The sequence below is a fragment of the Fulvivirga marina genome, assembly GCF_016775155.1.
GTDB lineage: Bacteria > Bacteroidota > Bacteroidia > Cytophagales > Cyclobacteriaceae > Fulvivirga > Fulvivirga marina.
On the sequence record NZ_JAEUGD010000004.1, the window covers coordinates 57,672 to 115,342 of the forward strand.

Sequence of the window (57,671 nt, forward strand, 5' to 3'; positions counted from 1 at the left end):
TTGTTATTATGCTTCCAGTTCACCTTTGCATTAACATCATAAAAGTGTACGAGGTTTTCCTGCCCTGCTGCTTTCAGGAATAAATCTGCATAAGAGCGACGACCTGATATAATAAATGAACTCTTCTCCTTTCGGATCGGGCCTTCCAGCATAAATCTACTTGCCAAGGTACCAATACCTGCTGCACCACCAATCTTTTTGTTGTTACCATCTTTAGTTCTTACCTCAAGGATTGACGATAGTCTACCCCCATACCGGGCGGGTATACCTCCTTTATACAGTTCTGAGTCTTTGATTACATCGGCATTAAAAACTGAAAACAGACCGAAAAGGTGTGAAGGATCATAAACAGGAGCCTCATCAATCAGGATTAGGTTTTGGTCTGCACTACCTCCTCTTACGAAGAAACTTGAAGTACCTTCACCTGCAGTGATCACACCGGGCATCATCTGAATGGTTTTAATAATATCCGGTTCACCAAATAAAGCTGGTAATTTTTTCACTTGTTTAATATCCAACTCGTTTCGGCTCATCGTTATATCCGTGACATTGGCATCAATAGGATCACCTGAAATCACTATCTCGTCCAGAGAAGTAACCTCGACAGGAAGCTCAATATTAAACGTTTCATTTTTCGTTAAGCTTACCTGCTTGGTTACCGTTTTATAACCCACTGAACTAAAGATCAACGTATAGTCCCCCGCAGGAAGACTTAATGCATAAAACCCATAGACGTTAGTTGCCGTTCCTACTTTGAGTTCGTTGACGTAGACGGTCACTCCAATAAGCTCTTCGCCATTCTCAGCATCCTTAGCATACCCGTTGATGGTGTACTTTTGTTGTGCCTGGCTATATTGACTAAGCCATACTAATGATAGTATGAGGAGAAATTTGGTTAGATTTGTTGGTACCAATGTTAGTTGAATTTAATTGAGTTTTTTAATACTTAGTCTACAGACGACATAATATTTAAATAGTTTCCAAGATTCAGAAAAAAATGATCAACGGGATATTTTAACAGGTGAAATTAATAATCCAGCAACTCAGAAATAACAAAACAGTTAATGCAATACGAAGCTCCCCTCATATATTTCTCAGCACATCTTGAAACCATACTACCGGCTCTTTTTCGTAAAATCAAAAATGTAGATTATACCAGGGAGCGCATAAACACCCCGGATGATGATTTTCTTGACCTGGATTGGGTGCAAAACAACTCCAATCAACTCGTTGTAATTTCCCACGGTCTTGAAGGAAGCTCTACAAGACCCTATATAAAAGGCATGGCCCGGGCATTTTCAACCCAAGGGTATGATGTACTTGCATGGAACTTCAGGGGCTGTAGTGATCAAATTAACAAACAACTCCGGTTCTATCATAGTGGGGCTACTGACGACTTACATCACGTAATAACGCATGCATTGGCCAAAGGCTATAAAAAAGTTTATCTGATAGGTTTTAGCCTGGGCGGCAATCTCACACTTAAATATGTTGGGGAACGGGGGACTAATATTTTGTCACAAGTAAAGATGGCTGTTGCTTTCTCAGTGCCTCTGGACCTTTACACCAGCTGTGTTAAAATATCAGAAGCTTCAAATTTTGTCTATTCAAGAAGGTTTTTAAACAATCTAAAGGCAAAGATAATCTCCAAAGCTGCAGTAATGCCCGGAGTATTGGAAACTGAGAAACTAAAGAATATCAAAACACTCAAAGACTTTGACGACAACTACACGGCACCCTTGCATGGGTTCAAGGATGCTATTCATTATTATAATACTTGCAGTTCGATAAACTTTTTAGACGACATCAGTATACCGACTCTGATTGTCAATGCCAAGAATGACCCCTTCCTCTCACGGGAGTGCTACCCTGAAGACCGCCTGAGGGAACATAAATATGTATTATTTGAAACTCCTGAACGTGGCGGTCATGTTGGCTTTACCGAATTCAACAAGGAAGGGTTATACTGGTCAGAAAAGCGTGCATTGAATTTTATTGAAGGGTAATACCAACTCCTTTTGTTTCGTTAGTGCTTGCACTACAACAAGATTTGGGTACATATCCCTCCAAAATTAACCGAACATCCCGCCTCTAAAAGAGAATTTTGCTACATTCGTAGTATGGGAGACAGATATACTATTACTGCGGACGCGGAAGTACTGAGTGAAAGGTTTAATATTGATGTGCCAGAGCGGTATAAGCCACGGTATAATGCTGCTCCTACTCAGGTATTACCTGTTGTTACTCAAGACAGTAAGGGGTTGTCTTTCTTCTACTGGGGCCAAATACCTGAGCGATCAAAAAACAAAACAATCGGTGCTAAATTAATCCTATCAGAAAAAGAGACACTCGCTGAGAAAGTCTCTTCTCATAAAGCGCTTTTGCAGAGTCGTTGTATTATACCTGCAGATGGTTTCTATGACTGGAAAAGGATCAGTAAAAAAAGTAAAATTCCTTACCGTTTCATTTTTGGCAATGACCAGACCATCTCCTTTGCAGGCATATGGGAAGAGTTTGAAGACGATGAGGAAAATGTAGTACATACTTTTAAAATTATCACTACCCCAGCCAATAGCATTGTGTCTGAAGTAAGTGCCAGAATGCCTGCAGTACTTACTCCTGAGGCAGAAAAGCTTTGGCTTGACAGCAATACTCCAGAAGACAAACTGTTGGAGTTGCTGGCTCCATACCCTTCTGACCAAATGGGAAGTTATTCTGTATCCCCCAGGATCAGTGACATCAACAATGAAGGTGAGTCTCTCATCAAACCCATGGCCCCTGCAGACCAGTTTGGCAACTACTCCCTTTTTGACTAGGTGTTTTTATATTTGAAAGGGTTATCAACTTGAACTGAGTTCCCTATGGTTGGCGCTATAAATATTTGCTTATGAAATTTACGGTTAAACAACACTTACTCATACTTACTGCGCTTATCATACCGTTAACAGCCATATCACAAAATAAGGCTGAGCTTCTTCTTAAAGCGGAAGAAGTGTTGCTCAAAGGTGATACTATTATGGCCACTGAAAGGTTCAGGGAAATATTGGTGGTGTACCCTCAAAGCTTCACAGCCGCCATGCGACTTGCTGAGATCTATCAACAACGGAAGGATTACCACACGGCCATTCAGTTTGTCAATGTAGCCCTCGACATCAACGATAACTATCAGGTTCAGACCAAGGAAAAAATCGAAAGTAAGCAACTATCACAAAACGAACTTGCAGAAGAACAAAACAGGCTCAACAAATATAAAAGTGATCAGGCTGATATTCACCACCTCAAAGGAGTAATACGCACACGACAATTGAGAAGACAAGACGCCATAGATGAATTTCGCAAGGCGCTTGAACTTAAGGTTAGCAGTCAAACTCTAACAGACCTAGCCCTCACCTATCTGGAAATAGGGCTGCTACACGATGCACTAAAGCTATTACATCAGGCCAGAAGCATAGACTCTACAAGCTATAAGCCTTACTTTAACCTTGCCAATGTCCATTATAAAGTACAAAACACTGATAGTGCACTTTACTACTACCAAAGGGCACAAAAAAAGAAGCGTGACCTCAAATGGCCATATCTATACTCCGGGCTTATTTACACACAAAAGGAAGACTACTCTAAAGCTATTGATCAGTATAATAGCTACATCGCTATTGACTCGGCTAATGAAGAGGTTTATTTCCGCAGAGCTGTTCTTTACAGCGAACTTCGCCAATGGCCTGAAGCTTTAGGCGACTGGACTCACGTGCTTAAATTAAATCCAAAGAATGCTGAAGCCTGGCGCAATAAAGGTCTGAGCCATTTTCAAGTTGCACAATACGATTCGGCTATTACCGCATTTGATGAAGCTTTGAAAATATTACCTGAAGAGTCTTACACCTATATCAACAGGGGCTACAGTTACTACCTTATCAACAATCCGGAACAAGCGCTCCAAGACCTAAACAAGGGGTTGGAAGGATTGCCAAAGTACTACCTAGGCTATTATTTCCGAGCTCTGGTCTATTTGCAGATCAACAAAAAACAGAAAGCCTGCAATAACGTTCACAAGGCAATAGAACTTGGTATGAAACAAAGCGAGATTGACGAAAAGCTTTTAAAAAAGTGTTTCTAAATATTGATTTGTAAACTTTCTCAAGACAGACAACCGTTTGCTCACCATATACTATGTGGCAATTTTATGGTCTTTTTGATATATTGATATCATCATCAAACAGCCATTGACCATGCATAAATTCTGGCAAATATACTTTCTATACTTTCAAGCCAGGCTTACCCTAACGGTTCTTCCCCCATGCAATCCACCCTACTATTAAAGAGTCAATCCTCAATGCGTATTATATAGATTCCTATCACTTCAAAGAGGACCCTTTATTAAAAAAAAAATGATATAAGCTCTTCACCCAGAGGTCACTCAGGGTTTATAACTCTGGAAAAACAGGAAGATCTGGGTGGCTCAAAGAGATATAATTCTGGTTTGAATATACCCAACTATAAATAACAATACAATAAAACTCGATGACATTACAGGCCTAAAATCAGGAGTATCAAAACAGGGGTGATAAACCGTGGAATTCTACGATGGTTGACAGCATTACTATCTTCCCATACCTTAGCATTCTTTACCCTTACTCCATGTAATTGATTATTCTCAGCAGCAACTTCGATAGTGACATGGTTTTGATCAGCAGGCTCTCCCTCCCAGACCTTTTTATTTTTAGCTTTTGGCCCCATATATTCTAAACGATTCTCTGCAATTTTAGCAGCAATTTTGGCTTCCCTTTCCCATGCCTTGAAGTTTTTGGCCTGAGGTCCCTTTACCCTATCTTGAGCGATATGCTCAACAGGCAGTAGGAACATTAAAAGTAGAATAAACAGAGGTTGCTTAAACATTTCACTTAAACCTTAATTCTTATTGATATAACGCAAATCCTCCGAAAACGTTTGCGACAAACGTATCATAAATTAATGTCTTAAGTATTTCGTAAAAGAAATGATTGTCAATTAGACGTAACAGACATGCTACTTGGGAATTGGCTCTACTACCTTTATTTAATCTCTAAAAATCATCTTCACCATCATCCTCTTCCTCATTGGATGGTGGATCTAACGAAGGCTGTTCTTCCTCATCCTCCTCTTCCTCCTTCCGGGCCTTTTTCTTATCCTTGTCCTTTTTCAGGAAACTAAAAAAACCTTTCTTCTTTTTAGGCTCATCCTGATTTAGTTCTGTAGCAGAAGTTTCTACATCAAAATTAGTACTATCGGATTTGTTCTTTTTCTTCTTAAACAACCTTCTGAATAAACCCTTTTTCTTCTTTTCTGTTTTCACCTTCTGGCCACTGGCTTCAGCCGCCTGCTGCTTAGCTAGCGCCACATCAGGGTAAATGAGATACTTACGGAGGTACCACAAGTACAACTCCTGATCTATGTTAAACTTCTCCTTTTTCAGAGAGATCATGTATGTACTATCCGCAGCTGTTGCTGCAACAGTATCAATGGAAATAACGGCTGTCGAATCATATCCTTCCCGTTCTGCCAGATAAAAGTCATCCTGAAACTCGAGAGAGTCATCTTCCTGGGGGTAGACATCGCGCATGGGAATGGTTTGCAAACTTCTGAGCTTTTTGCGATACGACATCGGCTCAATGATCAGAAATTTGTCTTTGCTCGCCTCCATTACCTTAGGCATGGAATCTTCACCAAAGTAACTAAAATGCCTATCCAGCACCTCTTTATCATGGATAAAGGCACTTTGATAAGCAGGGCATATCACTCTTTCAGTACACGCCTGAATCGAAAAAAAGAGAATAATACCAGTTATTAGGTGATGTGTTTTTATCATGCAAAAAAATCAAGCAGGCCAATAATCATAATAAATCCGTGAATATAAGCCGTTTAAGCATACTTCTTACCAAACTTCAAAGGTAGATTGAAAAAATCATAAGTTAAAGAGAAAATGACGAAAATAGTCTAACGCTTACAATTTAGTAGTATTGTTTTGCTTATCTAGTTCCTCCTTCAATTTCTTAGGCAAGCCAGCTACCACCAGTTCATATGAATGTTCAACAAGTTCAATAATAAGTGGATCAGGAACACTCCCGTCCATCATGACCGTATTCCAATGCTTCTTATTCATATGGTACCCCGGCTTAATTCCATCATACTGCTCTCTGAGCTGGACAGCTCTTTCTGGATCGCATTTGAGGTTTGCACGCTCAAACAGGTCTACATCAATCAAGGCAAACATTTTGCTCATTACCTTGAACACGAGGGTTTGATTATCAAACGGAAATTCCTCTGTAACTCCCGATTTGCTAATGCAGATCTCTCTAAAATTTTCAATATCCATTAAAAAAGGTGCCTGCCAATTAAAATTATTAAAGCAATTAGAAATATGATCATAGATATCTTATTGATCCCATGCATCATTTTCAGGTTGATGCCGGATGGTCTTGAGGGGTCTTTTTTTCTAAAGAAATACCCAAACACCTCTCCTAATGCAAAATAATCTCTCAATGAGTTTTTGTGGCTTTCCTCTCTCATGTTGCTTTCGTTATTCATAATTATAAGCTTTTATGCCTCTTCTTTTTCTATCCAGTCTCCACCTTCTCGGATAATCCCGATCAATTCATCTACTGCTTTTTCTGATGGTACCCCACGCTTCACTACCTCCTGCCCTTTATACAAAGTAATTTTCCCTTTTCCTGACCCGACATATCCATAATCAGCATCCGCCATCTCACCAGGGCCATTTACAATACACCCCATAATCCCAATTTTAACACCTTTTAAGTGGTCAGTTCTTTTACGGATCATAGCGGTGGTCTCCTGTAAGTCAAACAGTGTTCTTCCACAAGAAGGACATGAAATATATTCTGTTTTGGTCATTCGTGTCCTTGCTGCCTGCAAAATGCCAAAGCTGGTATTGTTATAATTTTCGATCAGCTTCAACTTTTGCATCTTACTCCCGGCCTGGTCTACATTTTCGGTTCCCAACATTACTCCATCACCAAGTCCATCAATCAACAGCCCTCCTATATCGGTAGCGGCATAGATCTGAAGCTGGTCATCCGTTAAATCAGGATAACTTCTTTTAATAATTACTGGTACATCTAGTTGGGCATTGATTAGTTTAAAGAAAGCCCTTCTTTGCTCCGCCATACCATGCTCATTGTATGTCTCCAGCATAATAACTACAGTGCTATCCTCTTCCAGAGCAACAATCAACTTTTCACTCAGTTCACTTAACCTTAACCTGACAAAATTAATATTTTCATGCCTGGCTCCTCGGGCAAGGTATTCACCGGTGGTGAGCATAGGCACTTTATTGATCTTGTCAGATGTTTGTTCCCATGTTTTATAATCCAGGATTTCTTTTAATCCATTGGGTAGCATAAACTGTACTGGGCTACTGCCTGAATAAACATAGTCTGCACCCAGGTCGTTCATTCTCCACTTGTCGGGTTCGGGAAGGTAGAAATGGCCGATACTTTTCAAATCTTTATAGTCATCTGTTCCCAGCCTGCTAATATCAGCAATTACTCTAGGAACATTATGCCCACCGATATTGGCCACTTCATAGGTATGTCTTCTGCTATAGCTAAACGGGTCAACCGGATTGCATTCAACAGGTTCAATCGACGCATGACCTGCCCGCTTATTGTACCTGTCCACCATAGTTTTAGCCACAGGAGCCTCCAATTCAGGTTCTTCTGTCAAAGAGACACGTACAGTATCACCTAGTCCGTCTTCTAACAGCACTCCTATACCCACTGCACTTTTTATACGTCCATCTTCACCCTCACCAGCCTCTGTTACCCCAAGGTGTAGGGGATAGGGCTGCAAGCCTTCCTCCTCCAGCTTGTTAACCAAAAGCCTGTAAGCCTGAACCATTACCTGGGTGTTACTGGCTTTCATAGATAGTACTATGTCGTGATAATCCAGATCATTGCAAATCCTAAGGAACTCTAATGCGGACTCTACCATACCCAATGGTGTATCTCCATATCTACTCATGATCCTGTCAGACAAAGACCCATGATTCGTTCCTATACGCATGGCCGTACCGTATTCTTTACAGATTTTAACCAGAGGTGTAAATTTTTCTCTTATTCTGTCGAGTTCTGCGTTGTATGATTCGTTAGTATATTCAATCTGTTCAAATTTCTTCTTATCAGCGTAGTTACCAGGGTTCACCCTAACTTTCTCTACTATACGAGCAGCCAGTTCTGCTGCATTAGGAGTGAAATGGATGTCTGCAATCAGCGGCACATTATAACCTCTCCTCCGCAACTCCTTTTTAATTTCTTCTAGGTTTTGAGCTTCTTTAATACTCGGTGCTGTTATTCGTACATATTCACATCCGGCATCAACCATCCGTATAACCTGCTCTACCGACCCGATTGTATCCATGGTATCGACAGTAGTCATAGACTGTACCCTAATTGGGTAATCCCCCCCCATAGGCACTCCACCAATATCCACAACACGTGTTTTCCTTCTCGAATACTGGGTCAGACTATTACAATATTGCTTTGTACTGATTATTTCTGTATTCACTTCTTCCTGATCTGTTTCTGCAAAGTTAATTTTTTCTGGTTACAGTTCTCAAATTTACAGCTTACTGTTCACAGACATCAACGCACTAATTGTCAGTTATTGAGCACTGGTAACTTCACGTTTAACGATTTTATACACCAAGAAGGTTTCACTTCTTTCAGTCGGCAAACCTACACCTAAAAACTGCTAAAAGGTTAAATATCCCCCAACTGAGGACGCATGACAATTTCCTCAATCACTGTTCTGTCAGACATTTCAAAGGCATTCCAGATGGCTGATGCCACATCACGAGATTTCATAAACCTTTCCTCGGGTAGGTCTGCCCCTTCCCAACTGGCAGTGTAAGTTGCTCCGGGCATAACAGCTGTCACTCTTACATCATGTTCCTTCATTTCCTCTCTCAGCACTTTTGACATACCCAGCATGGCAAATTTGGATATGCAGTATGAACCTCCATTAATATAGGGCATAAACGAAGCAGTTGAGCATAGATTGAATATATGGCCAGTCTTATTTTTTTTCATTTTCTTTATCAGACCTCTTATCATATAGTAAGCACTATAAAGGTTAGTTTCAATCATTTGTTCAAGCACACCATCTTCTTCTTTATGGATTTGCCCCGGAATGAAAAGTCCGGCATTATTGATCAACACTTCCACATTTCCTTCCTGGGCGTGTATAAATTTTATAAAATAATCTACTTCTGATTTATCCGACATATCTGTTCTCATGATATGCACTTTATTACTATATTTTTCCTGCACTTCATCTCTCAAAGTATTGAGGTCATCTAGATTACGAGAACAAACAATGATGTCGAATCCATTTTCAGAAAAAATATCTACCAGCGCTCTTCCTATACCTTTTGTACCCCCTGTAATTACTACTAGTCTACTCATTTTCTTTTTGTACAATTTGTTTTTTTTATGAAAACATTTTTAAAGCCAAACCATTAATCATAATATTACTATCTTTTTGTAAAGAGTGGATTAAAGGTAGAGATTTAAAGCCTGAACGCGATAATCTTTTAGAAAATTAATGGAAACCATAGGCAAGTATTTTATTTTTTTAGGTTCACTTTTTGTTAACCGGGAAAGCTTCAAAACTTACTTCAAGCTAACCATTGACGAGTGTGTATCGATCGGAATTGGGTCTATATTTCTAGTAGCTCTTGTGTCATTTTTTATTGGGGCAGTAACTACTATTCAGACTGCTTATAACTTGGTGAGTCCACTCATTCCTAACTATGTAATATCACTGGTGGTAAGGGATATGACCATTCTGGAACTCGCACCAACGATTATCGCTGTAATCTATGCAGGTAAGGTGGGGTCGAGTATGGCTAGTGGCTTGGGCACTATGCGGATCTCTGAACAAATCGATGCTTTGCAGGTCATGGGGATCAACTCTGCATCGTATCTGGTGTTGCCTAAGATACTGGGTTCAGTTCTTATGTACCCTATGTTGGTAATTATTGCAGGGCTGCTCTCCATAGTCGGTGGCTACCTGGCAGGGTTGATGACGGACGTTATCACCCCTACTCAATATATCTATGGTATTCGGTTTGAATTCAATGAATATACGGTAACTTTTGCACTGATCAAATCGTTTGTGTTTGCTTTTCTGGTGGCTTCCATATCGTCGTTTAAGGGCTACTACACAACAGGTGGTGCACTGGAAGTAGGTCGAGCCAGTACCTCCGCGGTTACTCAGAGCGTAATTGCCATCCTGCTCGCTGATTACTTATTAGCACAATTGCTTTTGTAAAATGATAAGAATAGAGAATATACATAAATCATTTGAAGACAAACAAATACTGAGGGGTATCAGTGGCACTTTTGAAAAGGGTAAACCAAACCTGATCATAGGATCCAGTGGCACTGGTAAAAGTGTTTTGCTAAAGTGCATTGTGGGGTTAATACCACCAGACGAAGGCCTCGTATACTTCGATGATAAAGAGTTTACTCATGCCAATCGCGATGTAAAAACAGAAGTGCGACGTGAAATCGGTATGCTTTTTCAGGGTGGTGCGCTGTTTGACTCTAAAACTGTAGAGCAAAATGTAATGTTCCCGCTCGATGTGCTGACAAAAATGCCTAAAGGCGAAAAACTGGACAGAGTCAATTTTTGTCTGGAGCGCGTGGGTTTGGCAGGTCAAAACCATAAAATGCCATCCGAGATCAGTGGGGGTATGAAGAAGCGTGTAGGCATCGCCAGGGCAATCGTAAATAACTCTCAATATCTTTTCTGTGATGAACCCAACTCAGGGCTGGATCCGCAAACTTCCATTCTAATTGATGATCTCATCATGGAGATTACGGAGGAGTATAACATCACAACCATTGTGGTCACCCATGACATGAACTCTGTGCTGGGAATCGGTGAAAACATCATGTTTCTCTACAAAGGCAAGAAGCTTTGGGAAGGTAATAAAAACGACCTGATGAATACAGGCGTTAAGGAGTTTGATGAATTTGTGTTTGCCAATAAGGTAATGCAGAAATTGAAGCACCTCTAATTTTAGCTGGCTCCTGTTTTGAGACTTTCCCGTCATAAACTCGGTACACCTCATTATGTGCAAAACTCATAATACAGAAAAAGAAGTAACTTCTTACTTCTGACACAGAGTCCTTTGCTAAACAAGAATACTCTACAAGGACGACCTTTTAAAATGAAATACCTCGGTTTCAACCTTTCCATTGCGATTAAGCTTTAGGGATAATTCCATTTCATTGTCTGACTTCTTCCATATCTCCATTCCCTTAAATATTATTTTGTCTTCAGTAACTTCCAGCAGAGGAAATATCACAAAGTCTTCTTTGTCCTCCCAGGCAGTCAGATCCGGATTGAAGTGTTTTAACTTCATGCCTTCCGGCGTTAAGTGCATAAACTCATAAAAAGTGACTTTCCCGTCTTTGATATGGCGATACATACCCATCATGGTATTATCCGCCGCATGAGTCCATATTTCTTCCGATACACCACCAAAACCATCTCCCAACCAATACCCTTTAAGCCATTCCAACTTTTCGATGGGTATCGTGGGCTTCTCTCCTTCACCAGTTGTTTGAGCCATATTGTACTCTACCCCGAAGCACAACAGGAAGACAATTAGAATAAACTGTTTCATGTTTGATTCATTTATCTGATCATAAATTCTTTTACTTCTATGCTCCCTCCATATTTAAGATGGGGACTATCCTGAGCTATTTTCATAGCCTGGTCGAGTGAACCGGCATTGATCACAAAATACCCTCCTACCCTACGTACATTATCATCTGAAACCTGGGTGCCATCTGGCTCCAGAAACAAAGACGATGGCTTCATTTCCTGCCCACCAATTGTTACTCCCTGCTCCTGAATTCCTTCCATCCATTTCGAGTATTCCGTAAACATTTCTTCCGGGCTGGACGGAGTAAATCTTCCATCTTCATAGAGCACCAGCATGTAGTTAAATTGTGACTGTGTTTCCATTGGTGGGTATATTATTTTTCCGATTATAATTCCTACTGCAATCAAAGCAATGGAAGCCGCTATCTTCAATCCCCAGTCTTTCCAGGCAGGAGTTTTACTGATAAGGTTCTCATCTTTCAACCGCTTCACTATCCGTTCTTCCAAATGAATATCCGGCTGAACAGGTTGCCTCAAAGCTTCAAATGCCTCTTTTTCCGCCGGCGTTAGTTGTTCGTGGTTATTCATGACTAATTTTGTTTAGTGTGCTTTTCACTTAAATATGTACGCACGGCCTTGCGTGCATTAAAGAGCTGGCTTTTGCTCGTACCATCATTGATATTCAACATCTCACCGATTTCTTTATGGGTATAACCTTCTATATCATGCAAAATAATAATCTGCTGGTATCCATCGGGCAGTCTTGAAATGGCTTCTCTGAGATCATACGAGGTAAATACCTCCGGCAATACAACATTATCCTGCCCTTGAAGGCTTTCTTCCAGATTATCCTGTTGCCTGATATTTTTCCTTTGTTGTCCCTTTACTACATTGATGAGGATACCGGTTAGCCAAGTTTGTAGGTTAGAGCGCCATTGAAAATCATTCAGTTTACGGACCCCTATGATCCACATTTCCTGGATGGCTTCTTCTGCCAAATACTGATCTTGTCGGCAAAGCTGAAGGGCCAACCGAAAGAGACCTGGCGTTTTCATTCGGTATAATACCCGAAATGCCTCCTCACTCCTGTCTTTCAAAAACTGATCAGCAAGTTCTTTTTCAGAATACATGATTATATCGCTAGGTGATATAAGTTAGTGGTTTGGTGCGACCAAATAGTTGTATGAGGATTAAATTATTTTAAGATGTACCCGGAGGAAGCCTAAAAAAGGGCACTGACCTGCACACGACCTATGTGTATCACATCAACATTTTCTGACTTGCGGCCGTCATAGCTAAGGTTAAGTTGAAGGCCTGAGGTGATTTTTCGCTGCCAGTTAACTCCCCAAGAAATATTTTCCCCAGGACGAAGGGCATTAAGAAGGTCGTAACCTATGGGACTGTTCTCCTCCCCTTGAAAGTCAATCTCTACATACCTGAGCCGGGCATTGAAGGTGCTCCTCACGGCTTTGTTAAGCTTAACATCCAGGATATATTCATTCAGGTATGCACTCTCTACCGACTCGGAAGTATAGTTATTTTCCTTGCTTTCATATCCGTATTGTGCTGAAATACGGATGTTTCCTTTTGGTTGCCAGGCAATCTCCGGGTTTATTTTTCTCGAATCTATCAGGTAGTTCCTTCCTTCCAGAAAGTCTGAATTCACAGCTTTGGTTGCGGCAGATGTTTTAATATTCAGGCTGTATACTCTCGACAGATTCACCCTTACCCCAAGTGTATACTCTTCGATATCTCTGGACTCAAAGCCTCCTTGTAACAGCTGTCTAAGCCCCGAATTGAAATACCCCACCTCTGCACCGTATTTTGGACTGGTACGGTTATAAAATAATGTCGACCTCAAAATATTTTTCTCAGATAGCAGCTTCTCTTCCCCGGAACCTTTCGCAAAGGCAAACAGCCTCGTGTCCAGGTTGCTGTCAGTCGTTTTAACATCCGCAGACCATGAGGTATTATTTGAAAAGCTGCTTAAAAATTTCTTCAGTCCGGCCTCTTTTCTCCATGCTCTTGGCATTTCCAACGAGATTCTATAGATAAACAGATTTTGAAATGCTGTAACAAACTCATTGGTTGGTATAAATATTTTAGCATAATTTCTCTCGTCAGGATTAATGGCTTCAAAGAACTCGTTGAGATCCTGAATACCGTCCTCATTTAGGTCTCTCCAGGTATGGGTACCCTCACCAGGAGGCACTTTGATGTAGACGAATTCACGTTTTGGCTCCCGGCTATTAGAAATGGTATAAGTCAGATCAGATCTCACATGCCTGTCAAGCCAAGTACTTTGCCAGTCCAGCCTGCCAGATACAGTTTCTTCATCTTCATCGAGAAAAAGATTTTCCAGGTTTCTATAGGTAAACAGCACTTTGATTTTGTGCTTACCTAAATCAGTGCTTGCAGTTAACCGACTGGTATTAGAGTTTGAATACTCGGCCATTATTCCTTCCAAAGGCCTTTTGTCTTCCCTTATACTATGTCTAATATCAAAATCAACTGGTGAACCTTTTCCACTTTTGAGGTAAAATGTATGTTCCTCGAAGTACATGGCAGACCTTACCACGGAGTCAGCGGGTTGAGCCTCCACCCTGTTTTTGTCTACCTGCCTAACATAACCAGGTATTACCCACTTGGACCTATATGATACATCAGCAGAGTATCTCGTCCAGGTTTCGGTGAGCGAATCCTGCCGGGTATCCAGCCTGAACATGGATGTTTTTAAAAAGAATTTCCCCACACTTTTATCAAACTTAGCTCGATGCTGAAAACCATCTACCTGACCAGGGCGGTTTCTATAGCTAATATCATACGCCACTCCGTTATCAGCATTCTTCCTCATACCAACACCGGCATTTACTATCCGGTCGGCAGCTCTGCGACGGTCTGTAGCAGGATCATAGCCCCAGTCTCTATCGTACTCGATATACCTGAACCGGTCTATGGGATTAAAATATCTTTCATCAAATTCAAAATCACTATATAGCGACCATTTATATTCCGGTAAAAAACTGATGGGTCTTCCCTCTGACGCAATACCGGATTTAATGGCAAACCCTTTATCATCCTTACTATCCAACTCTGAAAAGAGATTCACATCCTGATCAGAAAAAGCTACTTCAGCAAAGATTTTCTCAAATTTCCCGACCTTGTATTCAGCTCCTATATTGACCAACTGTTTTTTATTGGGAGCAGGAATTTTGACCACTGGCTCATATTGTCCCTGAGGCACACCGCTCACAGGCGACACCCACTCGAAGACTCTTCCATTAGCAGTGGTTTGTGCCTGAACATAGTTTCCATTACCCAAACCTACATTAGAAAAGGTGACTTTGTACATAGCCACACCCGGATCAGTACTATACCGATAAACTTCTTTTAACGCTCCATCTAGGTCGGTGGTATCTGTCTTCTCGTAAAGAATGAGTTCGTTGCTATACTCCACGCTATCCGCAGATGAGATCACGGCTTGCTGCAGTTCATCACCAACATTACTAAGCAATATTTTATCCTCATTGGTAAGGTCAAGTAGTAATGGTCTGTTGCGGTTATCCTTTTCGCTATAGGCATTTACAAAAAGTTCCAGCTTACCCATCTGCTGATAGTGGCTTGCTGCGGTTATAGAGCGACTATAGTTTTGATCTGAATACTCATAGTCAATTCTGATCCTGGAGAACTGGGTTATCAAAACCTGATTAGTGAAAGTGATCTCACCACTGTTGTAATCAATCACATAATCGTTATTAAAACCTCGTTCTAACCTCCTTCCATCAAGAAACACCCGCTCTGAGTTAGCAAGTATAATTACAAAGCTTTCATTATCCGGTCCCGGAATCCTATAAGGCCCCAATACCCCCTCAAGAGCAGGTACTAATACTGATGCAAACTTTCCTTTTGCTACTGAAACCCCCAACGACGTTGTGGCACTTATGCTATCTGTTAAATTATATTTTACTTCAGCAAGCCCACCCTGCACGTTTTTGTAGTATCTCATGAAATAGGATGGTTTGTTCTTCAGTACTACGTCCCCTCCGGTGATAGAAAAGTTATCGTTATAAACCTGAATAAAAACGTTATCAAAATCCTGAAGTTGCTGAGTGTTTCCCTCTGGCTGAAAGGGTACATTCTGGTCTGTAATGGCTGCCCTGATGTTCAGATCATCTGTCAGTTTTCCTTCCAGGTTCAAATTAAGTGTGGAATTAACAAACACGTCCTGATTGTTACCAAAGGATATCCCCCGACTGATACTTCCACTTTTGTTTAACCCTTCAATAGCAAACAATTCCTCACGTTTCAGTAGTTGATCTTCTTGTTTTACCGGGTCTTTGAAATACGCATTAGAGTCATATATTTCAAGGCTACGGTGGTAATACTGCTGGTGAAAACTAAAGGGGAATACCTCATAGCATATTAGTACTGAATCCAGTTGTAGTTGTGTGTTTATAATCACCTCTCCTTTTGTAATGTTTTGCTCTACGGAAAAGGCGCTGCTATCACCGTGCTGTATTTTTAGGGTATTAGGTACAATTGAAAGGCTATCTAATGATAACGGCTGACCAAAGTTTTTTACCCACTTACACTTCGGCCCACCTTCCTGGGTAAAGCCAGGAAAACTAATAGCACAAAGTGTAACCAATATGATAATTGGCCTCAACACTTAACCGACGGTTGGCAATTCGATAAAAAACGAGGTACCCTTTTCAAGTTCAGTCTCAAACCAGATCTTTCCTCCTGCATGTTCCACGCCATGCTTCGCAATAGCCAAGCCAATACCAGAACCGGTCTCTTTTGTACTGAAATTAGGTATAAATATTTTGCTATGAATGGATTCATCTATGCCCGGCCCATTATCCTTTATCTCCAATAACAATTTCATGGCCTTCATTTCTGTTAACATCACCTCTATAGTCAGGGTTTCACCCTCTTTGGCCTGTATAGCGTTGATGATTATATTGGAAATAATACGGCCCATCAACTGCTCATCGCCTACTGTTAGGACCGGATGATCCGGCATATGCAGATGGATAGTAACATCCTCCGTACTACTATGGAGGTTCACGGTATTCTTGAGCACAGCACTAAATTCGTATGGTTCATATTCTGGAATGGGCATTTTTGCAAAAGAGCTGAAAGAGGAAGCAATATCATTTAATGTATCTACTTGTTTCAGCAAACTGGTTATCGGTTTTTCCAGTTCATCATCATCATGTTTGCCCTGAAGTCTCCTGCTCAGGTGTTGTAAAGTAAGTTTCATTGGGGTGAGCGGGTTCTTGATTTCATGAGCCACTTGCTGGGCTATTTCTCGCCATGCCGACTCTTTCTCACTTCTGGCCAGAGCTTTCTTACTTTCCTCAAGTTTAACTAACATGCGATTGTATTCACCTACCATCAAACCTATCTCATCATCTGCGTGCCAGACCAATGGTTCGTTAAAAGACGTTAGTGTTGTCTTTTTCAACTTTTGAGTGATAAAAACCAAAGGAAAGGTCAGCCACTTGGCAGCCAGGTAGGAGATCATCAAAAATACGATAAAAATACTGGTGAATATATTAATCACGTTGGTCAGCACTTCAATCTGGTTTTGCTCCAACGCATACTCCGACTGAAAGAATGGTATACTTACCATACCTATCAACTCTCCGGTATCAAAAGATTTAACCCCATAAAATGTGGTGTTATATTGCAACTTGCCCACCGACTCTCGGGTAACATAGGCATTGTGTCCCTGCTCTTTTATTTTAGCATAAGCCACTGGGTTTATAAACCTGGACAGTAGATTATTCTCATAGATCATTGGTTGGTTTGAAGCCAACAACTTCCCTCTCACGCTGAAAAGGTTAACATCCACACCTGCAAATTTGGAAACTTCCGAAAGTTGGTTCGGCAAATCTTCGCGGTCTACATTAACGCTGCTCACAAATTCGTCAAGATCATCGCTAATATTGTTGCTTATACTCTCTGCTTTACGGTAGTATTCTTCATTGACTTCTTTTTTAAATGATGAATTGATAAGGCTGAGGGTAGTAATACTAACAGCAAACAGTGGTAAAAAGAAAGCGACATTGAGGTACAGTTGTATTTTTGTTGAGTAATTAAGGCTGGTATTCTGGAAATTGAAATAAAATGCGTAGCCAATAGCCATTAGCAATATGATGAACACCTGTATCAAAAAGAGGAATGAAAAGTTTGAAACAAGGTCCGAATATGGGTGATTATTGGAACTAATGACTACAATTCTGCCTTTTTGATCCTTAACGGCCAGATGCCTATATCCCGCTACCTTGATACCATCCTCAAATAAATCAGGGTCTGAAAGGTTTTCTTTATCAAAATCTACAATGTAATTGTAATCCCCGGAGTGATAGTTGATGTCATCATCGATGAAGACTGCATAGCTATAATTCGAATTCTGATATGGAAACAGAAACCGGTTATCAACCAGCAATTCGGGATACACATTGTCTGGAATAATCCGTTTGAGATTCAGATCCAGTATAACATAACCAACCAGTATCCCTCGTTTCTTCACTTCAATAAAGTTCAAATATCGTTTAGATGCCTTCAGTCCCAGTCTGTTGATGAAGTAGATACCATCATATGGTGTTTTATATTCACCTACATTAAATTTCTTGATCTCACTGGGTATCAGGCTTCCTGGAGAACTCTCTAAAGGCTTACCATTGGCATTATACAGGTAGATCTGCACATCATACTTATCAAAATAGTTGCTCAAATAGACTTGCCTGATCTTAGACTTTACTATATCCTTGGAGAGGAACGGGCTTGACATTCTACTCTGAATAAAAACGTCTTCTCTGATCTTATCATTGGCCTCAGAGAGCAGAAACTCGGCCAGATTATCATTTTCAATCAGAAACTGGTTAGCGAATTTAACCTTGCGATCATGCTCTCGCTCACTATCAAACTCGTACATGGCGAGGGTACCGATCAGGGATGACGCCAGTATACCTGAAAAGAGGTAAAGAAATGTGTTGTACCTTAGTCTTGAGATATACTTCGGCAGCTTAGTGAGTATAAGGATAACAAAATATAATGATGCTACGACCACTGCCGGGAGAAATTGCTGACCAATAAAGAAGTTAACTGCTACAAATGTGAGCATTCCTGTCAGGAAATTATAGACAACAAACTGAGGGCTTCTGCTAATAGCCTGAAGCAACCTAAAAAGAACATGAAAAAGTAGAAATACTATCGAGGTGTTAGTAATAAAAATAATAAACCCCATGATCCTGTTCCCGTCAAAACGTATAGTTTGGTTGATGTCATAAGTGATCTGGGAGTTATGATATACCGTTTGAAATATAAGGTACTGATAGTGAAATGTAAGAAACAATAAACCTCCCAATATAATAGCCACTATCCTTTTGGTGGTAGCAGGTGCTCTTAAGATATACTTTACAAATAGGAAATGATGATAATGCCTGAACAAAAGCACTGAAACTATAAGCAGGCAACAAATATTAAGAAAAAGGTCTCCGAAAGAAGGGTTGAAAGCGGACGATGCAAAATGCCTGGAATCAAAAAGAGAAGTTTGTAGAAGTGATTCAGGGAAATTGAATAATAGCATCAATATTCTGAGCAGAAACAAAAAGCTACTTACAAAAAGTAAGCTATACCTTCCTGCAATACTCCGTGCCCTGCCCGCTACAAAAATAAGTATAAAAATAGCTCCTATGGCATACAAAACCAATGTTGCAATATTTACCATCAGGTTCTTCTGCACATACCCTTCCTGAAAATCAACCTTGAACAGGCACTCCGTATTATTGATACATACATCACTCCCCCCTTTGTGCCGGGAATCATATATATTCAGATCTTGGGCAGGAAATATGTCCCTGTTATAGCCGGATTGCACATAGTTATTATCAATCTTATAGTCATTATGCAGCGGAATAATACCATACACCTCAAAGTCGCTATTATTAATAGCCCATCTTCTGGAAAGAAAATCTTTCCGTAAGGTCCTCACCAATTTCAAAGTGTAATCACCCTTCAGATAGCGGTAATCAGGCACAAAACGATAATCTGACCAGTAGATCATTCGCCCTTTCTTAAAAATATAGAATGGGTACGAGGAAGGCTGAACATCTGAAAAATTAATATGTTCATCCCTTTCAAGGGTTTCGAGGATCGGCACTACCTGTTTTTGAAGATTGGTGATCTCTCTATCCAGGTTATTCCGGATTTCACGAACATTAGCCTCTTCCGGTTTCTGCCTGTTCACAAAACCAATGGAAAGTATAACGGCTATCACCAGTGCTACCAAGCCTCCGCCTAACAGGTAATATGATTTTGATTTAAACAACTTTAACAATAATAAAAAATAGTGATCCAATTCGCTTTTCTTTTCTCTTACAGTTGACTAAAAATAAGCCAAATATCTAACATGAATGAGTAGTATACTCGATCATCAATCAATTTAATGTCTTTTTCTCAAAATAAACGACTTCACTCAGTTAGAGGACACAAGCTCCATACCACCCCCTGCAAATCACAAAACTTATTTATTGAGCAATGCTCTGAATTCAGATGGTGACTTACCTGTATTTCGACGAATGAATCTATTAAAATGACTGCTATCAATAAACCCCAAATCACTTCCTATCTCAGAAAATGTTCTGTTGCCCTGAGTAAGCCTTTTTTTAATTATTTGCATCTTGCATTCCTCTATATACTCTCTTAACGATACGTTTAAGTGCTTTTTAACGTACTCTCCAATATAGTTTACAGAAACACTGAATCGCTCTGCTATTATCCTTTTTTTCAGCAGATGTGGATTAGTAATATTTGCACGGATATAACTCAAAATATTATCCACCCGAAGATCTTCAGTATTCTTCCCAGAGTTAATGCCCTTCTTCACGGTTACACTTCTGAGTATTAACTGCAAAATGCTACTCATTAAATGCCTGATGAGCTCATTATGCCTTTTCTTATGCTGAGCTGCCTCACTAACAACTTTTAATATCAGTGATTCAAAAAATGCTTGATCACTGCTCTCCAATGTCAAGCACCCCTGGGTTCTGTTATGATAGTAAAATAATTTCTCTAATTCGCTAACCTCCCCCACACCACTGAAGAAACCAGGCAAAAAGCGAAGGCAATGAAACCGAGTGGGTTCAATGGTTCTAAATGAATGAATATCACCAGGTGTCAGAAAATAGACATCATTACTTTTGTACTGATGTTCATTGGTATTTAAAATATGAGTACCGGTACCAAACTCAATAAAAAGTAGCTCAAAAAAATTATGCCGATGCCTTTCTTTCCGCCATGAATACTCATCAACTGAGTAAACCTCGAAGTCACGGTAAATAAAAAATGTTCTGTCCATTTCAAGACCTTTATTGATACAAAACTAACCTACATTTATACAGCAACATATTATCTCTGGAAGTTTTACTTTGCCCGGTACTCAAACCAAACAAAAAAGTAAAATATGAAAAAAATAGCTATAGCCGGCATGGGTGGAATCGGAGGCTTCGTAGGGACTCCTCTGGCAAAGAGCTTTGGCATCGATGAACAGGTACAGGTTATATTTATTTGCAGAGGAACAACAAAAGCCGCAATTGTACAAAATGGTTTAACTCTGGAGTCTCCAAAAGGAACTGAAACGGCAAGGCCATATTTAGTTACAGATAGCCCTGAAGAAGCTGGCATATTGGATGTAATTATCCTGGCCTGCAAGTCATATTCGGTCAAGGCATTGATCAAAACCTATAAAAAATGTATAGGTGAGCATACAGTAATTATAACTCTACAAAATTTAGTTAACAGCAAAGAGCTTATTCGCCAATATCTCGACAAAGGTCAAATCATAGAGGGCTGCATATATGTTGCCTCCAATGTAAAGCACCCAGGATATATTCAGCATGTAGGAGGCCCCGGCAAAATATTCATTGGTGGAGAACCAGCTGACAAATATCAGTGGTTAACCGATTTGTTAGTAGAAGGTGGCCTTGATGTTACTTATGAAGAAAATATCAAAAAAGTACTTTGGAAAAAGTACCTTTTTGTAGCCCCTGTTGCGGCCATAACTACGGCTTATAACATAACTTTCGGACAGCTGCTAGAAAGTAAGCATCTGATGGACATGCTGGAAAGCATGATGATTGAAATTCAATCTCTGGCTGACAAAAAAGGGGTATTGTTGTCTGAAGGTGACATTTCAACATCAAAAGACATGCTGTCAAAATTCCCATATGGAGCAAAATCTTCATTGCAGCTGGACTTTGAATCCGGAAATATTACTGAAAAGGATTTCCTGGTTGACCACGTTATTGAACTTGGTCAACAACTTGGTATTAATATACCGGTGTATCAGGAGGTAAATGAGAAGATTTTAAGCCTGGCTTGATGCTCGGGAATATTTTCATCTATCTAACCGCATTCACAACAAAAGCTACCGCCTTTTTCAATTCGGGCAGTAGCTCGCTTTCAAACCACGGGTTCTTTTTCATCCAAATATTATTCCTTGGAGAAGGGTGTGGCAAAACAAAGGTGTGTGGCAGGTAGGCACGAAAGTTTTTAACTGTTTCGGTGAGCGTCGCCATTTGTTGTTTTTTTAAATAATGCTTTTGTGCATAAGAACCAATTAATATAGTAAGCTCTATTGTCTCCAGTTCTTTAAACAATTTATCGTGCCAGGTTGCCGCACACTCTTTCCTTGGAGGAAGGTCACCTGACTTACCTTTTCCAGGATAACAAAACCCCATAGGGATCAGGGCCACTAACTCAGGGGCGTAAAATTCTTGTGGACCAAGTCCCAGCCATTGCCGCAGCCTATCCCCACTTTTATCATCCCAAGGCACTCCTGTTTGATGTACCACACTACCAGGGGCTTGACCTACAATGGCTATTCGACTCTTCTTATGTGCAGCCAATACAGGATTTACGCCATGTTCGAGGTGCGGCAGGCAAATTGTACAATTACGTATTTCTTCCAGTAATTTATTCATGCATTTTATGTTGGGTAAGCCTGGAGTGAAGTCTTCAAAAACTCACCTCAGGCCAACACCTGTTAATTATAAGTGTTTTTTAAGTTTTCCCAGTTCTCATCAGCCTTTTTCACCAGCTTGTCATGATTATTCTCTGTCAGCCATAGCTGTTGGGCATCCAGCTCCAGGTTATACAGGTACAGAAAATACTTCCCATCTTTAACGATGAACTTATTGGGATCAGGACGAAATTTAGCCCCAGCATAAACCCCAAAGGCACAATACCCTCCATATTGGGGCAGATACTTCTTCGGGCTCTTATCAAAAGCTGCCTTTTGTTCTGCTGAAGTAAAGTAGTAAACCACTTTGTCATACTCTGACTTAAACTCTCTGATTCCTTTCTGGGCAAGACCAAGATTCAAATACGAAACAGGGCTGTATCCCTCAAGAGCTATATTGCTGTTGTCAATATTATAAGCTTTTTTATCTTGTGCCAGCACAAAAGATGTCATAAGCATGGCCGTAACCAATGTGTATATTTTAATTAGATTTTTCATTTCAATAAAGTTTAAATGTGTTGATTAATTGAACAGCAGTTATCGCTGAGTGCAACGACTAAAAAACGACAACCGCGTTAGCGATATAGTAATGCATATCCACACCCTCAAACCCCAATACAAAAGGGGCAATGGAGAAAGTAGTGGCCGCTACCAGATCAATGGTTAGGTGCGTGTTAAAACTAAGGGTATGGAAGTACTTCCATCCACCAAGGTGTGACGGTGTGCAATCCCATTGACTTTGGCAATCGCCTGTGTAAAACCTACCATCTTTTCTATCATCTGCACTTTACCATCGGTGGTTACTTCACCATAATCGGATGTAGTGGCGGTTTCAGCGAAGTATTTCTTTACCGCATTCACAATATCACCTTGTGATACCATGTCATCCATTTCTTTTACTTGAATTTTCAGATCCATCATAAACAGTATATGTTTTTAAAACTCTATACTGTAAAGATGAGGTGGACCTGTAAGGAACTTGCTACGGAAAATTTCCCTTCTATTGTACTTTTGGATTTGGGTAGTCTGAGGGAGGCACCCCTACGTATTGCTTAAAGAAGGCTGTAAAATGGTTAGGTTCTTCAAAATTTAGCGTTCTGGCTATCTCATTCACCGACATACCAATTTTAAGGTATTTCTTAGATGTTTTTATAATCTCCTGCCTGATCAACTGACCTATGGAAACCTGTAATTTATCTTTCACTTTTCTGGATAGTGTTTTTACCGAAAGGTTCATTTTCTCTGCATAGAAATCAACTCTTCTCTGTTCTGTATGGAATGCGTACAGCAAGTCCAGAATATCACTTACAAAAGTGTCTCTTTCTATCAAACTCACTGTTGAGGCGAAACTCTGTTGGTGTAAGTCCGGTATGGGACTTAAACACCCTGTTGAAGTATGCCGGATCTTTATATCCAAAATCATAGGCTATTTCCTTGATGCTTTTATTGGTAAATGAAATATCCTTTTTAGACTCGGTCAGTCGCTTATCAGCAAGCAACTTATTAATTGTAATACCTACTTTCTGAGTGTAGATGACTTGCGGGTTAAGGTCATATTGCCCCAGAAGGTTGACAATTTGATCATTTTTCAGATGGCTTTTGAATTGACGGTCTATGATATCTTTGACGTCAAAAATGATGTGATACTCTTCATTAGCGGCATTAAAAGGGTTTTGCCAATACCATTGCTGAGAAGAAATATCAAGGATCTCTGTTGGTCTGGAAAAAATAGAGCGCTCAAGGTATTTCTGGCAATCGGCACATTCATCAAAATTGATATATCCCAATGAAATCAGATGCTTAAACAGTACTCTAAACTCTGGATTTTTAAAGATTTCGTCATCTTCAAATTCAATCTTTCTTACAATAAACCCACTAGATAAAAACTTAATATATTGCCCTTTTTCAAGAAAGATCAACTTATCGTCCCAATCATGAAAGTTTTTAAAATCCACCTGTATACTTGCTGTTCCTTCCAGAATATGCATCATGGTGTATTTATTGATAAAGTACACCTTATTTGCTTCAGGTATCAGTTTGGTAACCATTATTACTACCTAAACGACATTTAAGGCATTAAGATCAGGCATAGGATGTTTTTATTCCTTAAAATAGGTTCCCTAGTCAAAGGGTAATAGGTCAGGCTCCAGATATTGAGTTTTTGCCTCTGGTATATTGTAAATATCAATGGCATAATGAGCTTCCATCAGCCCTCTAAAATTCGATTTTAGTTGAGGGAACTCCTCTATAAAGCTTTTGAATTTGGATGAACGTGACTTCAGCATGAAATGATATACCGCTTTGGTCGCAGCCACGGTCAGTGTTTTGTTATATTTATCACGAGCCCCAATATGATCTACAAAATTCTGAAGCTGTTTCTGTATCTTTTCAATAGCTATTTCAATGCCATGTCTATCTATAAGAATCCAGGCTAGTCTTAAATGAGCTTCGTGACTAAAGGTACCAGGATCAAGTTTGCAACTAGCAAACTGATCCGTAAATTCTGCATCAGAAAGGTCGAAATGATTTTCCATACTTATTTGATTTGGGGACTTATTTAAAACGGGTTTTAGGATAAAGGGTTTCAGCAATGTTCCATGAACCATAATTACTTTAAGCAAACTCCCTTACTTCAAATTTCAACCGCTCCCTATAATTGGAGCCACCCTAAATCTTCGTTTTGTCATATTGATTCCTTATTCATATCTTTTTATTTAATTATTCCGTAATCCTAATCGAGGCATTGTTAAAGAAAAAACACATGAATAAATTAGCAGCATTAGTTCTGATATTATTGATTGCTCCAATTCTTGGAGGAGTTTATGGGATTATTCATGATCAAATAACTTATTCCATTTCAGAAGAGTATTACACCAAGTTTAAGTTCGCACAATTCGGCCTGGAAAATTGGGGATTAGGAGAAAATGTAGGAACAGGAAAAGCTCCTGAAGTTCTATTAAAGAGTCCAAGATTTGGAGCTGCTATCGTTGGAGCATTGGCAACCTGGTGGGCAGGTCTTATTATTGGGATTTTTCTTGGGCTTACAGGCTTAATTCATAAAAATGGTAAAGAGATGTTTAGAGCAACATCAAAGGCTTTTGGGTTAGCAACTTGCGTTGCTCTTCTAACTGGTATCATTGGGCTTTTATATGGTCAATTATTTCTGGTTAATAATCCTCCAAACTGGTTTATGCCCGACAACTTAATTAAAAAAAAACAATTCATAATGGTAGGGTCAATGCACAATTTCAGCTATGTGGGCGGACTAATTGGATTGATTTTAGCTATGATATTTAGCATTAGGCAGAAACAAAAATATCAAAGCGCTATGCTATAAAGTACAACTATTTGATAAGTGTCGTGCTGCTTCCTTTTCTAACGTCTACCCTACTTCACTCACCTTCTTCTTATATCCTGGTTCATAGTCCACACCTCCAAAAATATGTAAAAACAGAATGCGTGAATACCTAAACAGAAATGGCAAGAACAGCGCTATTACTCCGATAATAGTGAGTAAGTATACCTCCAATGAGAAATCGCCCAAAAAAGATAATGCCACACCTACAGCAACAAAAATTGCAACAGAAAATGCGTAGCTAATATACATGGCTCCGAAGAAAAAACCTGGTTCTCTTTCATAGTGCAGACCACATACATCACACTGCGAGTGCATTTTATAAAAAGCTAGAAGGTTGAAAGCTGAAGTCTTAAAAATATCCCCTTGTCGACACCTGGGACATTTACCATTGATAATTGCGCCTGCTTTGTTCATGTTTGGCTTGAAGTTTACTTTTTCTATACCATAAAAATCCTACAACACCAATGGCCAGGTAGGGCATAACAAATAAATATAAGATACCAAAATTAAGGCCGGCTCCTATACCTATGTCACCGTTGCTCAAGTTGTTTTCAACCGTGGCTCTACACATGGCACACTGTGCTAAAAGGTCTCCGGTTCCTAACATAAGGAACGCTGTAGAAATTGTTAATATTTTGGATAATACTTTCATATCGGTTATCTAAACAAAGTCCATTCTTCTTTGGTTCTTATCTAATGCACATAGTAAGGACTAATCATAATATAAATAACCACACCTGTTATGGCTACATACAACCATATGGGATAGGTGATTTTCGCAAGCTTTCTATGTTTATCAAACTGCTCTGACAGGGCTCTTACAAAACTGAACAGCACCAACGGAATAACAACTATGGAAAGTAAAATATGAGATATCAAAATAAAGAAATAGATATAACGAACACCTCCGGCTCCTCCGTATGGAGTTGACTCACTTGTCATGTGATACAAAACATACATCACCAAAAAAGAGGCTGACAAGCCTATGCATGTTTTCATTAAATTCTCATGTAATTTGACCTTGCCATTTTTTATAGCTCCCAGAGCTGCAATAAGTAATACTGCAGTTAAACCGTTGACAGTCGCATAAATAGGTGGCAAAAAAGTGAAATCATACCCTTCTATCTTTACTCCAAACAACACGGCTACAGCTAAAGGGATAACTATAGACAGCGTGATGATCAATTTTCTATATTTTAACTCCTTATTTGCGAGCTCCATTTTCCAACAAAATCTTTATTTCTACTACAAGTCTATCCATTTCCCCAAGGTCCGTATCATAATATCCTCGTATTCGACCTTCTGCATCCACCAAAATAAACTGATTATAAGTGTCAGTTACAAAAGCACACGTCATTATCGACCATATACTCTGTTTTGGCAAAGAAGTGATATCTAACCGTGATACTCCAGACAACGAATCTGCCGCAAAAATACTCACTTTTGGTGTATCTCCTGCATACAATTCCATTAATCTATTAAGTTGATTATTAAGCTCTTTTAAATTATAAGTTTCATTATTTTTAAAAAACATGAACAGTGACACTTCTCCGTTGGTAAGGCTATCAGGCACTAAAAACTGCCCATCAGCATAACTACACCCCACATACGATTTATCCACACCATCGGTATAGTAAACAGGTATGTCAAACTGGTTTTCTCCGAAAATTCTCAAAAACATAAATATGGCCAAAGGTATGGCCAGCATGATTATCAGAAAAACAATTTTTATGATCTTATTCACAGTAGCTATATATAAAATAAGGCTAAAGTATTGTACTCTAGCCTTATTTTATCTGTTTATTTAATACTTATTAATTTAAATAACGGTCATCAAAAATTGACATACCTTCATAAACGAATGCTACCAGCATCCATACAATGAATATCATAGGTATCAGAATAGACCAAATCAATACTTTAACTTCATACTTCAAGTGCATGAATTCACCAACTATATAAAAAGCTTTAACTATAGTCATACCCACGAAAATTGTAACCCTGGTTACTTCCATTTCCAATGGAATAGTAAACGCTACAAGGAATTCAAGGGCAGTAATTATAGCCAGGAGGCCAGCAGTCATCCATATTTTTCTAATCTTGGCTTTATCAGGTGCTTGTACCTGAATGTGTGTTGTTTCTTCAGCGTGCATATTATAAATATTTTAAAGTCTTAAACCAGATAAAAGAATGTAAATACGAATACCCAAACAAGGTCTACAAAGTGCCAGTAAAGCCCTACCTTCTCAACCATTTCATAATGACCTCTTTTATCGTAAACTCCAGTAATCGTATTGTAATAAATTATAAAGTTCAACACCACACCACTGAATACGTGAGTACCGTGGAACCCGGTAATGAAAAAGAAGAACGCCGCAAAATCAGACGGGCCATATTGATTAACCGATAAATTAGCTCCGAAAATGGTTTTTTCTATCCATTCGCCATTCACTAGAAACTTCATTACAGTACCTCCATCCGTACCATGGATGAAGTGCGACCACTCCCATGCCTGACATCCAAGAAACGTTAGTCCTCCTATGACTGTCCATAACATCCATTTCTCAACATTCTTTCTATCCATTCTATGTCCTGCTTCTACCGCCAATACCATGGTAACACTACTCATAATGAGTATGAAAGTCATGATACCTACGAACACCAATGGAAGACTAATGCCGTGCAAGAAAGGTACAGCTTCGAATACCTTCTCAGGAATAGGCCAATAGTTATTGGAAAATGAAAAAGCATCTGCCGCCCCTTCATAAGCTGGGTGCGCAGATCTGACTAATCCATAAGTTATTAATAAGGCAGAAAACGTAAAAGCATCTGAAAGCAGGAAAAACCACATCATGAGTTTACCATAACTCGCTTTCAAAGGTGACTGCCCACCATCCCAAATACTTCTCTTTGGGTCATCAATTGTATGTGCGGTAGTTGACATAAATGATTCTTTAAATCTCTAATTAATGATTCAACAATAAAAAAACAAATAAATAAATCCAAAGTGCATCCAAAAAGTGCCAATACGTTGTACACATTTGAATCTGATTCAAGCTTTTTGAATGTACTTTATACTTAAAGGTTGAAATTAATACAATTATCAGAAATATAACACCACTCACTATATGTAAGCCGTGTAAACCTGATAATACGTATAAAAACGACCCGGAAGGATTTCCTACAAAAAAGACTTCACTATTTACCAAAACACCCCAAACGTAGAACTGTCCTATGAGAAACATGATACCCAAAACGGAAGTAACCGATATAGCCAACTTCACTCTCTCAAGGTTGTCTTTTTTAGCTTCGAGATAAGCCCAGTGCATGGTAGCACTACTTAGTAAAATAATACCTGTGGTCACCCACATTTCAAAAGGCAACTCAAACATTACCCAATTGCCCTCAGCCTGTCTTACAATGTAACCGCTGGTAAGGGCCGCGAAAATCATAACTACTGTAATCATGAACAACCAAAGAGAAAACTTCTTTGGGTTCATTGATAATGGTTTTTTGGGCTCTTCTACTAATTTCAAATCTGATGTCATCTCCATTTCTACTTACACTTTATCCAACAAAAAGGCGATCTGCACTATAGGCAGATATAAAAAAGATCCAAACATAATTCTCATAGCCGATTTCCTATTGCCATTTTTCATCAAAGTAAATGTCTGGCTTAAGAACAGTACTCCACAAATGGTAACAACAATTGCAGAATCTATACCCGTGATTCCAAACTTAGCAGGCAAAAGCCCCAGGGGAAGAAGAAACAGGGTATATATCATGATCTGTATGGCAGTATTCAAGTCCTTAGCGCCCCCTGATGGCAGAAGCTTAAATCCTGCCTTTTTATAGTCTTCATCGGCAACCCAGGCTATAGCCCAGAAGTGAGGAAACTGCCAGATAAACTGAATTCCAAAAATGATCAATGCTTCATAGGTAATGACCCCTGTAGCAGCTGTCCAACCTAAAAGTGGTGGCAATGCACCCGGAATAGCCCCAACAAAAACGGCTATAGGTCCTACCCTTTTTAACGGTGTATAAACGAAGCTATATAGAATCATTGACAACAATGACAACAAGGTGGTCAACATGTTTGTATGTACCATCAATATGGTTAAACCAATAGCTGCGCAAGCAAAAGCGAATACAGCAGCCTCCCCTACAGAAACACGCCCTGTAGGTAATGGCCTGTTCATGGTTCTTGTCATTAATTTATCAAGTTCCTTTTCTATGATTTGATTAATAGTAATAGACGCTCCGGATACCAGAAAGCCCCCAAGGCTAAGCATACCAAAATGTAACCAGTCTATTGTACCGTTGAACCCCAGTACATACCCAAAACCACACGAAAAAGCCACCAAAAAAGACAGCCGAAACTTCACGAGTTCAAAGTAAGCCTTTAGCTTACCTGAAATTGAAAGTCCGTATGTATCATTTAATATCATAATGCTATTATGCCAATTTTCCTTTTACACCGCTCATTCGCAAAAATAGTGAAAACTGAAGGCCAAAGACCAAGGTTCCCAATAATAAATGAACGGGTTGAATAAATGCCGGTATACCAAAGTATCCCATAATCACACCCGTTACAATGGTTATCACTACCGTAGCTACCAACCAAACAGTCAATCCTGACCGGGACCTTGTTTTAAATAATAAATAAACCAAAGCCATATGTAGCAATAAAATGACCCAGCTAAAGGACCGGTGTATCAAAAACGGCATCCCAATACTATCTATCCACAAATTTCTGTCAGCGTAATTGTATTGCGCTGCAATAACATCTACCATTTCGCGTACCTGTGTTCCCAAAGCCACTTGAATAAGCGAAGTGATCATACATGCAGCGAGGACAACAAGGAATAATGTTTTATCTCTAAAGCACATTAATACAACTCCGTCGTAATTTGTTCGGTGAACAAGGTAAACCAACAAAGCAACGATCAGTAGTGCCAAAAACATATGCAATGTTATAGTCCAGGGTACTAAGTTTGTAGATACTACAATTGACCCGATCCACCCTTGAAAAATGACCAACAATAAGGTGGTTAAAGCAACAAAGAATACGCTTCTGTCCGTTTTCAAGAATCTTATCGATAAAACGAATGTTCCTATAATCAGCAATCCTATTAGCACCCCCAACAATCTATTGATATATTCTATCCAAGTCTTTTGTTTGTTGAAGTCAGCCTCATGTAAAATAGACTCATCATTTAATATCTTATCTGCCGTGTCCTTAAATCCAAGTCCAGAAAGATACTTCGCAAAACGTTCGTTCTTCTTTTCTCTCTTTTGAGAATAAATTTCTTTGTAGTTTTCTGGCAGTTGACTTACATCCGTTGGAGGCACCCAATTACCAAAGCATTTAGGCCAGTCAGGACAGCCCATACCTGAACCAGTACTCCTAACAACCCCTCCTACCAGAATCAATAAATATACAGCAATAAGAGTTAGCAGACTAAATTTAGAAAATAGCCTGCTGTTCTCTATGTTACTTTTTTTCATCCACTACAACCTTCGTCCCATCTCCTTCTAGTTTAATCATATCATTCTCATGTGGAAGATTAGATTCAGGAGTCATAGAAAAAGGTATGTGCTGAGGAATATAATCCTCCTTTGCACCCGGCTTACTATAGTCATATGGCCATCTGTATACTGTAGGAATCTCTCCAGGCCAGTTTCCATGACCAGGGTTAACAGGCGTAGTCCATTCCAAAGTATTAGACTGCCAAGGGTTAGCTGAAGCTTTTCTACCTCTGTACATACTATAGAAGAAGTTGAAAATGAAAATAATCTGCGCTACCAAAGTAAGTATAGCAGCAACACTAACAAGCGTATTTAAATCTGAGAAAGAGTTAAAAGTATCATAATTAGTGAACGAATAATATCTTCTAGGGTATCCTGCTATACCAATATAGTGCATAGGGAAGAACACCAAATAAACTCCCACAAATGTTAACCAGAAGTGAATGTAACCAAGTTTGGCATCCATCATACGACCAAACATTTTAGGGAACCAATGATAAACCCCGGCAAGCATACCAAAGAAAGCTGCACTACCCATTACGAGGTGGAAGTGAGCTACCACAAAATATGTATCGTGCAATTGAATATCAATAGCTGAATTACCAAGGTGAATACCAGTAAGACCACCTGAAATAAAGAATGACACCAAACCTATTGAAAAAAGCATCGCCGGTGTAAACCTGATATTACCTCTCCATAACGTAGTGAGGTAGTTAAACACCTTTACTGCTGATGGTACCGCAATAATCAATGTCAATAACATAAATACAGATCCTAAGAAAGGATTCATACCTGACACGAACATGTGGTGTGCCCATACAACAAATGATAAGATTGCAATGAACAATATGGAGCCAACCATTGCCTTATACCCAAAGATAGGTTTACGAGAGTTGGTAGCAATTACCTCAGAAGTGATACCCAATGCCGGCAACAATACAATATAAACCTCAGGGTGCCCTAAGAACCAGAACAAGTGCTGGAATAAAATTGGACTACCTCCCTGATTTGGCAGTGCCTCTCCATTAATATATATATCTGAAAGGTAAAAGCTTGTACCGAAGCTTCTATCGAAAATCAATAATAATGCAGCAGCAAACAACACGGGAAACGATAATAGACCAATAACTGCTGTTAAGAACAACGCCCATATCGAAAGCGGCAATTTGGCGAAAGACATCCCCTTGGTTCTCAAGTTGATCACCGTAGAGATGTAATTAATACCACCGAGCAAAGATGATACAATAAACAGAGCCATAGCTACCAGCCAAAGGGTCATCCCCAAACCAGAACCGTTAACCGCTTGTGGCAATGCACTTAATGGAGGGTAAATAACCCATCCTCCAGAAGCAGGGCCTGTTTCAATAAATAAAGATACTAACATGATAACACTGGATACAAAGAAGAACCAGTAAGAAAGCATATTCATGAAGCCCGATGCCATATCGCGTGCCCCAATCTGTAATGGTATCAGGAAGTTGGCAAAAGTACCACTTAAACCAGCTGTAAGCACAAAGAATACCATAATAGTACCGTGCATAGTTACAAGAGCCAGGTAAAACTCAGGATCAAGCTTACCTTCCGGAGTGATCCAGCCCCCAAGTATTGGTTTCAACCAATCCAGTTGTGCCTCGGGAAAACCTAATTGTAACCTAAATATAACAGATAATGTACCCCCAACAAGCGCCCAAAAAATCCCAGTTATAAGGAATTGTTTGGCGATCATTTTATGGTCGGTACTGAAAACATAAGTTGTCCAAAAGTTGCCATGATGATCGTGATCATGCTCATGACCATCATGATGAGTTTCTTCAGTAATGTGTATATCAGCAGTTGCCATAATATCTAACTTTCTATAATGATGCTTCTAATTCTTCTTTATCGATACCAGCCTTAATAATTGCCAGTTCCCTTTTATCTGCCGGTACCTTTTCAAGGTAATCCGAGTTCAACTTCAGCCATGTAGGCTGCGCCGCTTTCCACGCTTCATAATCTTCAGGCTCCTCTACAATTACCTTCAATTTCATAGAGAAATGTCCTCTACCACATATTTCTGTACAAGTAATAAAGTAGTCAAACTCGGGATCACCTAGCTCTGACCTCATTTCCTCAGTACTTTTAGTTGCGGTAAATTTGAAATGGGTTGGCATGCCTGGAACAGCATCCATCTTCAATCTGAAATGCGGAATGAATACACTATGCAGTACATCGCGTGCTCGGATGTTGAGCAGCACCTCTTTTCCTTTTGGAACATGCATTTCCAAAGGAACAAAATCATCATAAGAGTTTTCATCGGTAACATCCATACCAAAAAGGTTTCCTTCTTTATCATTAATCAACCTGAAATCATAATCACCAAGTTGATTATCTTGTACGCCTGGATATCTAACTGCCCATGCAAATTGATAACCCATAACTTCGATCACCTCCGCATCCTCTGAAGCTGGTGCAGTAATGTTATTCCAAGCTCTCAGACCAGTGAACACAAGTGTTGCCAACACAATAGCTGGTACTACCGTCCAGAGTATTTCGAGCTTCACATTATCAGGAAAGAATGTAGCTCTCGATCCCTCCTTATGCTGATACTTAAAACTGAATACAAACAGCAAAATATTAGTAAGGACAAATACAAATGCTGTTATAGCTGTTGTAATCCAGAAAGTAGTGTCTATGTCAGCACCATGAACAGAAGCCACTGGAATGGTGTATTTGTCAAAATAAGTAAATGAATACCAGAAAAAGAAGCCTAAACCACTGAGCATAAACACAATCATTAATGCTGCATTTATTCTGTTACTGGAACCTACGACTTTTTTGTCTGTACCCTTTACTACATTGACCAGTGTGCCTATTCTAAATAAAGTTAATAGAATAACCACAAGAAGAATGGTACCTATAGCAATAATCACTTCGAACATATCCCTATATATTAATCTTTAAATTTAATTCAGTTTCTATTAAATATGGTGATGTAAACTTTCCTCCAGCATAGGGTGATTCTTCGCATATAACGGAGCCTTTGCCAGATTCGAGAGTGTTACAAACAAAAATGCTACACCAAATATCATTAACATACCAATTTCCGTGAAGCCAAAGCTTCCGTTTTCCTGCATAACACCAGGCGTTATCATCAGATAGAAATCAAACCAGTGACCCACAATAACTATAGGGCAAACCAATTTAAGCAAAGACATGTGCCTCTTCGCATCTCTTGTCATCAACAACAAGAAAGGTAACAGGAAGTTCAATATCAAGTTAAGGAAAAATACCCATTTATATTGGCTCGAGTCCAATCGCTCGATAAAGTAGATAGTTTCCTCAGGGATATTAGCATAGTAGATCAACAAGAACTGAGAGAACCATATGTATGTCCAGAAAATGCTGAACCCAAAGATAAATTTACCAATATCGTGCAGGTGGTTAGCATTAACCACTTTAAGGTAGCCGTTTTGCTTAAGCACTACAACTATAAGTGTAATTACAGCCAAACCATTTACCCACCAACTAGCAAAGACATACCACCCAAACATAGTACTGAACCAGTGCGGATCAACTGACATAATCCAATCCCATGCTGATACTGAAGAACTAACAGCAAATATTACCAGGAATATTGCAGAAAATTTTCTTGCCTTATACCAGTGCTTAACATCACCATCAATATCTTCCGCAAGCATTTCCCTTTTAATCCAGATGAAGAACATGTACCACAATACAAAAAACACAACCATTCTAAGAAGATAAAATAGTGGTACCGAAGAACCTGCTGCTAATGGCCAGAACCATAAAGTACTCTTACCTATAAGTATGTCATCAGCATGATCTCCGTGATAAAGATCACTATGAGTCCAGTGGAAAACATCTGCCTTAACAATCCACCAAGAAATGAACATCAAAATACCGGCAAATGGCAACCAATGAGCCATAGCCAAAGGAATTCTTTTCATACCTGCTGACCAACCAGCCTGAGCAGCATATTGAATAGCAACAAAAAATAATCCTATAATGCCTAATCCAGTGAAATAAACATTGTTTACCCAAAGGTTGGTAAAAACGTTTTTCAACCAAGGTGCTGAACCGTGGTGTCCTCCTTCCTCTCCATGTGCTTCTTCAGCTGCGTGAGTGCCTGCTCCCTCCTGAGGTGATTCAGCACTTGCAACCAAGTCATCAGCTACCTGATGCAATGCAGCATGCTCTTCTCCACCATGCCCATCTCCATGGCCATGGCCAGAATTCATATTCATAATTACACCTAAAATCAAAAGCACGAATCCAACGATACCGATGATCATTAAGGTCTTCTTAGCTCCGGAGGTAAACGAAAATCTTTCTTCAGTCATTTCAATTATATTTTATGCCTAAGGGCATTGTCTTTATATCAATTTCGAATTCACCAAACAGGTGTATGATGAACTACTGGTTTTGAAGTTTTTTTACATATCTGGCTATTTTCCACCTATCCTCAGGCTTAACCTGAGAACCATGAGGTTGCATTAAGCCTTTTCCCCAGGTTATCACATGGAAAATGTGACCTTCCGAAATATTCTGATAAGCTGCACCAGTCAAGTTAGCCACACCAGGATATTTATCAGCAACAGGACCATCAGCCTGGCCAGATCCACCATGACAATGATCGCAATATCTATCATATAGTAATTTCCCACCCGCTAAAACATCATCTGTTTTAGGTAAAGGGCTTTTCAAAGTTCTTGCAGCCAAATCCAAACTGTCTTTAGGAATTCTGTATGGTAAGTATCCCTTATCTGATCTAGGTACGACATTAGCAGGAGGAACTCTCATGGTCATCCTGTAAGGGTTTAATGGATTTGAATTATAGTACTCTCCATGATTATCACCATTGCTATCTAAAAGCTCCGCCATATTACCAGCACTTTCATCTGTAATCTGCTTTAGAGGCTCGTACGCAACAGAGTGATACATGTTAGGCGCATACTCCAACCCTTGGTTCTCACCACCCGCACCACAAGCAGTAAGTGCAGCACCAACAGCAAAAAGAGAAGCGAATTTTATATGTTTATATATATTCATGCTCAGAAAAATTCTTAATCTTCAAATTTTTTATCGTTAACCTCAGTAGCTCCACTATCACCGATAATACCCTTGATCTGATCAACAGTCAATTTATTTTTAGCCAGATCAATAGCCATAACGTGCTTATCATCAGTAATTCTTATATCCATCAAACGAGGCTTCTTATAAGGCTTCAAATCACTAACTATCATAAATGTACCTACCATACCTAAAGCAGAAAGTAAGACAGTCAACTCAAATGTAACCGGCACAAATGGCGGTATTGATGCGAAGTTTTTACCCCCAATGATCATTGGCCAGTCAAACCCCAACATCCACGTCTGCATAGTTAAGGCCAGAGTAGTACCCAGAAGGCCGAACAAGAATGCTGCTATTGGAAGTCTGGTTCTCTTATAACCCAACACTTCATCCAAACCGTGAACCGGAAAAGGAGAATACACTTCATGAATCTTGACTCCGCTCTCTCTTACCTTGGTTACGGCTTTCAAGAGAACATCCTCATCATCATAAATACCTAATACAAAGTTTTTATTACTTTCCATTTTTACTTATTGCTTTTTAAAGATGATGACTTGATAATACTCTTAACCTCGGCCATGTTGATTACAGGGAAGAACTTGGCAAATAACAAGAATGCTGTAAAGAATAAACCGAAGGTAAATAGGTACACACCTACATCGTAGAACGTAGGGTAGAACATTGCCCAACTAGATGGCAGATAATCGCGGTGCAAAGAGGTAACGATAATTACGAAACGCTCGAACCACATACCAATATTCACAATGATGGACAAAATGAATGTCGCTGCAATGTTCGTTCTGATGTTTTTGAACCAAAATAACTGAGGTGAAATAACGTTACACGTCATCATGGTCCAGTATGCCCACCAGTAAGGACCAGTAGCCCTGTTAATGAAAGCATATTGTTCTGCATCGACACCAGAATACCATGCGATAAAGAACTCAGTAATATAAGCTATCCCTACAATAGAACCCGTGATGATAATTACAATATTCATCAACTCTATGTGATTGATAGTAATATAATCTTCTAATTTGAAAACCTTTCTGGTCACCAACATCAGTGTAAGTACCATGGCAAAACCAGAGAAAATCGCTCCCGCAACGAAATAAGGAGGGAAGATGGTGGTATGCCAACCTGGTATAACTGAAGTAGCAAAGTCAAAAGATACTATAGTGTGTACTGAAAGTACCAGAGGAGTTGCTAAACCTGCCAAAATTAAGGCTACAGATTCATAGCGCATCCAAGTCTTGGCAGCTCCATCCCAACCAAAACTAAGTACTCCGTAAGCCGCTTTTGATATTTTATTAGTGGCTCGGTCTCTGATTGATGCAAAGTCAGGGATAAGACCAATATACCAGAACACTAATGATACTGTAAAATAAGTACTGATCGCAAATACGTCCCATAATAGTGGAGAGTTGAAGTTTACCCACAACGATCCCCATGTATTTGGAAGTGGCAACGCCCAGTAGAATCCAACCCAAAGTCTCCCCATGTGTAAACCAGGGAAACATGCTGCACAAATTACGGCGAAGATGGTCATCGCCTCAGCAGCACGGTTAATGGACATTCTCCATTTTTGTCTGAAAAGCAAAAGAATTGCCGAAATAAGTGTTCCTGCATGACCGATACCAACCCACCATACGAAGTTGGTGATATCCCAGGCCCATCCTACTGTTTTATTTAATCCCCAGACACCAATACCATCCCACAACAGCATGAACACTGCGTAAGTACCAATACCGAGAGTGGCTAAAGAAATAGCCATTCCCATCATCCAAGACTTGGTTGGTTTTCCTTCTACTTGCCTGCAGATATCTTCCGTAACATCATGAACGGTCTTCCCACCGGTAACTAATGGTTCGCGAACGGATGAAGTAACTTGCATATTATATTAGTTAATTTGTTCTAAGTAAGTTTTAAGCTTTGGTTTCCTCGTTATCCTTATTTCTGATCTTAGTCAGATAAGTAATATTAGGTTTTGTTCCTATTTCTGCCAATACATGATATGCTCTTGGCTCATGAATTTCCTTTTCAGTGATATAATCAGCTGCTTCGGTATCCTTGATATTAAGCATTTTGTAAATTTTGCTTTCCTTATCATTCATATCACCAAACATAATGGCATCAGTAGGACATGAACTCGCACAAGCTGTTGTTACTTCACCGTCAACAGGCCTTCTTCCCTCCTTCTTCGCTTCGAGTTTTGCATACTGGATTCTTTGAACGCAGAATGAACATTTTTCCATTACACCTCTTGATCTTACGGTAACATCTGGGTTCAACACCATTTTACCAAGATCATTATTCATAGCTGTATTGATGTTCTCAAAGTCACCGTTGTCATGATACTTGAACCAGTTGAAGCGTCTTACTTTATAAGGACAGTTATTAGCACAGTATCTTGTACCAATACATCTGTTATATGTCATCTGGTTAAGACCTTCCGTACTATGTGTAGTTGCTGCAACAGGGCAAACTGTCTCACAAGGAGCGTTATTACAATGCTGACAAAGCATAGGCTGGAATGTCACTTCAGGATTTGCTGCCGCCTGCTCTAACCCTTTATGATCATCAGCCGGAGCATCACTGCTGTAATATCTGTCGATCCTCAACCAGTGCATATCCCTTCTATTGATAACCTCTTCTCTACCTACAACGGGAACGTTGTTTTCTGACTGACAGGCAATAGTACATGCGCTACATCCAGTACAAGAGTTAAGGTCGATCGCCATACCCCAATGGTGGTTATTATATTTATGACCTTTCCAAAGTGATAATGCCCCTGCATCTACCTTACCGTCTTCTGACATCCAGGTAGAAATTTTAGGCTCATGACGGCCTGCAAGAGGATTAACCTTATATTCAGAAAGTATAGATTCCTGAATAACGTTATCTCTACCCATATACGTCTGATGCGTCTGGGTTTTAGCTATCTGATATTTTTCTGAAAGTACTTCTACCGTAACATCACTTAATACATTGTAGCTTACTGCACCGTTAAGTGTAGTTACGAAAGGATAGGCATCAACACCTCTTCCATCGGCTACTTTACCTGCATTTAAACGACCGTATCCAAGCGCTAAACCTACCGTACCTTCGGCCTGCCCTGGCTGGATAAGAATAGGAAGCTCAACAGAAACTCCTTTTACAGTAAGTTTCGCTTTATTGCAATGTCCTTCGAAGTATTCTACACCATTCTCGTCAGCCCATTTCTTACTAACAGTAAGGTAGTTATCCCAAGTTGATTTTGTAACCGGATCGGGCATCTCCTGCAACCATGGGTTGTTGGCTTGTGTACCATCTCCAATTCCCACTTTCTGATACAATGCAAGCTCGAGTCCTGAACCTTTATAGTTCTTATTAATGGCCTGTACAGCACTGCTAACATTACCACTGAATGGTACAGCAGCTCCAACAACAGCAGCTACTTCAGTTGCTACTGAATCAGCCTCAACTGCATTAGCAACTCCACTACCTTGATATACTCCATCATGCAACGCTTGCTCCCAGTTGCTAACACCCATATCTCTGTTCCAGGTGTTTTTCAGATAAGAATAATAATCAGGAGTATCAACACCTGTCCACTTCAAAAGACTTTCTTCAGCTTGTCTTGTTTTGAAGATTGGTGTAATAGTAGGCTGAATCAGGCTGTATTGACCTTTCTTAGGTTCCGCATCACCCCATGATTCAAGAAAATGATGATTTGGAGCTACGTAGTCTGATGCAACTGCTGTTTCATCAGGTCTGTCAGCTGTAGATATTTTAAGTGAGATCTTACTTAATGCACCAGCAATGTCTTCACCTTTATAATTATAAACCGGGTTACAGTTATAGAAAATAACTCCGGCGATACGACCAGCTTTAGCATCAGCTACGAATTTCTTCATTTCTACATCGTTACCCTGGCGATAGTACGCAGGAGTAGACATATCAATAGTAGAACCGTAATTGCTCAATGCATTATTGATAGCATTAACCACAAGCTGTACAGCCGGATCATTTGAACCGGAAACAACTAATGATTTACCTTTTGCTTTTTTCAGCTCAGTCGCTGCTTTATCAATATATTTTATCTGTGACTTCTTGCCACCGGTAATAGCCTCATAAAGTGCAACTACAGCTTTACCCTCATCAGAAGGTTTAATTGGTGTTCTGTAGTCCGCATTAGCACCGGTAGTTGTCAGATTTGACTCAAACTGATAATGACGAGACATGGTCTTTTTGTTAGGACCAATTTTTCTCGTTTTACTATATTGCTTAGAGAACTCAACAGGTGAGATCCATGTGCCTAAGAAATCAGCACCAAAACTTACAATAACATCAGCTTTGCTGAAGTCATATGAAGGAATCGCCCTCTGACCAAAAGACTCTTCATTAGCAGCAAGAATACCATGTGCAGAAACAGCATCATAAGTAACATGCTGTGCTGTAGGGTATTTCGCTTTAAAGTCTTCGATAACCTTCTTAGTGGTCGGGCTCAAAATTGTATTGCTTACAATTCTGATCTGTCCTCCCTGAGCAGCAATGCTACCCAATTTGCTTATAACAGCTTTATCAAGATCTTCCCATTTACCCTCCTTACCTTCTACAACAGGCGCTACAAGACGCTCGTTATCATATAAAGTAAGAACGGAAGCCTGTACCTGAGCACTGGTTCCGCCTTGAGTAATTTCAGAAAGTTTGTTTCCTTCAATTTTTATAGGGCGCCCTTCCCTGGTTTTTACCAAAATACTACAATAGTCACCACCACTAGTGTAGGTAGACGCATAATAGTTAGGGACACCGGGATCTACGTCAACAGGTTTATTAACATAAGGAATAGCTTTTCTAATCGGAGCCTCACAGGCTGCCAATGACACTGCTGCTATACCAAAACCCATCATCTTCAAAAAGTCTCTTCTGCTGCTTCCGCCCCCTTCATTTTGATTGATGGGAAGGAATTCCGGGAACTCCTTATCTGCATTCTTTACAAATGCGGGATCATTTGATAACTGCTCAATGCCTTTCCAGTATGTCTTTTTATTATCGCTCATAATCTATCAATAGATGGAAATCTTATAATCAGTTTTTTATTTTAATAATGGCACTTAGAACACTCCAGGCCTCCGATGTCTTCTACTTTCAATGCCTCATTGCTTTGCTCTTCGTGCAACTCTACCAAATTATCATAGTACTCATTGCCTTTGGTATTCACATCTGTCTTTCTATGACAGTCGATGCACCATCCCATAGTCAACAAGGAATGCTGACGTACAACTTCCATTTCCTGCACTTCTCCATGACAAGTCTGGCACTCAATTCCTCCAACTTCTACGTGTTGAGAGTGGTTGAAATAAGCTAAATCAGGAAGGTTATGAATCCTCACCCATTCAATAGGCCTGTCATTTTCAATAGCATCATAAATCTTCTGGATCTCAGGAGAAACACCTGACTGACCCGCAACATTTTTGATCATTGAGTGACAGTTCATACAAATATTAGGTGAAGGTATGTTGGCATTTTTACTGATTCTAACGCCAGTATGGCAGTAGTTACAGTCAATATCATTCTCACCTGCGTGCAGTTTGTGAGAGAACGCAATAGGCTGCTTGGGGGCATACCCCTGCTGAACACCTACGGCATAAAGATTATTTATTACAACTTTGAAAACGATTGCTGTTGTAATGAAAACAACGAGAAATAAGAATGGCTTACTCTTAAGTGCAGCATCGAGTCTAAATGACGCATTTACTATTTCCCTATCTTCTTCATCGAGATCTTTCTGCTGGTTGAGATACTTTCTAAGTACGGTTGTGATCAGGATCAATACAACAAGGATTAACACCAGTACGATTACCAGCCCTATCATAATTGCGTTGAGGTACTCAGTAGGAACGCCATCACCTGCACCCTGAACCGCAGTACCAGCACCTTCTGTAGGAGCTACTACTTCAGGAGCTTTTTCAGCTTCTTGCTTAATGTACCCTAAAATGTTAATAATCTGGTCTTTTGAAAGCGTTGGAAACGCTGTCATCTGAGTCTGATTGTACTCCTGATATAAATTATTTGCGTAATCGTCACCACTAGCAATTACTTTCGATGAGTTATGCACAAAGTCCACAATCCAGTCAATGGAAGGAGCTCTGTCGTAAACGCCCTGCAACGCAGGTCCTACGAGCTTCTCTTTAACCTTATGACAGGTTTTACAGTTAGCGTTGAATAATGATTGGCCTTCGCTTATGCGATCAGCGTCTGTTGGCAACCCTGAGTCAGCACCTTGTGCCGCTGGTTGTTCATCATTACTACCTTCAGTAACTGTCGTGTCCTGTTGGGCGGCTTCCTGAGCCTGTGAATTGTGAAAAAGTAAAAGTGAACTTGCTAGTGTAAATGCTAAAAAAACGCGAGTCAGTAATTTGTTTGGCGTCATGTTAATGTATTTTATAACTCGTTTAATGCAGCTCTTGCATATCGTAACCCGGGCACAAATCTACTATCGGATTCTATTATTTCAAACATATTTAGAACACCATTTACCTCTATTTGCAACCAGAAGTCTGCTTTTACCGTATGACAAGGCAAAAAATACCCTAATATGGGCAAAAAACGTGTTTTAAGCCACTATTTAGAATACTTATAAATAATAAGAGCGCTTTATAGTGTCGTTTTTGCCAGTATTTTTTTGATAAACGGTATCAATAAAACACAAAACTCGAGTCAAAAATATATTCGGTCTATCAAACTAATATTCCCATTTTTTTTATGACTCTCAAAAGTTAGTGTTTTTAAAGCAGAAGGAAAAACGGTGAGAAAAATGATTATGATTGGTACGAACACACATCCACACGGTTTATTTAGGTATCAAAAAGCCTTACAACCTTAAGTTTCCTGATAAGGAAGTATAAGTGCATAGCATAACTAATTGAATGTGTCGATGATTTAAAAAAAACATCAAACTTCTGTTAATCAACGGTTTCCTTTTTTGACCGTGGATGTTAAAGAACTGCTATTAGTTAAACCCAATAACTGAGGGTTCCTCAACTCTAAAATCGGATAATCGTAGCGGAGTCTGACCTGCAAGATCGAAACCTATACCTGATGTTCCGGGAGGGGTAACGGGGTACCAGACCAGCCTGACTTGAATGGTATTGATTGCCAGGTTTTCATTGCGCAAACGAACTCCGAAACCATATCCCTGATACAATTTATTTTTGAGCAGTTTGCTATTGTTTGCGTTGACAATAGCTAGATCAAAAAAACCAAAAAAGGCAAACCTGAAACCTATTATATAAAAAGGTGTAAAAGCCACAGTCTCAGAGCTGAAAGATAATTTCCTTGTTCCCCTAAGAAAGGTATAATTAAGGCCCCTTATTCCATTCTTATTATTAATGTTAATAAACTCGTTATCATACCGGTTGATTCCTGTTGTATAACGAAGTCTCAAGAACTGCCTGAAATTAAACTTCCTGACTCGAAACAGCGGGCTAAAATAGTCTCCCTGAAGGCTAAAAACACCTTGATCCACCCTGCTTTTCCTTACAAAGCCGCCTAAATATGCTGATGGTCTGATATATCCTAATCTACCGAAATAACGGCCAACCGAAAACCGCCACCCCAAATATGCCCTATTATAATATTCATTGACTTCTTTTCCGACTGTAAACTCCAGAAGGTAGCCACTGGGAATATCCTCTGTTCTGCCATACCCTAATATCAGTGCACTTTTTTCATAGCTACGTTGAGATATTCCCACGGAAAACAGGTACAGGTTCCTATCAAAGAACTGCTGGTTAGTATCATTTTTAATTATAGGCCTGTCGAGGTATCTGATCCTGTTAAACCGGGTTCCCAATTGCAGGTTAGTTCTTCCGCCATCATCTGTTTCGTCAATTAGCCATGAACGCCCTAACCAAATATCTTGCTGATTAAATTTTGTGTAGAATTCAACAGTTGTATCCGGAAATATCCGGCTCTGCAACATGTTACTCTTATTTATTTCTATACCGCCGGCATACTTGATCTCTGGAGTTATAAAATTACGGTAAAACCGAACTCCAACTCTATCCAACGGTTCTGATCTGGCATAATTAACCTCTCCGGTAATGAAGGTCTTGTAAATATTATTAACAGAGTAGATCCCATTATACCCAACTTTGGGGACATACTCTGTGTTATATAAAAACTCATTCCTGAATTCGTGTCCTAATCCAAGGAAGTTCTTATCAATCACTGCAAAATCACTTCGATCAACGTTGTCAATACTAACCTCCCCGGAAATAGACCAGATGTCTTTAACAATGACCAATATTTCGACTCCCGGCACCCCTTTTCTAGAGATCACATAAATACGTGCATCTTTAATATAAGGTAAGCTTCTCAGAATACGTTCACTATCTGTTAGAGCATCAGGGTCTACAACGTCGCCTTCTTTAAAGAAAATATTGCTTTTGATGATCCTGCTTCGAGTATAAACATGCATATCATTGGCCAGGTTAATAGCCCATGAATTATAATTTTTGGTTGTATCAGTTATTCTTGTTCCGAAGACCTCCAGCTTCTTTATCCTGATATTATTAATTACCTGCCCCTTGTATTTTTTATAGTTACCATTGGTAATAATGGCTTTAGGTTCCTCTTCTTTAACTTCTACTTTTTTAACATCATTAAACAGTAAGCGGTACAGTTCTTTGGTAAACCTGGTTTTATACAGTCTCTCTTTTACTTTTTTGTAAAATTCTTCGCTTTTTTTAGTTTCATCTTGCTTGAGCTTTATCGCTACGGTATCGGGTAAAATCAACACTGTATCCTGCTCAACGTAGATAGAAGAGTCTCCTAAAATCAAAATACTCCGTCCCTTTACATGAACGCTATCAATGGGTTGTTGCTTCCCTTTTTTTTGAGCCATTAATGGCGGGCAAACCACAAACATCAAAGCAAAAACGATTAGTTGTCTCAACTTAAAAAACTCCACCATAAAAGAAAACCCCATCCATCAACATTTTAAGTCAAGATCGGGGTTTTAAGATAAACTAATTTCTCTAATTAATAGTATACCAATCTATGGATATTAATTATGTTGTTAAATGAGAATTTATAAATTAAAGTTCACCTCGTTCTGCCATCTTTTTCATTTTATCATTAGCATAAATAGCGACTTCAACCCTTCTGTTTTGCTGACGTCCATTAGCTGTACTATTATCAGCAACTGGTTGCGACTCTCCATACCCCATGGTTGTTATACGGCTTCTACTTACCCCCTGGGCACTGAGGTAATTGGTTACGGCACCCGCCCGATTTTCCGACAATGTCTTATTGTAGTTATCTGCCCCTGTATTATCAGTGTGTCCTTCTATGAGGATGTTGGTGTTTTCGTATTTATTCAAGGTCGTGGCAAGACTTTTAAGATTGGCCTTGGTTGCTGGTTTCAGGTTGTAGGAATCTATATCGAAAAGCAGCCCTGAATCAAAAGTAATTTTAATTCCCTCCCCTACTCTCTCAACCTCTGCACCCTCGAGGTCTCTCCTTAACTCTTCGGCTTGCTTGTCCATACGCCTTCCGATTAAGGCACCTGCAGTACCTCCCACAGCGGCTCCTATTATTGCACCAACCGCAGTATTGTCTGATGCACTACCAATAGCTGCTCCTATTGCACCCCCGGAAGCAGCTCCTATAATTCCCCCCTTAGTGGCATTACTGGCCTGGCAACCAGATAATAAATACGAGCCAAAAACAAATGCTACTAAGATAAAGCAGCCTGAGGCTAATGATACTATTCTATTTCTTACTGGTCTCATAATTTCTACTTTGTTATTCTTTATTGAACAATACCAAAATGAATACCAACCTTAATTATACTACTCTGAGTAATGTCTAACGTATTTCTTGATAATAAATAATCATTCAAGCTGTGGAATAATATCAACAACCTGATTAAAAAGGATACCCTATGGCTATATTTAATAAGAGGTTATCCCTTCTCCATTTCCGGTCACGGACAGCTATATCACTAAACCGCCACTTATCATTCGCAGGGGTTTTCAGTGGAAGGGCAAGATCAAAACGCAATACAAAAAACTGGACATCGAACCGAAGCCCTAACCCCGTACCCACGGCAATCTGATTGTAGAATTCTGAAAAGTCGAATTCAGCCCCTGACCTGCTTTCATCCTTTTCCAGGGTCCATACATTACCCGCGTCCACAAAAACGGCGCCTTTAAAGGCGCCAATAACATCAAAACGATACTCTACATTACCCTCTAGTTTGATATCTGCAGTTTGATCTATATAGTTTTGATCCTCCGGGGCCTCATATACCCCTGGCCCTACTGACCTAGCCCTAAAAGCTCTGACGCTACTGGAACCTCCAACCGAAAACTGCTTAGTATAGGGCAAAACCACTGAGTTTCCATAAGCATATCCCAGCCCGGCTATGAGCCGGGAAGCCAATTTTGTGCTTGAACTCAACCTCCAGAAATGCCTGAAGTCAATATCTGTTTTTACAAATTGAGAGTAGGGAGACCCCAATAATTGATAAGGATTATCGTCGGTATTTTGCTCTGTGGCAGCTGTTGATTGTAGTAAATGCAACAGATTACCCGAAACATCGAAGTTGGCATTAAAGTAGAAGTTATGCGCATTACTTATCCGCTCTTCTTTACCCTGAGAATTGTAATAAAAGGAGTAGGTCGCTCCTATAATGAATTGCTCTTCGTAGCTTCTGGAAAAGATTGGACGGCTTTGGAGTACACTATCGAATTTTTCAGACACATTACCCAACTGAATAAAGTCTATACTTACAGGGTATAATTCGTGCCTCCGGGTTTTTGTTTCATGCCAAGAAAACCCATAATTGATATCTATCGAGTTTAATCTGAAAAGGTCTACTCGCTGAAGGGTTTTGAAGCCCAACTTGAATTTTGTCTCAGGAACAAACCGTGATGATACATTCTCTATTTTGAGTGGTGTAACGAACCTGGGAACGGTTAACACATTTTCAATTCCCAGTATATAGGAACTTAACGGCTGGTCTGTTTTCCCTCCTACCTGCACTTCATACCCGGCAGTGAGGTTCAACTCATAGTGTTCAGCACCTCTCAGAAAGTTTCTATTTCTAAAAGAGGCCATAAAGCTAGGACCTACATTGTTGTTTGACTTTGATACAGCCTGGAGTTCTAATCTGATTGACTTTTTATGAAACGGAGTTAGAAATACATCTGCCCGTAATTGCCGGTGCTCCATATCTTTAAAGTCTACATTCACAAACTTGAATACATCCAGCTGGATCAGCCTGTTGAGACTAACGAGTTCTGCTTCTTTGGTATATATATCTCCTTCTTTTATCCTAACATGTCGTGTGATAACCTCCGGCTTAAAAGCGTTATCGCTATGAATATAATGTATACCATTCACCATGGTTGTATCTACATTCCCCGTGACTTCTGTTCCCTCAAACCGATAATTTGGATAGACATATATATCTGATATATGATAGATCTCCTGCACTTTTGCCGGGGCATCATGCTTAACAGTCATATGTAGGTCTACTTTTTTATCACCGATAGTGCTATCGGCCCTAAAAAGCAAATATTGATCATCAAAGTAGAAATATCCTTGATCTTTAAGCTCCTTCTCTATCCGGGCTCTTTCACTTTTCATCCTATCCAGATCGTATCGTTGCCCTATTTTGAGTAAAGTCTCCCCTTTAATACTATTGATCGACTTTGGAAGGGGGGCATTTCCTGCTGGAAAATGTACCGTATCGTAACGGTATGGTTCGCTTACATGAGCTTTAAAAACTATGGTATTAGCCAGCTTACCTTCTTTAACTTCACAAGTTACATAAGCCTGAAAGTACCCTTCATTATGTAGTTTATTTTCAAGAAGATTAATATTGCGAGTAATGTCTACATCGGAATAATAGATTGGCGTTGTCCCCAGCTTGGTTTTCATCCAATTTCTAAACCCTCTCTTCTTTTTAGGTTCCCCAGCTATATTATAAAACCAAACTTTGGGCCTGCTTCCCATCAGTTTTACATTTGGCTCTGGTGTTAGCATCTCTTCGAGCTCTATTTTCAAATTGCCTTTTCCTTTTACACCTTTTGAGCCAACAAACTTAATCTCTGCACCATCATAATACTTCTGTCCTTCATTCAGGTATTTAGCACCACTACAAGCCCCAAAAAGCCCGACGGTTAAGAACAGTAATATATTTATCTGGTGGTGCTTCACTATTTCGTAGAATCTTTTGCTTTGTTACTTTTTTTTTGCCCGCCTTTACGTTGTTCTACCTCTTTATCCTTCGCCTTAAAAAGCTCTTTAAACGAATCATAATCCCGAACAAAGATAATTCCTGCACCTGTTTTCACCACTTCACCCTGAAGCAGGTTATCATACTCATTTTCCCTAAACCCCACCAGGCGGAAGCGTCCATCTTTAGTAAGTTTATATTCTAAACGGATATCCCCTGCAAAATCGGATAGCCCCTGTTGTTGCTCGGCCTGCTCTCCTTCCAGACCAAAGTTGCCCGCTACTTTTACCACAACACGATTATTGAAGAGCTGCTTGGAAAGACCTAGCTCCAGCTGCGTAGTACCTCCTGATCGGTTTCCTAAGGTATTGTAAGACTGCAAATCGAGGCTCAGTTCCACACCTTCAATCTTCCCTGCCAGCTTATTTAACTGGTTACTCAATATACGGCTTGCACTGCTTCTTGCTGTTGACTCTGCAATATTGCCACTGGCACCGGTTGTACTGAACGACTGCAAATCTTTAGTTGATTTGAACAGCAACAGGTAAAAAACCTGAGCATTCAATTCATTTTGATTTTTGTTTACCTGAGCTACAAACGCTTCTGCTCCTGATGCCACTGCACTTTCCTCCAACCCGAGCCGGAAAGAGATATCTGGGTTGAGCAGCTCATTCTTAATATCCAGGTAGACTATAAAAGGAGCCTTTTGAGTCGAGGTTTGGTTAATAGCTCCGGGTATTTCATAAACCGCTGAAACGGTATAGGTAGCCGTAATATCCATGCGTGCATTGAGTGGGTCCCCGGTCCAAATGAGGTAGCTACCCTGTGCAATATTAAACTCCCTTTTGACCAAGCCGTAAAAATTGAGATTATAGGAGCCATCATAAACCTCATAACGCCCTGTCAAGGTCATATCACCAGAGGGCTTAATACCCAAGGTAAGGTTGGCGTCCCCCTGAACCGTGAGCTTATCACCGGTAATCGGATCAATCACCACACTAAATGTGCTATTACGACTGACATCTATCTTTGCGGTAAGGTTCATCCCTTTTAATACATGACTCATGGAATCCGTTTTAATCGAAATTTTGGTTTCTTTAAGAAAGGGATCTTCTTCCTGGTCTTTATCAAAAAACTCGACCACCCCTTCACGCTCTTGTATGTGGATCTCCTCTTCGGGAATAACATAGGTGAGGTTACTCCCTGCTTTCGGACTTAAGTTCAATTGTATATCAGGCTGATTAGATGTACCTGTGATGTGCGCTGTAGTATTGATAGCCAAATTACCATAAAAAAGATCATTATCATCTTCTGTAGTGTTTAGTATTAGAAAATCCTTTGCTTTAACCTTCAGATCAAACTGGTATACAGTATAATCATCGGTAAGCACCATCCCATCAACCAGTGCTTCATTATTATCTTTATCCCGTAGTGTAAAACCATCAAAGGAGATCCCTGTTTTATTAAAGGTGATGGTTTCATTATCTATACTCAGCAAATTCTGCAAATAACTCACTCTAAAGGAGCTCTCTCTAAAAGTTAATTTTCCATTGATATCAGGATCACTGAGCGTACCTGTCACTTTAAGGTTTCCCGTAAGCAGTCCATTTAAATCCTGCAACTGCCCCATCGTAAATGACTCAACTGTTGAAAGGTCGAGTCTAACCAGATTGGCTTGAAGGTTTAATGTCGGCATACTATCTGCAAGATAATAACCGTCAACCTTTAGGTTATTAGCCTGACCAGTCACATCCAGATCCAGATTATACTTTATGTTATCCGAATTATAAGCATGGAGCGTCACTTCACCTAAAGTATCTCCCCTGTAGCTAAAATCGCTAATATTGATACCTGAAGTAAAAGCGAATTTGGAAGACTTCATATTGAAATCAATATCCCCATTTAAGACACCTCCAAGTAAATAGCCTTTGCTTTCTTCCAATTTACCCAGATACCCCAACTCAAAATTCACAATATCAGCTGTTAGCACGCTATCACCTTTCGGGTTAACAATAGATTGAACCTTGATCTGTTGACCATCATTAGCCAGGAAGAAATTTTTAACCCAAAGCCCTGAAGGGTAAAAATCCAGGCTATTGCTAGGTTTCACATCCCATGGCTCATAATTAAGCACAAACTTGCCCGGTGTAAACTGAAACCTGTAATAATCAGGGCCACTAATAAAAATGCCTCCCAAGTGGTACTTCTCCTCTTTCTCATCATCCATGATTCTGAGATCGGTCTCCATGTGATCAGACTCAACAATCCCGGAAAGGTTGATATGATCAACTGCAAAACTCCCCGAAGCAAGCTTACCCACATCTGTTTCATATTCAAGGTACTCCTCATCAGAGTGTATACCAATACTTAGTGAATCAACAGCTATACCGTCATAAACGAGCTTTGGTACAAGTATATCTATGTCCAGCATCCATTGCTCACTATTATACGTTCCTTTGATCAGGCCAGGTTGGAACTCTTCAAGTCCCGGAACTATCATTTCTGAAAAGAATTGCGGTCGCTTGATGTTTATACTAAAGGTAAACTCTTGATAGGCCAGTTTTTCGACATCTTCGACATCATTTAGATCATAATACCTGTTAAAATGCTGTCGTAAGACCTCGGGAAGGGTCACTAAGTCAAAATTACCTTCAAAATTAGCATCAAGAACTCTTGAATATATAGATATATCAGTCTTATCGTTGTTAGTTGTTGATGACAGCAGAAAAGTATCAATTTTGTACACTTCTTCATCCCGGGCTATCGCAAAGTCTTTCACTTCAAGTGTCCCGTTAATATTTTCAACTGATGATGCTCTAATATCAGAAACCACTCTGCCCTTCAAACGCAGGTCATTACTGGAAAAATTCAAGGCACGCAGATTGATAGCCCTTAGATCTAGTGAGAACTTATAGCCCGGTATGCTATCATTGAGATTTACTAACCCGCTAAAGTCAAAGTCCAAGTTTGGATCATGCATTGACAATTCACCATTAAACTCTTTGGCATGTAATTTACCGTTAATCAAAAGGTCATTGTAGATATAGTTGTTATACCCCAATGAACTTACTTTTCCTTTAATTTGTGTATTTATTTCTTCGAGAGTAAAACCTTTTCCATCTACTTCAGCCTGCATGGTTAGTTTGCCTAACATGATATCTCCTACCATCAGTTTTCCGAGATCAAAGTTATCGATTAGCAACTTACCCTGGTAGGTATACAGGCTATCGGGTAGCATGGCTATATGCACATCCGCCTCAAGGCTACCATAGCTACTACTAACCTTAGTTTTGGCTTTAAAATCGTTAATAGTGCCTCTAAAAGCACCCGAAACTTGTAAAGAAGCAGGAAAACTAATATTTGGTGGCACCAACGAATCTGTCAAAGTAGAATACAAATCCTCTTGGGTCGTGGTCAGCTCCTTCAAATTAATGTCCCACTGAGCCTTACCTATATCAGGTAGCCCCTTGACTTTGCCTGTTGCACTTACCTTTGTATTCAGGAAAGCTTCAACATATAATCCGGATACACTCAAGTCATCGAGCGAACCTGAAACTTTCCCCTCAAATATGACATCGCTGGCATTACCACTTAGATAGGGCATTTGAGACTTCAATGCAGGCTGAAAGTAATAGAGGTCTTCCATATCAAACTTTGATCTGGAAAAATCCGCCTTAATTTTTACCTGCTGAGTTTTTTTCCGTAAGAACTCAATAGATGGGTAGATTACTTTCAAATCTCCGTTCACATTTGAATATTGTGTGATCAAGCTAAGGTTGTGAACAAAAGATTCCTCTTTGCCATATTTAACCATTGCGCTGAGCTGCTCCAGATTCATTCCTCCCTTTTCTTTTGCAGCCAGGCTTCTGATCTCTCCCTGGGCATAGCCATTTTCGAATTTCACTTCGTTAAGCTCAGCACTTACCTTCTGAAACCACATGTGAAAAGGGTCAAAGCCTTTGCCCTGGACAAAATTATGATCATATAACCGAAAATCCACATTTTCAATAGAGGCCTGTTCTGTAGATGCCAATAGTTTCAGGTCACTTGCAGGAATGGTGTCCTGCATGACATTGGCTGTATCCCGCGGACTGCTAAACTGATCTATGGAGACAAAAGTATTAGCTACTACAATATTTTTGGTTTCGTAAACATGTCGGGCTATATCAAGATTTTTAATTTGTGCTTCTACATGCCCGATCTCCGTTAACAACTTCATATTGCCTGGTTTATCTTCAAATATGAATTTCACATTATCAACCCATAAGGCTTTACCCCCAATGTTTATCCCCTGTGATGAGACTTTATCAGACGAAGTGGTTTCTTTCAATAGGGTAAGCTTTCCTTCACTGTTTTCCAAGGTAACCTGATCAACTGTAATTAGCGATTGGTTAAGATCAAACTCCGAAATGTCAGCAAAGAAATGTCCCAGATCTACAGACAGTTTCATTCCATGGTAAAGATCATCATAGTTTACTTTAACATTTTCAATATCTGCTGTATAGACTGCAAAGGTAAAGGGGGAGGCAGTCATGGCCGTTGTATCTTTGGGTTTGGCAGATGAAGCAAAGGCATTCACTATAAACTGAAAATTGAATGTGCTATCTGTATTCTGGTTATAAATATTGGAAACTAACCGTTTAACTTCGAGTTCATCAACCTCAAAACGGTTATCTAACAAACCCCAAAGGTATGTATCCATGCTAATGCTATGACAATATACCAGGGTATCTCCCTGCTGATCTTCTACATATATATCTTCAATGACTATATCTGTTGGAAAGTCTATATATAAACTACCAATACTTGCTTCAGCACCTGTCTTATTCTTAAAGAAGTTAACAGCTTTGGTGGTAACAAATTGTTGAACAACAGGCAGCCTAAGGGATAATATGAGCAGCACCAATAATAAAACAGTTCCTGACAGGAACCACCCCATGATTTTGAGTACTCTAAGCAATATGCTTTTAAACTTACCTGCTTTCATTCAGCCATTGGTCATAAGCTGCAAAGTTATTAAGTGTTAATAGTTTTATAACTAACAAGCCTCGGCAATTAAGCCTCTGTAAGGTTACTTTTTCTACTTATTTGAAGCGGAAAGGTCAGATAACATTCTCCACCCTGATCAACTCTTTCATTGATGAGGTTTCAGAATCCCAGCATTCTGCATGCCTGATCCTCACTTTGAGCATACATAGATTAGGATCATTCTTCCCTTGAGGAAACCAGGCTTCATGCATTGGACTCCAGAATTTTTCTTTGCGTTCCTCATCATCAACACATACTGCACAGCCGGTTATTGAAATATAGGTATGACTATTGGCATCCGCATAGCAAAGGTTTACATGGTTATTTTCCTCTAGCTCGTCAAGTTTTGGGGAGTTACGAGTAGTGAAGAACCAAAGTACGCCTGCTCCATCGAGCTGGAGAGTATGCACTGGCCTGCTTCTCAGGTTATGGTTATCGTCAATCGTAATTAACATCGCCACTTCAATGGCAGCAATGTCATCTCTCAGTTTTTCTCCTCCATTTTCCATTTGGCGTTGACTTCGGTTTTATTGATCCTGTATAATTATTGATATCTGTTTAGTAAACCTTCTGAATGAAAAGAAGAGGGTGCTTCAGACCCCTTGTATCTAAAACAACCTCTAAATAACTTATTAAGTTCTCTTTTTATTAATGGATCTGTAGTTTATCAAATGTGGAATGCATTCCTCATCTGACACGGATCGCCCTGCAACCTTGCCTTCTATAAAGGCTCTGTCATTACCTGTAAGACCAACATGCTTCTGCTTACCTTGAATGTTATTCTATATTATTATTGGATCATTTATTCCTTGGTTGGTTTCATGTTATTGACCTTAGAATTATTTTAACAGTAAACCTCCTGACATTAGCTATTGATTTTTGCAGATTGCTTTATTTTATTAGCTGTCTTTTTACCAGCTTCAGTATATTCATCCAGCATTGCATTATACTTGTTCCTGGCGGAATCAAGGATTTCAGCAATTGTTTCTGATAAAGAATCTTTTAATTTTTCAGACTCTCTTGTAATCCTTTTTCTTGTATCCGGACCGCTTTCCGGGGCTAGTAACAACCCTGTTAGTGCACCTGCTAATGCTCCTACTACGAATCCTGTAATTACCTTTGTGCTGTTATTCATAATTTTCTATCTTTTTTAATTCAACATACATCCGAATTCTCTCCGGATACTCCTACTATAATGAAAAAGGCATACCAAAAAGGTGAACCCCTTGGCATCATGGTCAAACAAATGATAAAAAGGGAGTTTTGGGTATGTGCAACAGGGTTTCCAACTGATTTTCAGATTCGAATTCGTGTAGTATCTTCTACAGTTTGTAGAAATGAACCAAGGGCAGCTATCTCTGAATTAAGATCAGGCCCAATCGCACAGATGGCACAGGATTAGTACTTTATTAATTTATACACGAAGCATTACTAAAAAATAAAACTATGTCTACGCATAACTTAAAGTCGATGTCTGAAGTGATTAACACCCTAAAAGACCGAGGATACACACTTGACTTCATATATCGTGATAACAAGCTTTTCACCTCAGATAAAAAGAAGAGCTACAATGCTGAAGAACTAACTATAGTAGGCGAATATCGCTTTGAGGGGGATACCGATCCTTCTGATGAGGCTATACTGTACTCCATTGAAAGCCAATATGGAGACAAAGGAACATTAGTTGATTCATACGGAGTTGACTCAAGCCCGGAACTGGAGAAGTTTCTGAAAAACGCTCATTATAACGAAACCCGTTAAGATCTAACCTTTCGTACCTTCAGAGTATTCTTGTGTTTCCCTTTGTATTTATCCTCCCTTTGCCCCCCCTTTTTCCCTACCTCCATGAAAAATGCATCATTGACTAAGAAACTGTATTATTTCTTAGTCAATTCTTACATACCAACTACCGGCTCTCATGCCAAGCCACACATCTAAACTCTGGGTGTTTTTCGAGGTATGTCACAACAAATTCACACCCTGGTATAATCTGGATGTGCTCCTTTTGAGCAAAAATCAATACATCGTGTAATAATGAAGAAGCTATCCCCCTTCCTCTAAGGTCTTCATGAACATTGATATAGTTGAGATCAAATATATGTGGTGATATCTGTCTGAATTGCAAATATCCCTGCTTGCCCTCTACTGTAGTTGTGAACCTTTTACCTACCATATCTAATTTAACAGAACAGTCCATAAGCCAAACTTTTAAATGTTAATATTGCAGGTATAAAAAGCATGCCAATCATAAGAACATGGCTTCCGGATAAAGTGACTCTATATCATAAGATACAAGGCTCATCCCTATGAGGTGGTAATTCCACAATGTACCCCAATTAGCAACCTGTAGCCATGATAAAAATGCACCAATACATCATTATATTCATCAGAAAAAATAAAAAGCTATGATCACTATTATAAAAACCGTAAGGTTATAACTTCTTACAGGTATTGAGAAGTGGCACTAATCAGTGGATTAATCCTTAAAAAGGCCCTTGGCTGAGTTATGAAAAATCGCTAAGGCCACCAAAAAGTACCTGAAGTAGCGTGTATGCGGTAACATACATTGTGGGGCGGAACATACTCACTGGTGAGAATCTCCCCTAACTCACAACATATATTCACCTGATTTGCAAATTATTAAAATTGCTTTTTTATCAAATTGATAAAAAGCTCTCTGCCAGCCCTGGGGCTAATAGAATTATAACATTTGTCAAAGACTTTAAAATCAAAATATGGTTCAAAAAAACGAACATAATCCTCTTTATAGCCTCCATAGGGCGGATGATCCTGAAACAATTCATCATTGAATAATACCCCCACAAGGTGCCCCCCATCTTTGAGCAATTCTGCACACTTTAAAGCATATGCACCTCTTTGTGACGGAAGCAAGGCACAAAAGAATGTCTGCTCTATAATCAGATCAAACGTTCGCTCTATATTAAAGAAGTCTTTGTGTAGCAGATGTTCCTCCGGGAAGTCCGGACATCTCCTGGCAAAGTTTTGGAGAGGTATGTCAGATACATCTACCAGAAATACATTTTTATAGCCAGCCTGATGTAAATATTCAGCTTCATAGGCATTACCACACCCTGGGATGAGTATCGAAACCGATTTATCGCTAAGCTGCTCAAAATATGCTTTAAGAGGTGTGGTTATTGCTCCGGTATCCCATTGGGTTTTTCCCTCAATATAGCGGCTAGCCCAATAATTTTCGTCAAGTTGCATATTACCCCTGTTAATGGTTACGTTAAGTGCTACAAATGAAAGAGTTTCTATTGAATTATATTAAATAAAGGATAATTTTACGCTACAAGTTATAATTAAACTAACTATGACTGAAAATACATCTAATAACGACCCCATTAAAAAGGAGCAACATAGAGAACAATCCATAAGGGAAAATAAAAAATCTAATAGGAAAACAGCTATCATAGTGACTATTCTGGCGATAATCATTATTGTTCAGGGTATTAAAATCTATCTGGACCACCAAGAGAGTGTGGCTACAGAAAATCAACTCGCTAGTACTGAACAGGAATTGGCTGTTACTATGCAACGTCTTACTGATATTAGTCGTGAGCTAGATGAGAAGATAGCTGAAATTGAAAAATTGGGAGGTGATGTAACTGAACTTGAGAAAGCTAAAGCAGATATACAGGATGAGTTGAACCGCCAGCAAAGAGCCAACCGAAGTACGATCAGAAACCTAAAAGATAAGGTGGGAGGTTATGAAGTACTCCTTAAAGCCA

At 39.6% G+C, this 57,671-nt stretch carries 53 protein-coding genes (2 of these 53 cut by a window edge); 9 read left to right on the plus strand and 44 right to left on the minus strand.

Features of this window, described 5'->3' with window-relative positions; all coding sequences use genetic code 11:
• Nucleotides 1-914: the beginning of a TonB-dependent receptor gene (locus tag JMN32_RS02015; RefSeq protein WP_238354311.1), read on the minus strand. It extends 1,453 nt beyond the left edge of the window; the window shows 914 of its 2,367 coding nt (coding positions 1-914); its start codon is at nt 912-914; its stop codon lies off the left edge, out of view.
• A gap of 150 nt (nt 915-1,064) precedes the next feature.
• Here JMN32_RS02015 and JMN32_RS02020 point away from each other — a divergent pair, with 150 nt between their 5' ends.
• The 3 genes from JMN32_RS02020 (at nt 1,065) to JMN32_RS02030 (ending at nt 4,114) form a co-directional block, all read left to right on the plus strand.
• Complete coding sequence (locus JMN32_RS02020; RefSeq protein ID WP_202854608.1) at nt 1,065-2,006, plus strand: YheT family hydrolase; 942 nt, start codon at nt 1,065-1,067, stop codon at nt 2,004-2,006.
• A 114-nt stretch (nt 2,007-2,120) separates the two neighbouring features.
• Nucleotides 2,121-2,816 (plus strand): SOS response-associated peptidase, encoded by a 696-nt coding sequence (locus JMN32_RS02025; RefSeq protein WP_202854609.1) that lies wholly within the window; start codon nt 2,121-2,123, stop codon nt 2,814-2,816.
• A gap of 71 nt (nt 2,817-2,887) precedes the next feature.
• Complete coding sequence (locus JMN32_RS02030) at nt 2,888-4,114, plus strand: tetratricopeptide repeat protein (protein WP_202854610.1); 1,227 nt, start codon at nt 2,888-2,890, stop codon at nt 4,112-4,114.
• A gap of 410 nt (nt 4,115-4,524) precedes the next feature.
• Here JMN32_RS02030 and JMN32_RS02035 read toward each other — a convergent pair whose 3' ends face one another.
• The 6 genes from JMN32_RS02035 to JMN32_RS02060 all read right to left on the minus strand — a co-directional run bounded on the left by JMN32_RS02035 (nt 4,525) and on the right by JMN32_RS02060 (nt 9,458).
• Nucleotides 4,525-4,893, minus strand: coding sequence for a hypothetical protein (locus tag JMN32_RS02035; protein ID WP_202854611.1), 369 nt, complete (start codon nt 4,891-4,893; stop codon nt 4,525-4,527).
• A gap of 166 nt (nt 4,894-5,059) precedes the next feature.
• Nucleotides 5,060-5,842, minus strand: coding sequence for a hypothetical protein (locus JMN32_RS02040; RefSeq protein WP_202854612.1), 783 nt, complete (start codon nt 5,840-5,842; stop codon nt 5,060-5,062).
• A gap of 135 nt (nt 5,843-5,977) precedes the next feature.
• Complete coding sequence (locus JMN32_RS02045; protein ID WP_202854613.1) at nt 5,978-6,349, minus strand: MmcQ/YjbR family DNA-binding protein; 372 nt, start codon at nt 6,347-6,349, stop codon at nt 5,978-5,980.
• Nucleotides 6,349-6,561 carry a DUF6728 family protein gene (locus JMN32_RS02050; RefSeq protein ID WP_202854614.1) on the minus strand — a complete coding sequence of 71 codons (213 nt, stop codon included), beginning with the start codon at nt 6,559-6,561 and terminating at the stop codon, nt 6,349-6,351. Before JMN32_RS02050 ends, JMN32_RS02045 begins: the two co-directional genes overlap by 1 nt.
• 12 nt (nt 6,562-6,573) lie before the next feature.
• A complete protein-coding gene (gene ispG, locus JMN32_RS02055) occupies nt 6,574-8,559 on the minus strand; it encodes a (E)-4-hydroxy-3-methylbut-2-enyl-diphosphate synthase (RefSeq protein WP_202854615.1) in 1,986 nt (661 codons plus the stop codon).
• 194 nt (nt 8,560-8,753) lie between these two features.
• Nucleotides 8,754-9,458: an SDR family oxidoreductase gene (locus JMN32_RS02060; protein ID WP_202854616.1), complete on the minus strand. Its 705-nt coding sequence runs from the start codon at nt 9,456-9,458 to the stop codon at nt 8,754-8,756.
• 139 nt (nt 9,459-9,597) lie between these two features.
• Here JMN32_RS02060 and JMN32_RS02065 point away from each other — a divergent pair, with 139 nt between their 5' ends.
• Both JMN32_RS02065 and JMN32_RS02070 read left to right on the plus strand, forming a co-directional pair.
• On the plus strand, nt 9,598-10,326 hold the full coding sequence (locus JMN32_RS02065) for an MlaE family ABC transporter permease (protein ID WP_202854617.1): 729 nt from the start codon (nt 9,598-9,600) through the stop codon (nt 10,324-10,326).
• A gap of 1 nt (nt 10,327) precedes the next feature.
• Entirely contained in the window at nt 10,328-11,077 is a 750-nt protein-coding gene (locus tag JMN32_RS02070; protein WP_202854618.1) for an ABC transporter ATP-binding protein, read from the plus strand.
• A gap of 132 nt (nt 11,078-11,209) precedes the next feature.
• Here JMN32_RS02070 and JMN32_RS02075 read toward each other — a convergent pair whose 3' ends face one another.
• From JMN32_RS02075 to JMN32_RS02100, 6 genes are all read right to left on the minus strand, one after another.
• Nucleotides 11,210-11,689: a DUF6265 family protein gene (locus JMN32_RS02075; protein ID WP_202854619.1), complete on the minus strand. Its 480-nt coding sequence runs from the start codon at nt 11,687-11,689 to the stop codon at nt 11,210-11,212.
• Nucleotides 11,690-11,700: 11 nt separating this feature from the next.
• Entirely contained in the window at nt 11,701-12,258 is a 558-nt protein-coding gene (locus JMN32_RS02080; RefSeq protein WP_202854620.1) for a YciI family protein, read from the minus strand.
• A gap of 2 nt (nt 12,259-12,260) precedes the next feature.
• Nucleotides 12,261-12,800, minus strand: a complete 540-nt coding sequence (locus JMN32_RS02085; protein ID WP_202854621.1) for an RNA polymerase sigma factor — start codon at nt 12,798-12,800, stop codon at nt 12,261-12,263.
• Between the two features lie 92 nt (nt 12,801-12,892).
• Nucleotides 12,893-16,339, minus strand: coding sequence for a hypothetical protein (locus tag JMN32_RS02090; RefSeq protein ID WP_202854622.1), 3,447 nt, complete (start codon nt 16,337-16,339; stop codon nt 12,893-12,895).
• The gene (locus tag JMN32_RS02095; RefSeq protein ID WP_202854623.1) at nt 16,340-20,011 is read right to left on the minus strand and encodes a sensor histidine kinase; all 3,672 of its coding nucleotides are present in this window, start codon (nt 20,009-20,011) and stop codon (nt 16,340-16,342) included. It abuts the gene before it with no gap.
• 195 nt (nt 20,012-20,206) lie between these two features.
• Entirely contained in the window at nt 20,207-21,040 is an 834-nt protein-coding gene (locus tag JMN32_RS02100) for a helix-turn-helix domain-containing protein (protein WP_202854624.1), read from the minus strand.
• Between the two features lie 105 nt (nt 21,041-21,145).
• Here JMN32_RS02100 and JMN32_RS02105 point away from each other — a divergent pair, with 105 nt between their 5' ends.
• The gene (locus JMN32_RS02105; RefSeq protein ID WP_202854625.1) at nt 21,146-22,063 is read left to right on the plus strand and encodes a ketopantoate reductase family protein; all 918 of its coding nucleotides are present in this window, start codon (nt 21,146-21,148) and stop codon (nt 22,061-22,063) included.
• 19 nt (nt 22,064-22,082) lie between these two features.
• On the opposite strand, the gene JMN32_RS02110 is transcribed toward JMN32_RS02105, so the two are convergent.
• The 6 genes from JMN32_RS02110 to JMN32_RS02135 all read right to left on the minus strand — a co-directional run bounded on the left by JMN32_RS02110 (nt 22,083) and on the right by JMN32_RS02135 (nt 25,236).
• Nucleotides 22,083-22,664, minus strand: a complete 582-nt coding sequence (locus tag JMN32_RS02110; protein WP_202854626.1) for a uracil-DNA glycosylase family protein — start codon at nt 22,662-22,664, stop codon at nt 22,083-22,085.
• 62 nt (nt 22,665-22,726) lie between these two features.
• Nucleotides 22,727-23,200 carry a YHS domain-containing (seleno)protein gene (locus JMN32_RS02115; protein WP_202854627.1) on the minus strand — a complete coding sequence of 158 codons (474 nt, stop codon included), beginning with the start codon at nt 23,198-23,200 and terminating at the stop codon, nt 22,727-22,729.
• A 165-nt stretch (nt 23,201-23,365) separates the two neighbouring features.
• Entirely contained in the window at nt 23,366-23,623 is a 258-nt protein-coding gene (locus tag JMN32_RS02120; protein ID WP_202854628.1) for a hypothetical protein, read from the minus strand.
• 79 nt (nt 23,624-23,702) lie between these two features.
• A complete protein-coding gene (locus JMN32_RS02125; protein WP_202854629.1) occupies nt 23,703-24,032 on the minus strand; it encodes a helix-turn-helix domain-containing protein in 330 nt (109 codons plus the stop codon).
• Entirely contained in the window at nt 24,004-24,750 is a 747-nt protein-coding gene (locus JMN32_RS02130) for a helix-turn-helix transcriptional regulator (protein ID WP_202854630.1), read from the minus strand. Before JMN32_RS02130 ends, JMN32_RS02125 begins: the two co-directional genes overlap by 29 nt.
• A 72-nt stretch (nt 24,751-24,822) precedes the next feature.
• Nucleotides 24,823-25,236 (minus strand): hypothetical protein, encoded by a 414-nt coding sequence (locus tag JMN32_RS02135; protein WP_202854631.1) that lies wholly within the window; start codon nt 25,234-25,236, stop codon nt 24,823-24,825.
• Nucleotides 25,237-25,463: 227 nt separating this feature from the next.
• Between JMN32_RS02135 and JMN32_RS02140 the strand changes: the two genes are divergently transcribed.
• Entirely contained in the window at nt 25,464-26,039 is a 576-nt protein-coding gene (locus JMN32_RS02140; RefSeq protein ID WP_202854632.1) for a hypothetical protein, read from the plus strand.
• A gap of 45 nt (nt 26,040-26,084) precedes the next feature.
• Here JMN32_RS02140 and JMN32_RS02145 read toward each other — a convergent pair whose 3' ends face one another.
• From JMN32_RS02145 to JMN32_RS02255, 23 genes are all read right to left on the minus strand, one after another.
• Nucleotides 26,085-26,474 carry a DUF983 domain-containing protein gene (locus tag JMN32_RS02145; protein ID WP_238354312.1) on the minus strand — a complete coding sequence of 130 codons (390 nt, stop codon included), beginning with the start codon at nt 26,472-26,474 and terminating at the stop codon, nt 26,085-26,087.
• A complete protein-coding gene (locus JMN32_RS02150) occupies nt 26,443-26,712 on the minus strand; it encodes a hypothetical protein (RefSeq protein WP_202854633.1) in 270 nt (89 codons plus the stop codon). Before JMN32_RS02150 ends, JMN32_RS02145 begins: the two co-directional genes overlap by 32 nt.
• 41 nt (nt 26,713-26,753) lie before the next feature.
• The gene (locus tag JMN32_RS02155; protein WP_202854634.1) at nt 26,754-27,281 is read right to left on the minus strand and encodes a DUF420 domain-containing protein; all 528 of its coding nucleotides are present in this window, start codon (nt 27,279-27,281) and stop codon (nt 26,754-26,756) included.
• Nucleotides 27,265-27,804 carry a hypothetical protein gene (locus JMN32_RS02160; RefSeq protein ID WP_202854635.1) on the minus strand — a complete coding sequence of 180 codons (540 nt, stop codon included), beginning with the start codon at nt 27,802-27,804 and terminating at the stop codon, nt 27,265-27,267. Before JMN32_RS02160 ends, JMN32_RS02155 begins: the two co-directional genes overlap by 17 nt.
• A 70-nt stretch (nt 27,805-27,874) precedes the next feature.
• Nucleotides 27,875-28,213 carry a cytochrome C oxidase subunit IV family protein gene (locus JMN32_RS02165; RefSeq protein WP_202854636.1) on the minus strand — a complete coding sequence of 113 codons (339 nt, stop codon included), beginning with the start codon at nt 28,211-28,213 and terminating at the stop codon, nt 27,875-27,877.
• 20 nt (nt 28,214-28,233) lie between these two features.
• Nucleotides 28,234-29,004 carry a cytochrome c oxidase subunit 3 gene (locus JMN32_RS02170; protein ID WP_202854637.1) on the minus strand — a complete coding sequence of 257 codons (771 nt, stop codon included), beginning with the start codon at nt 29,002-29,004 and terminating at the stop codon, nt 28,234-28,236.
• Nucleotides 29,005-29,026: 22 nt separating this feature from the next.
• Entirely contained in the window at nt 29,027-29,608 is a 582-nt protein-coding gene (locus JMN32_RS02175; RefSeq protein WP_202854876.1) for a cytochrome c oxidase subunit 3, read from the minus strand.
• A gap of 12 nt (nt 29,609-29,620) precedes the next feature.
• A complete protein-coding gene (gene cyoE, locus JMN32_RS02180; protein WP_202854638.1) occupies nt 29,621-30,508 on the minus strand; it encodes a heme o synthase in 888 nt (295 codons plus the stop codon).
• 7 nt (nt 30,509-30,515) lie between these two features.
• On the minus strand, nt 30,516-31,568 hold the full coding sequence (locus JMN32_RS02185; protein ID WP_202854639.1) for a COX15/CtaA family protein: 1,053 nt from the start codon (nt 31,566-31,568) through the stop codon (nt 30,516-30,518).
• Nucleotides 31,555-33,429, minus strand: a complete 1,875-nt coding sequence (locus tag JMN32_RS02190; RefSeq protein ID WP_202854640.1) for a cytochrome c oxidase subunit I — start codon at nt 33,427-33,429, stop codon at nt 31,555-31,557. Before JMN32_RS02190 ends, JMN32_RS02185 begins: the two co-directional genes overlap by 14 nt.
• Before the next feature lie 13 nt (nt 33,430-33,442).
• Entirely contained in the window at nt 33,443-34,507 is a 1,065-nt protein-coding gene (locus JMN32_RS02195) for a cytochrome c oxidase subunit II (RefSeq protein ID WP_202854641.1), read from the minus strand.
• Nucleotides 34,508-34,546: 39 nt separating this feature from the next.
• Entirely contained in the window at nt 34,547-35,929 is a 1,383-nt protein-coding gene (locus tag JMN32_RS02200) for a quinol:cytochrome C oxidoreductase (protein WP_202854642.1), read from the minus strand.
• 73 nt (nt 35,930-36,002) lie between these two features.
• Nucleotides 36,003-36,638: a c-type cytochrome gene (locus JMN32_RS02205; RefSeq protein WP_202854643.1), complete on the minus strand. Its 636-nt coding sequence runs from the start codon at nt 36,636-36,638 to the stop codon at nt 36,003-36,005.
• A gap of 14 nt (nt 36,639-36,652) precedes the next feature.
• The gene (locus tag JMN32_RS02210; RefSeq protein ID WP_202854644.1) at nt 36,653-37,183 is read right to left on the minus strand and encodes a DUF3341 domain-containing protein; all 531 of its coding nucleotides are present in this window, start codon (nt 37,181-37,183) and stop codon (nt 36,653-36,655) included.
• Between the two features lie 2 nt (nt 37,184-37,185).
• On the minus strand, nt 37,186-38,553 hold the full coding sequence (gene nrfD / locus JMN32_RS02215) for an NrfD/PsrC family molybdoenzyme membrane anchor subunit (protein ID WP_202854645.1): 1,368 nt from the start codon (nt 38,551-38,553) through the stop codon (nt 37,186-37,188).
• A gap of 31 nt (nt 38,554-38,584) precedes the next feature.
• Nucleotides 38,585-41,701: a TAT-variant-translocated molybdopterin oxidoreductase gene (locus JMN32_RS02220; RefSeq protein WP_202854646.1), complete on the minus strand. Its 3,117-nt coding sequence runs from the start codon at nt 41,699-41,701 to the stop codon at nt 38,585-38,587.
• 41 nt (nt 41,702-41,742) lie between these two features.
• Nucleotides 41,743-43,074, minus strand: a complete 1,332-nt coding sequence (locus JMN32_RS02225; protein ID WP_202854647.1) for a c-type cytochrome — start codon at nt 43,072-43,074, stop codon at nt 41,743-41,745.
• A 579-nt stretch (nt 43,075-43,653) separates the two neighbouring features.
• The gene (locus JMN32_RS02230; protein ID WP_202854648.1) at nt 43,654-45,633 is read right to left on the minus strand and encodes a hypothetical protein; all 1,980 of its coding nucleotides are present in this window, start codon (nt 45,631-45,633) and stop codon (nt 43,654-43,656) included.
• A gap of 109 nt (nt 45,634-45,742) precedes the next feature.
• Nucleotides 45,743-46,438, minus strand: a complete 696-nt coding sequence (locus JMN32_RS02235) for an OmpA family protein (protein ID WP_202854649.1) — start codon at nt 46,436-46,438, stop codon at nt 45,743-45,745.
• A 136-nt stretch (nt 46,439-46,574) separates the two neighbouring features.
• On the minus strand, nt 46,575-48,872 hold the full coding sequence (gene tamL / locus JMN32_RS27600) for a translocation and assembly module lipoprotein TamL (RefSeq protein WP_202854650.1): 2,298 nt from the start codon (nt 48,870-48,872) through the stop codon (nt 46,575-46,577).
• Nucleotides 48,872-53,878 (minus strand): translocation/assembly module TamB domain-containing protein, encoded by a 5,007-nt coding sequence (locus JMN32_RS02245; RefSeq protein ID WP_202854651.1) that lies wholly within the window; start codon nt 53,876-53,878, stop codon nt 48,872-48,874. The genes tamL and JMN32_RS02245 overlap by 1 nt, the downstream gene beginning before the upstream one ends.
• A 115-nt stretch (nt 53,879-53,993) precedes the next feature.
• Nucleotides 53,994-54,428 (minus strand): pyridoxamine 5'-phosphate oxidase family protein, encoded by a 435-nt coding sequence (locus tag JMN32_RS02250; protein WP_202854652.1) that lies wholly within the window; start codon nt 54,426-54,428, stop codon nt 53,994-53,996.
• 356 nt (nt 54,429-54,784) lie between these two features.
• On the minus strand, nt 54,785-55,054 hold the full coding sequence (locus tag JMN32_RS02255; RefSeq protein ID WP_202854653.1) for a YtxH domain-containing protein: 270 nt from the start codon (nt 55,052-55,054) through the stop codon (nt 54,785-54,787).
• A gap of 311 nt (nt 55,055-55,365) precedes the next feature.
• Here JMN32_RS02255 and JMN32_RS02260 point away from each other — a divergent pair, with 311 nt between their 5' ends.
• Nucleotides 55,366-55,680, plus strand: a complete 315-nt coding sequence (locus JMN32_RS02260; protein WP_202854654.1) for a phosphoribosylpyrophosphate synthetase — start codon at nt 55,366-55,368, stop codon at nt 55,678-55,680.
• A 145-nt stretch (nt 55,681-55,825) separates the two neighbouring features.
• Here JMN32_RS02260 and JMN32_RS02265 read toward each other — a convergent pair whose 3' ends face one another.
• Together JMN32_RS02265 and JMN32_RS02270 are read right to left on the minus strand one after the other, a co-directional pair.
• Nucleotides 55,826-56,116, minus strand: coding sequence for a GNAT family N-acetyltransferase (locus JMN32_RS02265; protein ID WP_202854655.1), 291 nt, complete (start codon nt 56,114-56,116; stop codon nt 55,826-55,828).
• Nucleotides 56,117-56,559: 443 nt separating this feature from the next.
• Entirely contained in the window at nt 56,560-57,147 is a 588-nt protein-coding gene (locus JMN32_RS02270) for a methyltransferase domain-containing protein (RefSeq protein ID WP_202854656.1), read from the minus strand.
• Between the two features lie 106 nt (nt 57,148-57,253).
• On the opposite strand from JMN32_RS02270, the gene JMN32_RS02275 reads away from it, so the two are divergent.
• Nucleotides 57,254-57,671, plus strand: partial view of a coiled-coil domain-containing protein gene (locus tag JMN32_RS02275; RefSeq protein ID WP_202854657.1) — the 5' end (the start) only. Its footprint extends 545 nt past the window's final position; 418 of the gene's 963 nt are visible here — the first part of the coding sequence; the start codon lies at nt 57,254-57,256; its stop codon lies beyond the right edge, outside the window.

What these genes read in the sequence shown, in the direction of transcription:
- JMN32_RS02170 (WP_202854637.1), bottom strand. Translation starts at nt 29,004, where the DNA reads ATGTCAACTACCGCACATACAATTGATGACCCAAAGAGAAGTATTTGG.
- JMN32_RS02040 (WP_202854612.1), bottom strand. Translation starts at nt 5,842, where the DNA reads ATGATAAAAACACATCACCTAATAACTGGTATTATTCTCTTTTTTTCG.
- JMN32_RS02030 (WP_202854610.1), top strand. Translation starts at nt 2,888, where the DNA reads ATGAAATTTACGGTTAAACAACACTTACTCATACTTACTGCGCTTATC.
- JMN32_RS02150 (WP_202854633.1), bottom strand. Translation starts at nt 26,712, where the DNA reads ATGAAAGTATTATCCAAAATATTAACAATTTCTACAGCGTTCCTTATG.
- JMN32_RS02025 (WP_202854609.1), top strand. Translation starts at nt 2,121, where the DNA reads ATGGGAGACAGATATACTATTACTGCGGACGCGGAAGTACTGAGTGAA.
- JMN32_RS02110 (WP_202854626.1), bottom strand. Translation starts at nt 22,664, where the DNA reads ATGAATAAATTACTGGAAGAAATACGTAATTGTACAATTTGCCTGCCG.
- JMN32_RS02065 (WP_202854617.1), top strand. Translation starts at nt 9,598, where the DNA reads ATGGAAACCATAGGCAAGTATTTTATTTTTTTAGGTTCACTTTTTGTT.
- JMN32_RS02265 (WP_202854655.1), bottom strand. Translation starts at nt 56,116, where the DNA reads ATGGACTGTTCTGTTAAATTAGATATGGTAGGTAAAAGGTTCACAACT.
- JMN32_RS02165 (WP_202854636.1), bottom strand. Translation starts at nt 28,213, where the DNA reads ATGCACGCTGAAGAAACAACACACATTCAGGTACAAGCACCTGATAAA.
- JMN32_RS02070 (WP_202854618.1), top strand. Translation starts at nt 10,328, where the DNA reads ATGATAAGAATAGAGAATATACATAAATCATTTGAAGACAAACAAATA.
- JMN32_RS02115 (WP_202854627.1), bottom strand. Translation starts at nt 23,200, where the DNA reads ATGAAAAATCTAATTAAAATATACACATTGGTTACGGCCATGCTTATG.
- JMN32_RS02210 (WP_202854644.1), bottom strand. Translation starts at nt 37,183, where the DNA reads ATGGAAAGTAATAAAAACTTTGTATTAGGTATTTATGATGATGAGGAT.
- JMN32_RS02185 (WP_202854639.1), bottom strand. Translation starts at nt 31,568, where the DNA reads ATGAAAAAAAGTAACATAGAGAACAGCAGGCTATTTTCTAAATTTAGT.
- JMN32_RS02225 (WP_202854647.1), bottom strand. Translation starts at nt 43,074, where the DNA reads ATGACGCCAAACAAATTACTGACTCGCGTTTTTTTAGCATTTACACTA.
- nrfD (WP_202854645.1), bottom strand. Translation starts at nt 38,553, where the DNA reads ATGCAAGTTACTTCATCCGTTCGCGAACCATTAGTTACCGGTGGGAAG.
- JMN32_RS02140 (WP_202854632.1), top strand. Translation starts at nt 25,464, where the DNA reads ATGAATAAATTAGCAGCATTAGTTCTGATATTATTGATTGCTCCAATT.
- JMN32_RS02050 (WP_202854614.1), bottom strand. Translation starts at nt 6,561, where the DNA reads ATGAATAACGAAAGCAACATGAGAGAGGAAAGCCACAAAAACTCATTG.
- JMN32_RS02045 (WP_202854613.1), bottom strand. Translation starts at nt 6,349, where the DNA reads ATGGATATTGAAAATTTTAGAGAGATCTGCATTAGCAAATCGGGAGTT.
- JMN32_RS02230 (WP_202854648.1), bottom strand. Translation starts at nt 45,633, where the DNA reads ATGGGGTTTTCTTTTATGGTGGAGTTTTTTAAGTTGAGACAACTAATC.
- JMN32_RS02100 (WP_202854624.1), bottom strand. Translation starts at nt 21,040, where the DNA reads ATGGACAGAACATTTTTTATTTACCGTGACTTCGAGGTTTACTCAGTT.
- JMN32_RS02020 (WP_202854608.1), top strand. Translation starts at nt 1,065, where the DNA reads ATGCAATACGAAGCTCCCCTCATATATTTCTCAGCACATCTTGAAACC.
- JMN32_RS02220 (WP_202854646.1), bottom strand. Translation starts at nt 41,701, where the DNA reads ATGAGCGATAATAAAAAGACATACTGGAAAGGCATTGAGCAGTTATCA.
- JMN32_RS02195 (WP_202854641.1), bottom strand. Translation starts at nt 34,507, where the DNA reads ATGTTCGAAGTGATTATTGCTATAGGTACCATTCTTCTTGTGGTTATT.
- JMN32_RS02120 (WP_202854628.1), bottom strand. Translation starts at nt 23,623, where the DNA reads ATGATGGATCTGAAAATTCAAGTAAAAGAAATGGATGACATGGTATCA.
- JMN32_RS02130 (WP_202854630.1), bottom strand. Translation starts at nt 24,750, where the DNA reads ATGGTTACCAAACTGATACCTGAAGCAAATAAGGTGTACTTTATCAAT.
- JMN32_RS02105 (WP_202854625.1), top strand. Translation starts at nt 21,146, where the DNA reads ATGAAAAAAATAGCTATAGCCGGCATGGGTGGAATCGGAGGCTTCGTA.
- JMN32_RS02270 (WP_202854656.1), bottom strand. Translation starts at nt 57,147, where the DNA reads ATGCAACTTGACGAAAATTATTGGGCTAGCCGCTATATTGAGGGAAAA.
- JMN32_RS02080 (WP_202854620.1), bottom strand. Translation starts at nt 12,258, where the DNA reads ATGAATAACCACGAACAACTAACGCCGGCGGAAAAAGAGGCATTTGAA.
- JMN32_RS02135 (WP_202854631.1), bottom strand. Translation starts at nt 25,236, where the DNA reads ATGGAAAATCATTTCGACCTTTCTGATGCAGAATTTACGGATCAGTTT.
- JMN32_RS02155 (WP_202854634.1), bottom strand. Translation starts at nt 27,281, where the DNA reads ATGGAGCTCGCAAATAAGGAGTTAAAATATAGAAAATTGATCATCACG.
- JMN32_RS02145 (WP_238354312.1), bottom strand. Translation starts at nt 26,474, where the DNA reads ATGAACAAAGCAGGCGCAATTATCAATGGTAAATGTCCCAGGTGTCGA.
- cyoE (WP_202854638.1), bottom strand. Translation starts at nt 30,508, where the DNA reads ATGATATTAAATGATACATACGGACTTTCAATTTCAGGTAAGCTAAAG.
- JMN32_RS02250 (WP_202854652.1), bottom strand. Translation starts at nt 54,428, where the DNA reads ATGGAAAATGGAGGAGAAAAACTGAGAGATGACATTGCTGCCATTGAA.
- JMN32_RS02060 (WP_202854616.1), bottom strand. Translation starts at nt 9,458, where the DNA reads ATGAGTAGACTAGTAGTAATTACAGGGGGTACAAAAGGTATAGGAAGA.
- JMN32_RS02175 (WP_202854876.1), bottom strand. Translation starts at nt 29,608, where the DNA reads ATGACATCAGATTTGAAATTAGTAGAAGAGCCCAAAAAACCATTATCA.
- JMN32_RS02235 (WP_202854649.1), bottom strand. Translation starts at nt 46,438, where the DNA reads ATGAGACCAGTAAGAAATAGAATAGTATCATTAGCCTCAGGCTGCTTT.
- JMN32_RS02075 (WP_202854619.1), bottom strand. Translation starts at nt 11,689, where the DNA reads ATGAAACAGTTTATTCTAATTGTCTTCCTGTTGTGCTTCGGGGTAGAG.
- JMN32_RS02245 (WP_202854651.1), bottom strand. Translation starts at nt 53,878, where the DNA reads ATGAAAGCAGGTAAGTTTAAAAGCATATTGCTTAGAGTACTCAAAATC.
- JMN32_RS02255 (WP_202854653.1), bottom strand. Translation starts at nt 55,054, where the DNA reads ATGAATAACAGCACAAAGGTAATTACAGGATTCGTAGTAGGAGCATTA.
- JMN32_RS02190 (WP_202854640.1), bottom strand. Translation starts at nt 33,429, where the DNA reads ATGGCAACTGCTGATATACACATTACTGAAGAAACTCATCATGATGGT.
- JMN32_RS02035 (WP_202854611.1), bottom strand. Translation starts at nt 4,893, where the DNA reads ATGTTTAAGCAACCTCTGTTTATTCTACTTTTAATGTTCCTACTGCCT.
- JMN32_RS02200 (WP_202854642.1), bottom strand. Translation starts at nt 35,929, where the DNA reads ATGACTGAAGAAAGATTTTCGTTTACCTCCGGAGCTAAGAAGACCTTA.
- JMN32_RS02085 (WP_202854621.1), bottom strand. Translation starts at nt 12,800, where the DNA reads ATGTATTCTGAAAAAGAACTTGCTGATCAGTTTTTGAAAGACAGGAGT.
- JMN32_RS02260 (WP_202854654.1), top strand. Translation starts at nt 55,366, where the DNA reads ATGTCTACGCATAACTTAAAGTCGATGTCTGAAGTGATTAACACCCTA.
- JMN32_RS02205 (WP_202854643.1), bottom strand. Translation starts at nt 36,638, where the DNA reads ATGAATATATATAAACATATAAAATTCGCTTCTCTTTTTGCTGTTGGT.